Below are 56,259 nucleotides of genomic sequence, written 5' to 3'. Positions count from 1 at the left end.
GCAGTGGCCGCCGACCAGCCCGGGGCGGAACGGCAGGAAGTTCCACTTGGTCCCCGCCGCCGCGAGGACCTCCTGCGTGTCGAGGTCGAGCTTGTCGAAGATCAGCGACAGCTCGTTCATGAGCGCGATGTTCAGGTCGCGCTGGGTGTTCTCGATGACCTTGGCGGCCTCGGCCACCCGGATGGACGAGGCGGCGTGGAGGCCCGCCTCGATGATCGACCCATAGAGGGCCTTCAGCCGCTCCAGCGTCGCGGGCGTGTCGCCGGCGACGATCTTCACCACCTTGGCGAGGCTGTGCTCCCGGTCGCCCGGATTGATCCGCTCCGGCGAGTAGCCGACGAAGAAATCCGTCTTCCAGCGCAGGCCGGAGGATTGCTCGAGGACGGGGATGCAGACCTCTTCGGTGGCGCCGGGATAGACGGTGGATTCGAACACCACGGTCGCGCCCGGCCGCATGTGCCGCCCGACGAGGTCCGAGGCCCGGATCAGCAGGGTGAAATCGGGGCTCTGGGCCGCGTCCACCGGGGTCGGGACCGTGACGATGATCACGTCCGCCGCGCTCAGGGCGGCCGGGTCGTCGGTGATCGCGAGGTGCCCGGCCGCCCGGAACGCCGCCGCGTCGATCTCTCCCGCCGGGTCGTGTCCGGCCCGGTAGGCCGCCACCTTGTCGGCGGCGCGCTCGTAGCCGATCGTGATCCGCGCCCGGCCGAACGCCAGGGCGAGCGGGAGCCCGACATAGCCCAGGCCGACGATCGCCACGCTGTCTGCCGAGCTGTCCGCCACGCCGGATCCCTCTGCGGGCTCGGAAGGCGCCGATGACGGTCCGGCCGCCGGGCGCGTATAGGGGCGGCCCGGGCCCGCGTCGACTCGCTTCGGCCCGCGCGGCGCGTCGCCGGCCGGTCGCGGCGCACCAAGACCACCTGACCGACGGGCAGAGACCGATCGAGCCCGAGGCGCGCATGAGGCGAGACGATGCCTGATCTCCGCTGGACCGAGGGGCCGGTCCACTGCACCGACCTCGTGGACGGCACCGGCAAGGTCTTCGGCTATGTCGGCCCGTGCGCCGCGGGCATGCGCGGCTACGTCGTCCAGTCCGGATCGGAATGGCCGCCGCGCCCGGCCGCCTTCGCCGATCATCCCGCGGCCGACGCGGCCCGCGCCTGGGTCGAGGCCGAGGTGTCCGCGCGCGCCTTTCGGCCCGTCCGCATCATCCGGGAGGCCGGCGCGCCAGTCTCCTGATTCCCCGGGGCGGTTCAGGACCGCGTCAGCCTCGCCCGGCTTCGCTGCGACGCGGGATGCCGGGGGTGCCGGCGCGTTCGGGCTCCGGGGCGCAACGTGCTATGAGCCCCGATCGCCCTGTCGCGGGCCCTGAGGTCGATCATCATGCGCACGATCATGCTCGCCGCCGCCCTGCTGGCCCTGCCCGTCCCGGCCTCGGCGCTGTGCCGCTGCACGTGCGTCCGGGGCGAGATGAAGGCGATCTGCCAGGAGACGGACCTCACGATTCCGATCTGCCAGGGGCTCTGCGAGACCACGATCCGACCGGACCGGGTCATCATTCCGCTCGCCGGCGCCCGGCAGGCCTTCGAGCCGGCCCAGTCGACGAACCCCGCGCCCGGCGGCCTCGTGTCGCCCGATCTCAGCCTGGACACCAATCCGAACGGCACCCAGCTGGGAACGCCGAGCCAGCTCTCCGGAAGCGTCGGGTCGAGCTTGTCCTCCGGCAGCGGACGCTGAGCCACGAAAAAGCCCCGCGCGGCGGGTGCCGGCGGGGCTGAAGGTTGAGGACGCCCGGTGCGTTACGTCGGGCGACTGGTTTTAGAATACCATCATTGCTCGCGATGTGAAGCTCTCGTGATGACAAATCCGGCAGATTATTTCTTCAATACTTTAGATTGACGAATAAATCCCCGTCCGGCTCGGCCGGACGGGGTGAAATCAGTGAATCCAGAGCGCCGATCGCTCGTGTCGCCGCTCCGAAGGCGGATCGGCCTTACGACTGGGTCTTCAGATAGGCGATGACGTCGTTGATCTTCTTGTCGTCCGTGATGCCCTGGAAGATCATCTTGTTGCCCGGGACCTTCGCCTTCGGGTTCTTCAGCCACTCGTGCAGGTTGGCCTCGTCCCAGGTGATGCCGGAATTCTTCAGGGCGGCGGAGTAGTTGTAGCCCTCGTAGGTGCCCGCCTTGCGGCCGACGACACCCTTCAGGTCAGGACCCACGCCGTTCTTCTGGAAATTGTGGCACGCCTTGCAGGGGGCGAACGCCTTCTCGCCGGCGGCCGCATCCCCGGCCTCCTGGGCCTGCGCCGCGAGGGGCATGACGACGGCGAGGACGGCGCCGAGTGCAAGCATACGCATGTATAGACCCCGAATTGATCAGATAAGCTTTGCGTTTCTGACAGAAAAATTCTTCGATGCAAGGGAAAAAATCTGCGCAGGCGTGCAGATTATATTGAACGATGCATCAAACAATTTCGGATGTCATGCCCGGTTCCGCGGTTTGCTCTCGGCACGTCTCGGCAGGCCTCGGATCGGTGGCCCGCTCGCGCGCATCCGCGGGGCGCGTCCCCGGGCGGCGGGACGGGCGAACGGCGGATCTGAGAATGCTTCCAAACTTGGCATGTCGGAGTGTTGACGTCCGATGCGGGGCGATAATCCGGCCCGCGCTGGAAAATGATGCGTCCTTCCCGGCTGGGCGCCGCGCGCACGACAAGGCCCGCCGCGGCGAGCCGGGCGGGTCCGCGCAGACGGGCCGTGTCGATGCTAGGCGGCCAGCGGCAGCCTGATCACCGGCGGGTCGCTATCCGCAGCCTTGGCGGTTCGGGCCATCGCCGCGCCGGCATCCCAGGCCGTGAGCGCCTTGATCCGATCGGCGAGAACCGTCGTCTCCAGGGTGCGGGGCGTCGCCGTCAACGGGCGGGGCATCGTCGATCGGGGGCTGGGCATGAGGGCTCCGGCGGCTGCTGCAGCGGGCAATGCGCCTGAATGGTTACCGCGATGTCTCTGCCGGGCATGCGCGCGAGGACGTGATGCGCAATCCTGCGCGCTGGACGGCCTCTGATGCGGTTGGAGGGGCGCCGATGCGGCTGCTGGCCAAGCCCGATGGTTCGACGCGTCTCCAGACCCGCGAGCCCCGCGCGGTCCACCGACCGGCCGGGTCGTTCAGGGATGTCGTGCCGGGTGATCGGAGTGCGGGGTGCAAGCCTGCCGGACGGATCGGCGCTGCCACGCATCTCCGGGGCGCCACGTCGGGGCCGAACTCGACGGTCCGCGACCGCGCGACAGCCGCCGTGTCGGCGCTCAGCCGCAGAAGGCTCGAAGAGACCGCGTTTCGGCGCTTGTGGTGGCGGAGGGAGCGGGACAATCGTCCGAGCTTGCCAACGCGCGCCAAATCAATGACTTAGAGAAGGTCCCTGCCCTCACGGTGTAGCAGTCCGGTGTAGCAGAGATCAACCCCGGCCGATGGGTCGACCCATGCGCAGCCCCAGTGAAACCGGTTGCACTGGCCTCTCGGTTGGGCGGACCTATCGGGATTCGAACTGGCGTTCGCGACCCATGTTCGTGGCGGCGAGAACGATCACCGCTGGTCGGTACACCACCGTCCGTTCGGAACCGCGCGATGTCTAGACAGGGGCGCTCGAACGGCTGCTTCGGATCCAACAGCGGCTCGTTGAGCGATTGGGAACGGCCGAACCTGGCCGAAAGCGGCCGGTCCGCTCTGGAGGGGGCTTGCTGGAAAAACGGACAGCGTCTTACCCGATCCAATCCGGTCATTCCGTCGAGGACGTGAATTCGCCGAAAGCTGTCGGGCGGCAACGTGGGCGAACGGGCCCAGTACCACGGCTGGGCTTGGTCCTCGCCCGGATCCGGAAAGCTCGATCTGGGTGAGGCCTGGGAGGCAGGTGAGTCCAAATAACCCTGTCAACGAACCTAACACCGCCTCCTGCCCCTCCCCACGGGACAGGGGCCGGCACCCGGCCTCGCGACAGTGTGTGTGTCAAGGCCAATCAGACCTTGTCTTGGGAAGACTTAATCTCTGCTCAAGACATGGGTGACGAAGCGGGCGATGACGTCGGCAGTTTCTGCCAACGCTTCGCGATGTGGGTGATGCCCAACATTCGGCATCTCATAAACAGTCAGCAGACCGGCGGGGCAAAGTCTGCGAGCGGCAGCAATCTGGGCCTTGGTTCCGTAAGCATCCTTCGTTCCTTGGATGATGAGTGCCGGGACGGTCCATCGCGTGAGGGCTGTCTCGATTGTCCATCCGCGCCGAGCCGGATCCAACCAAGCGTCGTTCCAGCCGCGAAAGGCGCCCTCGACATCGGTATGCCGACGACCGAGACGGACCTTCAGATCGCCCTTGTCGTAGGCGTCCCGGGCCCGTCGGGCCCCGGCCAGCGTCGCCTCCTCGACGAAGAAATGGGGCGCGATGAGGACGCCGCCCCGCACGCGGGTGTCGCCCTCCGCCAACGCGAGGGCCGCGATCGAGGCGCCATCGGAATGGCCGATCAGCAGGCCGCTTCGCAGTCCCGCGAGGTCGAAGACCTGGGGAAGTATGGTGCAAGCTTCCTGTTCGAGAAAGTCGGCCCGGCGGGGCAGAGGCACCGGGCTTGAGGCCCCGTAACCCTGCCGCGAGAAGGCCAGGACACCGCATCCGGTCGTCTCGACCAGAATTTCCGGCAGCGGGCCCCACTGCGTGGCAGAACCGAGACCCTCATGAAGCAACACCAGCGTCGGCGCCAAGTCCGGCTGCGGACCGACGAAACGGTATTCCAGCCGTAGGTCGGCCACCGCAAAGGTGCCGAATGTGTCGAGAGGGATCATCCCATCTCCACCATCATCCTCTCCGCGATCTTTTCCGCAATCATCAAGGTCGGGACGTTCGTGTTTGCGCTAGGAAGGCGGGGCATCACCGATGCGTCGGCGACGGACAGGTTCTCGGTTCCGATGACGCGCCCCCCCGGATCGACCACCGTGTCGGGATCGTCGGCCCGGCCCATGCGGCACGTACCGCTCGCATGCCAGACCCCGAAGACGTTGTCCCGGACAAAGTCGTCGAGAGCGCCATCGTCCTGGAGCACTGTCGCCCAAGCGTGGCCGCCTAGGACGGCGCGCAGCAGCGGGGCGCGCAGCATGGCCGGTGCATCGAACACGGGGGCGAGGAGGCCGGTGAGCCGCCGGTTGCGAGGGGAGACGGCGCTCAACCGGCGGATCAGCGGCGAATAGTTCGCGGGGAAGAGGTCGTCTGAGCGGGGGTTCAGGGTGGGCGAGACCACGAGGTCGCTGAGCAGCCGAATCCCCGAGGCGAGGCGTTCGAGATCGCGGCGATCCGAGAGCAGGCCGAGGTCGATGTCGGGCGGGCCGGATGGGTTCGCCGGATCGAGACGCAGGCGCCCGACCGAGTGCGGCTGGTTCACCCAGAGGAAGTAGAGCGCGAGGCGTCCGCCGAGGGCGTGCCAGCCGGCACGGGCGGAGGCGGTGAGATACATATCGGAGGCGCCGCCTCCGGGATGGCCGGACGTATAGCGCAGGGCCAGCAAGCTCGCGCGCCGGAAGGTCTCGGGTAGCCGGAGCGAGCGGGGAAGGACCTGGGCCATCGTCAAAGCGGGATGGTCCCGCAGGTTCTCGCCGACGCCCGAACGGGCCAGCCGGACGGGTATCCCGCAGGCGGAGAGCGCATCGCCCGGGCCGATCCCGGCACGCAGGAGCAGCACCGGCGATTGAAGAGCGCCGGCGCACAGGACCACGGAGGCGGCGCTCACTTGCTGCTCGGATCCGTCGCCCCGCCGCAGCACGGCCCCGGTCGCGCGGCGCCCGTCCATCACCAGCGAACGGACCTCGAGGCCGGCGGCGATGGTGAGGTTCGGCCGGGCCCGCGTCCCCACGTCCAGATACGCGGCGGCGGCCGAGACCCGCGCGTCGTCCCGGTTGGAGAAGGCCGGCGGGAAGATCCCGTCCTCGAACTCGCCGTTCTGATCGACGCGCCGGGGCAGCCCCGTCGCATCGAAGGCGCGGGCGACCGCATGGGCGAAGGGGGGCCATGCGGGCTCCAGGATGCGCCGGATCGGGAGCGGCCCATCATGGCCGTGCAGCGGACCGCCGCAATCGAGGTCGGTCTCGAGCCTGCGGAAATACGGCAGCACGTCGTCCCAGGCCCAGCCCTCGGCGCCGAGCGCGGCCCAGGCCTCGTAATCGCGGGGCAGCCCGCGGTTGGCCGCCTGGACGTTGATGCTGGACGAGCCGCCCATCACCCGGCCCTGCTCGTAGGCCCGCCGCCGCATGCGACCGCGGGAGTCGCGGGTGACCGCCGCGTCGAGCCCCGGCCAGATGTAGGTGTCGCCATGGAACAGCGGCATCGGATAGCTGTCGAGGATCTCCGCCGGCACCCGGCCCGGCGGTGTATCGATGCCGGCTTCGACGAGGAGCACCCGGCGCCGCGGGTCGGCGGAGAGCCGGTGGGCCATCACGCAGCCGGCAGAGCCCCCGCCGACGATCAACACGTCGACCGTTTCGGGCAAGGCGTTCACGGGATCAGCCGATCGCCGCGCGCCAGTCGGCGCCGGACGCGAGCACCGCGTCGAGATCGACCTCGGCCTCGCCGGGAACACGGATGCGCTTGAATTTCATGGGGGGCGCGTCGAGGGGAACGGTCGCGTCGAGACCCATCTTCGCGCCGACCCCCTCGCGGCCCGAGGGATCGAGCTTCGAGCCCTGGGCGTGAGGGATGACGACGAGGTCTCGGTCCGCCTGGAACCGCGTCGAGATCGCCCATTCGACTTCCTGCGGGGCGTGGATGTCGACATCCGTATCGACCACGACGGCGTGCTTGATGTCGTAGTGGGCGGCGAAGGCCCCGAGCAGCACGTTCTTGGCCTCGCCCTCCTGCGTCTTCCGCAGGCGGACGTAGAGGTGGTAACGGCCGACTCCCCCCAGGGACAGATGCACGTCCTCGACACCGGGGAAGCTGCGCTGGAGCGTCGCGAGGATCGTGGCCTCGCGGGGGATCGCCCCCAGCAACAGATGCTCCAGACCGCCCCCGACGATCATGTGGAAGATCGGGTCGCGCCGGTGCGTTACCGCATCGACCCGCATGACGTGCCGCTTGGCCCGCTCCCCGTAATATTGCGGAAACTCCCCGAACGGCCCTTCGGGCTCGCGGATTTCAGGCAGGAGGTGGCCCTCGATCACGATCTCTGCGTTCGCCGGAACGCGCACGCCGTTCGTCAGGCACTTGACCACGTCGAGGGGTTGGCCGGTGAGCGCCCCGGCGATCTCCAACTCGTCGTGGCCGAGGGGCACGATGGCCTGGGATGCGAGGAGGCAGGCGGGATCGACGCCGACCACGAGGGCGACTTCGAGGCCCCGGCCCTGGGCCTCGGCCTTGCGGTAGAAATTGTCGGTATGCCGGGGCAGGACCAGCACGCCGATCCTGTCCGGACCGCTGATCTGGCAGCGCAGGATGGCGACGTTCTGCAGGCCGGTCTCCGGGTCCCGGGAGATCATCAGGCCCGCCGAGATGTAGGGGCCGCTGTCGTGCTCGTTCAGAGTCGGCACCGGCAGGAGCTTCAGGATGTCGAGTCCCTCCCGGTGGACGACCTCCTGCGCGGGGGCGGAGTGGCGTTCGTGCCAGGGGAGCGGCTGGGCGGCGGCCTGCTGGAAATGGGCGACGAGGCGATCCTGCGTGGTGCCGAGGGCTTCCGCCATCCAGGCCCGGCTCGACACGAGGCCCGAGACGATGGTGCCCGGATGCCCCCCGGGCTGCGGAAACAGGCTGGCCTGCCGGCCGTCGAGGCGGTTCGCCACCGCCGCCGCCTCGTGGCGCAAGCCGATTCCCGGCCGCGCGATGGCGAGGCGCCCATCCCCGGACAGCCGATCGAGCCAGTCGCGGAGGGAACGAACGGGAGTGGGCGCGTTCATGCTGTCCTCACGGCGGGGTCGTCTGAACCAAGCTTGCCAGGGGAGGAAGCGTTAAGCTCTTCCCGCAGGCGGGAAAAATAACGATTGGTGATGCCGCCCATCAGCCGGTTTGAATTGCGCCGACCGGCCCGCACATGGTCCTCTGGCGCGTTGCTCGTGTCGCCCGGGTCCCGTGTATGGATCTCCGTCAGATCTCCTACTTCGTCGCCCTGTTCGAGGAGGGCAGCGTCACCCGCGCCGCGCAGCGGATGAACGTCGTCCAGCCCGCGCTCAGCATGCAGATCGCCAAGCTGGAACGGGAACTCGGCCAGCGCCTGTTCGACCGCCAGCCGAAGGCCATGGTGCCGACAGCCGCCGGCCGGACGCTGCACCAACTGGTCCACCCGATCCAGCGGGATGTCGCCGAGGCCCGGGCGGCCATGGCGCGCCTGTCCCAAACCGTGTCGGGCCGCGTCACGGCGGGCATCCTGTCGTCCCTGTCGATGAGCGTGATCCCCAGCGTCCTCGCTCGCTTCGCGGCGGCCTACCCAGAGGTCGAGCTGTCGCTGGCCGATGGCTACAGCAGCACCTTCATCGAGGGCGTCGGCAGCGGCGCCCTCGACCTCGCGGTGATCAACCGGCCGGCCCGCCGCCTCGGCCTCGTCATGGCACCCCTCCTCGACGAGGAAATGGTCGTGGTCGGCGGGCGCGACACACCGTTGCCGGTGCCCCTGCCCCTCCGGATGGCGGACCTCGCCGCCCTCGACCTGATCCTGCCGTCGACCCGCCACGGCCTGCGCGTCGAACTCGACCGCCGTGTCGCCGCCGCGGACGTGACCCTGTGCCCGAAGCTCGAACTCGACCTGCCCCCCGCGATCGCGGACTTCGTGGCGCGCTCGACGCGTTTCACTGTGCTGCCGAGCATCGCCGTCAGCCGACAGCTCGCCGACGGGTACCTCAAGGCCTACCGCATCGTCGCGCCGCGCATCGCCCGCGAATTGGTGATCATCCACCATCCGCAGAAACCGCTCAGCCACGCGGCGCAGCTCCTCATCGGCATCCTTGAGGAGGAGTTGAACGCGGCGGCGGCCGCACTCCAGGCCCATATCATCACCGGTTGAGCCCCCCGGACTGATGGCAGCGATCAGCCGACGTTATTCGACACGGGCGAGCACACCCCGATACTGTCACCGGCAACGTCGCCGCGCCCGTTGCGGCCGGGAGGAACGATGACACCGCTGCCCCTCGTGGTCGGCATCTCGGGTGCTTCGGGGGTGATCTATGGGATCCGTCTCCTGGAAATCCTGCGCGACCTCGCGATCCCGGCCCATCTCGTGATGTCGCGCTCGGCCGAGGTGACGCTGGCCCATGAGACCGACCTCAAGGTCGCCGACGTCCGCGCCCTGGCCGCCAAGACCTACGCCCAGGGGGATATCGGCGCCTCGATCGCCTCCGGATCCTTCCGGACCCGCGGCATGGTCGTGGCGCCCTGCTCCATGCGGAGTCAGGCCGAGATCGCGACCGGCGTCACATCCGGCCTGCTGACGCGGGCCGCCGACGTGACCCTGAAGGAGCGCCGCCGCCTCGTCCTGATGGTGCGGGAGACTCCCCTCCACACCGGCCACCTCCGCACCATGACGGCGCTCTCGGAAATGGGGGCGATCATCGCCCCGCCGGTTCCGGCCTTCTACGCGCGTCCGGAGAGCCTCGCCGACATGGTGGACCATACGATCGGGCGGGTTCTCGACCTGTTCGACATCGACGCACCCGGCGTCCGGCGTTGGCGGAGCGGAGAAGGCTGACCGGCGCTCAGCCCTCCAGCGCCGTCGCGAGAACCCGCAGCGGTGCCTCCGGCCAGGTCCGGCCGAGATGCGCGGCATAGAGGGCCAGGGCCTCGCCGCCCGAACTCGCCGGCATATCCGGGACTGGCGCGGCCTCGAAGAGAGCCGCGAGGGCGAGGCGCTCCGCCTCAATCTCCGCGAGCTTGATCCGCTCCCGGAGCGCCTCCGTCGTCTGGCCCGAAAGGATGTCCGACCGCATCGCCCGGCGGATCGCCCGTAAGGGACTGATCACCTGCCCACGCCAGGGGCCGATCCGGGCTTCCGCTCCGGCGAGCGCCGAGGCGTCCAGCCTTCGTCCGGTCCTCCCGCACCAGATCAGGTACAGGAGCAGGGGCACATCGGCGCCGCCCTCGTCCTGGAGCGCGAGGCAGGCCGCGGCGACGCCGGGCCGGCCGTAGAACGCGCAGGCGAAGGTCCAGAGGGGATCACTCGTCATGGGAGGCCTCCGCCCGCGCAGAACCGTATCGTCAGGCCCGGTCGAGATTGCCCTGCGTCTCGTCGGTCAGGAAGGCACCGACGAGATAGACCAGGGTGACGCCGGTCATGACGACGGCCAGCACCGTCGGGATCTGCGTCGGCCCGTCGGCGACGAGGGAGACGAGCGTCGGCAGCATTCCACCCAGCGCGAAGCCGATGTTCCAGGTCAGGCCCGTCCCCGTGGCCCGCACCGCCGTCGGGAACTTTTCGTTGAGGAAGATCAACAGCGGCCCGTAGCTGGCGTTGGCGATGAGCGCCAGCAGGAAGGCGCAGGCCGCGACCCCAACGAGGCTCGTCGTGTTCGCCATGGTCAGGAACAGGGCGGGAAAGGCGAGCAGGCGGACGACGCCCATGACGAGGAACGACCGTCTGCGCCCGATATGCTGGCTTAGTTCGCCCATGCCGCAGGCGCCGATCGCCGCCGCGACGTTGGCGCCGATCAGGATCATCGAGGCGGTGGCGTTCGGCACGCCGTTCACGAGCTTGAGGAGGGTCGGCAGGTAGCCGGACGTGAGGTAGTAGGCCGCGCCGCCGCCGAAAGAGATGAGAGTCGCGACCGCGAAGCTTCCCCGGTTGGACGGTGAGAACAGGGAGCGGATCGGCGAGGCCTCCGCCGGAGCGCCTGCCCGGAGCGCCGCCTTCCGGGCCTGGAGATTCTTGAAGATCGGGGATTCCTCGAGATTGCGGAAGAGGATCAGGCCGATCACCGAGGTCAGGAGACCCGAGAAGAACATCAGTCGCCAGCCCCAGTCGGTGAAGGCTTCTCCCGGCGCCATGAGCGAGACGACGTAGAAGACCAGGGAGGCAAGCAGGCCGCCGATGGCCGAGCCGCCACCGCCGACCGCCCCGGACATCAGCCCCCGCCACCGCTCCGGGACGGATTCCGTCCCGATCGTGTGAGACGCCGCGACCACGCCGCCGACGAAGATGCCCTGGACGAGGCGGAAGATCAGGAAGATCGCGGTGGCGAGCCATCCGATCTGGCCGACCGTCGGCAGGAGGCCGAAGACCGCCGTCGACAGGCCGACCCCGGTCACCGCCACCATGAGCGCGCGGCGCCGGCCGAACCGGTCCGCATAGGAGCCGAACAGGGCCGAGCCGAGGGGCCGGATCAGCAGCGTGACCGCGAAGGAGGCATAGGCTCCCGCCAGCGACAGCATCGGCTTGTCGGCCGGAAAGAACAGGGCGCCGACGACGGGCGCCACGTAGAGCAGGATGAACAGGTCGAAGAGATCGAGCCCCCAGCCGAACAGCGAGGCCATGGCGGCCGTCGCCGTTTGCCGGCCCGTGGGCTTGGCGTGAGCGGGGGGATCGGATGCGAAGGTTGCGGCGGTCTGCATGGGGTTCCTCCGGGGGATGCGGTCGTTGCCGCGGTGGGCCGGTTCGGGCTCTGGGTCGGGACGGGGGCCATCAGGGCGCGCGCCATCGTGTCCCGCCGGGGCGGGATCGAAGCGGTGCCGTGGGGGTCACGGGGGTGGGGGGAGCTGCCCTGCAGCCCCCCCGGCGTGGTGGGTTTAGGAGCCGGTGAAACGCGGGGCGCGCTTGGCGTGAAACGCCTCGACGCCCTCACGGAAGTCGTCGGCCTGCCGCAGGCGGCTGTAGCAGTGTCCCTCGAGCTCGATGGCGATGGACAGGCTCGCGTCCTCGGTGTCGTTGAGGAGCTTCTTGGCGGTGCGCTGGGCGATGGGCGAGAAGGCGCGCAGCTCCTCCACGAGGGCGTCGGTGGCCTTTTCCAGGTCCGCGTCGGGCACGCATTCGGTGGCGATGCCCCAGTCGAGGGCCTGCCGGCCGGGGATGCGCTTCGAGCGCATCACGATGTCCTTCGTCCGCGTGATACCGACGATCTTCTGGAGCCGGGCCGAGCCGCCGGAACCGGGGATCTGGCCGAGCTTCTGTTCGGGAAGCGCGTAGCGGCAGGTCTCGGAGACGATGCGGAAGTCGCAGGCCAGCGAGATCTCGAAGCCGACCCCGAACGTGTAGCCACGGTTGGCGGCGATGACGGGCTTCGAGCAGCGGGCCGGCGCCGCCATGTTCCAGGCGAGCTTCGAGACGTGTTCGGGCGAGGCGTCGAGGAAGCCCTTGATGTAGCCCCCCGACGAGAAGTGCTCGCCCTCCGCCCGCAGGACGATGACCCGCACGCGGGGATCCTCGTCCAGCGCCTCGAACACCTTCCGGATCTCGTCGCGCTGGGGCATCGCGATGACATTCATCGGCGGCCGCGCCAGGATCACGTCGGCACGCTCGCGCTCGGCGTCGATCTCGACGCGGAAGCCGTCGAGGTTCGTCAGGCGCGGGTCGATGGTGGGGGTGTCACTCGTCATGGGGCAGGGCTCTCGCTGAAATTCGTTGGGGGGTGTCAGGCGGCCTCGTGGCCTTCGGCGCGGGGCTCGGCCTCGCCCTCGGGCACGTACTCGCCGGCCACGAGCTGACGGCGCAGCAGCTTGCCGACCGGCGATTTCGGGATCTCGTCCACGAAGACGTAGCGGCGCGGCAGCTTGTGACTCGGCAGGCCGCCCGCACGGCAATGGGCGTCGAGCGCCGCTTCGTCGGTGCTGCCGCTCCGCTTGATGAAGGCCGCCACGATCCGGCCCCAGCGCTCGTCGGGCAGGCCCACGACGGCGACCTCGGACACGGCCGGATGCAGGGACAGGCGACTCTCGATCTCGACGGGCGAGACGTTCTCGCCCCCGGTGATGATCATGTCGTCGACCCGGCCGGTGACGTAGAGGTCGCCATCGGCGTCGGCGAAGCCGGTGTCGCCGGTGAAGTACCAGCCGTCGCGAAAGGCCTTGGCGTCGGCCTCGGGGCGATGCCAGTAGCCCTCGAAGGCTTCGTCGCCCTTGGCGATGACGGCGATCTCGCCCTCCTCGCCCGGCGCGGCGGTCCGGTCCGGGTCGCCCCCCATGGGCACGACGCGCACCATGGTGTTGAGGCCCGCCCGCCCGGCCGAGCCGGGTTTCACCGCCGCCTCGTGGTTGATCGTGAAGGTGTAGACCTCCGACGAGCCGTAATGGTTGACGAACAGGTCCGGCCGGAACGCCTCGGTCAGGCGGGCGAGCAGGCCGTCCGTCATCGGCGCCCCGGCGAAGCCGAGCTTGCGCACGGAGGTCGTGTCGGTCGCCGGGAAATCCCGGTGGTGCACGAGGTCGTGATAGAGGGTCGGCACGAGGTAGAGGTTGGTGATCCGCTCGGCCGCGATCAGCCGCAGCGCCCCGGCCACGTCGAAGCGCGGCAGGCAGACGAAGGTCCCGCCGATCAGCGACATGGCAAGGAGCGAGCGCACGCCCATCGTGTGGTAGAGCGGCATGACGCCGAGCGTCCGCTCGCCACGCCCGTAGAGGTTCTGCGCCACGTGGGCGAGCGCCGCCGCCCGCTCCGCCCGGTGTCGCCGTGGCACCCCCTTGGGCTTGGCGGTGGTGCCGGAGGTGTAGAGCATCAGCGAGATCGCTTCCGCGTCGACCCGGGGCGTCGCCGGGGGGCCTTCGGTGGCGGTGAGGTCGGCGAAGGCGGTCTCGCCGGGGCCGGGTGGCGTGCCGACGGCGATGCGCGGGATCCGCTGCGACGCCGCGCTATCCCGCAGGCTCCCGGTCGAGACCGGTTCGTAGGCGATGGCGCGGGCTTGCGCGTTCTCGATCGCGAAATCGATCTCCTCGGCCTTGGCCCGCCAGTTGATCGGCGTGATCACGATACCCGCGAACTGGCAGGCCCAGTGCAGGGTCGCCGCCTCGTGCCGGTTCTGAAGGACCGTGACGAGGTGGTCGCCGGGCTTCAGCCCGAGCCGGTCGAGCCCCGCGACGGTCGCGGAGATCACCGCGAACCACTCCGTGTAGGTCAGCCGGGTCTCCCCGTCGACGAGGGCCAGGGCGCGGGGATCGCGGGAGACGCTCGCAAGGAAGCTGGTGCCGAGATCAAGCATGGGCGGCCTCCGGGGATGACGGGGCCGGGATGTCGCCCCTGAGTTCCGCAGCCGCCTCCAGGGCGGCCTCGATGATCGGCGCGTAGCCGGTGCAGCGGCAGAGATGGCCGCCGATCACTTCCGTGATCTCCCGGCGCGACGGGTTCGGCCGCAGCACGAGATAGGCATCGAGCGACATCAGGATGCCGGCGGTGCAGAAGCCGCATTGCAGGGCGTGCCGCCGCCGGAAGGCCGCCTGCAGCACTCCGAGCCGGCCGGGCTCGGGAGCCAGACCCTCGACGGTCCGCACGGCGCAACCCTCGACCCCCACGGCCAGCGTCAGGCAGGCCCGGGCGGGCACCCCGTCGATGGACACCGTGCAGGCGCCGCAGACGCCGTGCTCGCATCCGACATGCGTGCCCGTGGCCCCGAGCCCGTGGCGCAGGGCGTCGGTCAGCAGGGTGCGGGTCTCGACCTCGACCGTGGTCTCGCGCCCGTTGAGGGTGAAGGCCACCGTGTGACGGCCCTTCGCGTCTAGCTGTGGCATGGCACGGCCTCCTGATGGGTGTCGCCTCTTGCGGCCCTGGCCGCTTCCTCCAGCACCCGGCGGCCGAGACTCCGCACGAGGTCGCGGCGGTAGCGGGCGGTGCCGTGGAGATCGTCCCCCGCGCCGAGGTCCCAGGCGAAGGCGTTGAGGGCATCGTCCAGCGCCGAGCCGGCGAGATGGGGGAAGTCACGGGCGGTGGGCCGGTCGGCGACGCCGCCGACGGCGAGCCGCATCCGGGTGCCGTCCACGACCGCCGCGCAGGCGACGATGGCGTAGTCGCCGTGCCGACGCCCCACCTCGGCGAAGGCGGTGCCGGCGCCCTCCCGGCGGAGGGGATAGGCGATGGCCTCGATCATCTCATCGTCGGCCCGGTCGGTGACCATCATGCCGGTGAAGAAGTCCTCGGCCGCCACGCGCCGGACTTTCCGGCGGCTGCGCAGGTGAATCTCGCCCTGCAGCGCCACGAGGCAGAGGGGGATTTCCGCGCTCGGGTCGGCATGGGCGACGGAGCCGCACAGCGTCCCCCGTGCCCGGGTCTGGATGTGCCCGACCCACGGCAGGGCGGCGGCCAGCAGCGGCAGGTCCCGGGCGAGCCCCGGCCGGTCGAGCAGGATCGCCTGCCGCACGCCCGCCGGGATGACGAGAGCCCCCTTGTCGAGACGGGGCTCTTTGAGAGCGGGAATGCGCATCACGTCGACGAGCACGGCGGGCTTCGTCAGCCGCATGTTGAGCATCGGCATCAGGGACTGGCCGCCCGCGATGATCCGAGCCTCGGGGCCGTGCTGGCGCAGGGCTTCCAAGGCGTCGTCCAGGGACGTCGCGCGCAGATAGGCGAAGGGCGCGGGCTTCATGCGGACACTCCCAGGCGTGCGAGGAGCCGTCGCAGGGCGGCCGGGAGGCGGAGCCTGCGCTCGCCGGACCCGCCGGCTCGCCGAGCCAGGGCGGTGAAGAATCCGCCGATGATCACCCGCGCGGCCCCGTCGAGGAGGCGCCCGCCCACCGCCGCGACCTTGCCGCCCACCGCCGCCTCGTAGACGTAGGCGATCCGCGTCCCCCCGGCGCCGTCGGGCTCCAGGGTCAGGCGGCCGGTTCCACCGCCGCTGCCGAGGCCACCCGTCACCGTGCCGGTGAGCGTCACCGCCCGGGGCTCATCGAGATCGCTGAGGGTGACCTCGGCCTTGTAGCGGCCCTTCACCGGGCCGACGCCGAGGGTGACGTCGGCCTGGAACCGTGTGCCGGAGAGCTTCCGCACCCCGTGCGAACCGGGGATGACGGAGGCGAGCACGTCCGGGTCGAGGAGCATCGCCCAGACCGTCTCCGGCGGAGCCGTGACGGTGGCCGAGCCCTCCCCACGCAAGGTGCGGTCGCCCGCCTTCGTGGCGGGCTTCGGGGCAGAGTGGCCGGCGGGGGGCGCTCGTTCCTCCCCGCCCGCCGCGAGGGCAGCGAGCTTGGCGGGGGTCAGGGGCAGGTCGATGGCCTCAAGCCCGAGGGCGTCGGCCACCGCGTTGGCGAGGCAGACCGGAGTCGACATGCAGTTGCCCTCGCCGACTCCCTTGGCGCCGAGCGGCGTGAAGGGCGACGGACTCTCGACGTGCAGGATGCGTAGATCCGGCACCTCGGTCGCGGTGGGCAGCAGGTAATCGGCGAAGGTTCCGGACAGGAAGGCGCCATCGTCGCCGTAGGAGAGTTCCTCGAAGACCGCCGCGCCGAGCGCCTGCGCGAAGCCGCCGCGCACCTGCCCCTCGACCATGCCCGGGTGCAGGATGCGCCCGCAATCGTGCATCGAGACGTAGCGATCGATGATGATCTTGCCGGTGACCCGGTCGATCTCCAGGCCGCAGATGTCGAAGATGAAGCCGTGGCAGAGGGAGGAGTTGATGTGGTCCTCGGCGTCCGGCGCCGTCAGTTCCGGGGGTGTCCAGAACACCGTCTCGCGGATCACCGCGCCGAGATCCTCGGGCACGAGGCCCGGCGACCAGTGGCTCGTGGCGGCCACCCGCGCGAAGGGCAGGCCCGCATCCGGGTTCAATCGCGAGGCGATGCGACCGCCCGCGAAGAGCAAATCCTCGGGACGCAGGTTCAGCTGCGCCGCCGCGATCCGCGCGAGCCTGTCGCGCAGGCGGGTGGCGGCGAGGTGCGCGACCCCCGCCACGGCGGCGGCGAAGCGGCTCGCGTAGTTCCCCGAGGCGATGGACCACGCATCCTTGGCGGTGTCGAGGTCGGCCGTGACCCGGACCTGCTCCATCGGGAGGCCGAGCACGTCGGCCACCACCTGGGCGAGCACCGTCCGGTGCCCCTGGCCCTGCGGCACCGAGGCGACCTGCACCGTCACCGAGCCGACGGGATCGAGGGTGATGGTGGCGGTCGATTGCGCGCCGTTCTTGGGCCCGGCCTTGGCGCGTTCCTCCGCCGTCAGCACGGTGGTGATGTAGCCCATGTTGGAGACGCTGGGCTCGACCGCCGCCGTGAGGCCGATCCCATAGAGGCGGCCCTCGGCGCGGGCGGCGTCCCGCCGCCGCTTCAGCTCATCGAGCCCGCCGTCCCGGGCGGCTTCATCGAGGGCGCGCTGGTAATCGCCGGAATCGTAGAGGGCGCCGGTCGCGGTGCGATAGGGAAAGGCGTCGGCCGGAATCAGATTCCGGCGGATCACCGCGAAGGGATCGAGGCCCAGCGTCAGCGCGATGCGCTGCATCAGCCGTTCGAGCGGATAGTACACCTGCGGCCCGCCGAAGCCGCGCACGAGGCCGGTCGGCGTCTTGTTGGTCAGCACCACCCGGTTGCGCACGGCGACGTTGCGGATGGCGTAGGCGCCGGTGAGGTTGCCGTGCATCCGGTAGAGCGTGGCGGGTTCGGGCGCCCGCAGGTAGGCGCCGCAATCCTCGACCTGATCCCAGTCGAGCGCGGTGACGCGCCCATCCGCGTCGAAGGCGGCCCGGAGGGTCGTGACCCGGTTCGTGGCGGAGACGGAGGCCGAGAGGTGCTCCAGCCGGTCCTCGATCCACTTCACCGGCTGGCCCACGAGGCGCGCCGTGGCGGCGATCAGCACGGCGTAGGGCGCGACGCCCTGCTTCACTCCGAAGCTGCCGCCGGAATCGGGGGGCGTGCGCAGGCGCAGGCGGTTGCCCGGCACCTTCAGCGCCCGGGCCACCACCGCGTGGATGCTGAACGGCCCCTGGAAGTTCGCCAGCACGTCGTAGGAATCGTCGGTGGGATCGTAGGAGGCGACGACGCCGTAGGTCTCCATCGGCGAGCCGGTGTTGCGCGGGTAGCGCACGGTCACGGACAGGCTGTGCGGGCTGTCCGCGAAGGCCGCCTCGGGGTCGCCGTAGCGGAAGCGGCGGTCGCTGACGCAATTGGCGCCGACGCCCTCGTGCAGGATCTCGCTGTCGGGGGCGAGGGCCGACAGCGGGTCGACCACCGCCGGGCGGACCCGGTACTGCACCTCGATCAGGTCGCAGCCATCCTCCGCGAGGTAGCGGTCGCGGGCGACGACGATGGCGACGGGCTCGCCGACATAACGCACCCGGTCCACCGCGATGGCGCGGGCATCGACGGCCGCCCGCAAGGCCGGGACGAGGCCGGTCGTGACGGCGTCGAGGTCCCGGCCCGTGACCACGGCGGTGACGCCGGGCAGCGCCTTGGCCACCTGGACGTCGATGCCAAGGATGTCCGCATGGGCGTGGGGCGAGCGCAGGATTGCCGCGTGCAGCGTGCCGGGCCGCGTGCCGAGGTCGTCGATGTAGCGGCCGAGCCCGGAGAGCAGGGCGGCGTCCTCGACGCGCTCCACGGACCGTCCGACATAGCTCGATGACACGATGCCCAAGCCGTTTCCTCCGCCGGACCTCTCGATGGGGTCCGTATCTCGGGGAGAATGGCGGCTCCGTGTGGGTGCGGCGATGCCGAGGCGTCTCGCGACTTACCGAAACGTCTCATTCTTTGATGACGGCGCCGTCAGGCAGCGGGCTGCCCGCCCCGCCGGACGATACCGCGGAAGATGCTCGGGGGTACGCTGACGTGGTCCCGGAAGAAGCGCGAGAAATGTGCGGGCGCGGCGAAGCCGAGGCGCATGCCGATCGCGGTGATGGGCTCCTCGCTACTCACGATGGCCTCGACGGCCTGCTCGATCCGGATCGCGTTCAGGAAGACATGCGGCGGGGCCCCGGTGGATTGCTCGAACAGGCGGTAGAACTGGGCGCGGGAGAGGCCCGCCTCGCGTGCCAGCGCCTCGGTGCCCAGCATGGCGCCGGGCTCCGCCCGCACCCGCGCGATGGTGCGTCGGATGCGCCAGTCGCCAGCGTTGCGCCGGGCGGCGGCGCGGAGGGAGAGGGGCTCCTCGCGCCAGGCCGTGAACCGCTCGATCACGGCGACCATCAGGTTCGACAGCAACTCGTCCTGGATGTGGGAGGAAAGCGGCGCGTAGACCATCTCGGCGGCGAGGTCGTGGGCGAGCCGGCGAATCGTTGGTGTGACGGCGCCCGACGGTTGTCCGAAGAAACCGGGCGCCCCGCTCGCAGCCCAATTCCGCCGGAACGCGCCGAGCCAGTCGGGCTCGATGTACAGAGCCAGGATCATCGCCTTGGCCCGCTGGGGATCGTGCAGGTAGGCGTGGGTCTCCCAGGCGTTGATCAGGACAGCCTGATCGTCGGTGAGCGCGACAACCTGATCGCCGACGAGGAACTGCGTGTCGTCTCCCTCGACCTTCAGGAGCACATGGCAATGCGGGTGCGCGTGACGGACGAGGCTGCGGTCCATGTCGAGGAGCGCGACGCGGCCGAAGGCGCCATGGGCGATCTCAAGAGCCTCGGACATCTGCACTATTTAGCATGGTCCGCGGGTGGCAGCTAGATCGCCGCCGGGCCCACCGTCCCGTCAGGGCGCCGCAACCGATTCGTTCCGGAGCGTGGTCCTCTTGCGGAGTTCGGCGGTACCCATCACCGCCAGGGGAATGACGAGGGCCACATAGGCGTTGTCGATTCCCCCGGGATCGCCGGCGAGGAACCAGCCGATCGTCAGGACGAGGGAAACCAGGATGCTGACGACGGCGGCCCGCGGGGTGCCGAAGCGCGGAGCGTAGAAGGCAAAGACGACCAGGACCGCCAGCGTCGCCCGCAGGGATTTCGCGAGGAAGGTCACCTTCAGGATATCCGGCGCGAAGATCGCCAGGGGAATCGGGATCAGACCCACGAGCACCGTCATGCTGCGGACGAACCGCAGGGACGATGTCCCATCCTCGCTCAGACGGCGGGGATGATAGAAATCCTTGAACAGCAGGGTGGCGGCGCCGATGCTGAGGGCCGAGATCGTGCCGAACAGGGACCCCGCCAATCCCGCCACCACGATGGCGGCCAGTAGATCGTCCATCCGGGCGATCAGGCCCGGCAAAGCCTGGATCGCGGGGATTCCCGGCAGCAGCGCCGCCGCGCAGACACCGACCAGGGCGGCGCCGATGCCGAACGGCACGAGCAGGAAGGCACAATAAAAGCTGGCCTGCCTCGCCGTGCGCCCGTCCTGCACGGTATTGATGGCCTGGATTACGTATTGCGTCGAGAAGACCGCGCCGATGCCGGCGACCATCCACGCGAAGATCTGCGACCAGCCGACCGTATCGACCGCGAACATCGCTTCGGGCACGCGGACCCGCAGGTTCGCGAGGCCGCCGACCTGAGACAATCCGAAGGCGACGGCCGCGAGGATGCCAAGATACTTCACGACGGCATGGAGGACATTCGTGTAGATGACCGAGCGCATCCCCCCGACACTGACATAGAGCGTCGCGACGATACCCGTGATGACGATGGCACTGGTCCGATCGACGTTAAGGAGGCCTGCCAGGATCGTACCGCCGCCCGCATAGGTCGAGACTGCGACGATCTGAAGAGCGAAGATCATGATGATTGAGGTCGCGAGCTTGGTCGGACGACCGTAGGCCTTATTCAACGCCCCGGAGATCGTATTCTCGCCGAGTTCCTTGAAGCGGGGCGCGAGCAGGATGGCGTAAAGAACGAATCCGACGGCGAGGGCGAGGACGTTCCAGGCTGCCGACACGCCGACTCTGTAGGCCGTCTGTGTGGTACCGACGCTCGTCGCAGTCCCGATGAATTCCGACATCAGCAGAAAGCCGATCAGGAACGCCGGATAGCGCGTGCCGCCGGAGGTAAAGCTTCCCGCGCTCCTCGCATGGCGTCGCACAGAGAAACTGATCAGCCCCATCGCCGCCATGTAGGCCAGGGTCAGGGAAAGAACGATCCAGTTTGGCTGCATGGGTGCGGCCTAACGGCGATGCCGTAGCGCCTGAGCGCCAAGGGACCCCAGCATGTTTCCTCCGAAATCATTCGGGGCCGCAGCTTTCCTCGCAGGAACGAGAAGCAACGGCCATTGCGGGGAAAATTAGATTTTGAAGAGGAAGCGGACAAATATTCTGATTTGATCGGCGCCATCAGATTATCTGATTCAGCACTATAATTAATATAAAACGCATCTTTCTAGCCTAAAAAGCTAACATAGTCTCAGTGACCCATGTCTGCCATCTCGGGCGGAGTTGGCGCATCCCGATAGCGGTCTTTCGCGGCAGTTGAGCAAAATCAGCTTAGCTTGGGACACGAAAGGGCGTAGGCCGTTGGTGACGGCACGAGGGCGAGGCTGACCTCAACGATGGTGTCGTCAAAGGTCCACCGGGGGATTGTGCGCCTCGGAGCTTAATTCGTGAAGGCACCTGCGAAGCCTCCCTACGGCGATGCACCGTCGGATACATCGACAACCAGGCCATCGCTCAGCTGCCGATAGAACGTCTGCTTTCAGGTTGCTGCCCGGTTCGGCTGAGTGGCAGCAATGGGCGCAAAGCGGAATGACCGCTTTCTACGATCTAAGCATTCCTAAAGCGCGATTTTCTCAATCGTCGATGCATCTCAACCGCGATCTAAGCTCGACCTTATTGCAACCGGTTTCACTGACACCGGCACCGGCGATCAGCTGTCAGCAGGCACTCAGTACGCGGAGAGCCGAAGCCCAGGGGTATGAATTAGCCGATGCGCAATGGCCGCCACAGACTGTAGGTCACGCCCACGGAGCGCCATTGGTCCCAGTGCATGAAGTAGCACCCATGCGACCCATCTGCTGGCGCGCGTTAGCCGCCGTCCATCCTTGCGTAGATCCATCGAGGCGCCCCAACTCCGCGCCCACTCTTTGATCTTCGGTAGCGGAATGGCCAAGTCTTTCAACTGGATTGCTAGCTTCTTCAAAAAGTTTGACCGCGCTTCGGGCGAAGCCTCCACGCTGATACGACCATTTCTCTTTCTGAAGCAGACACTCAAGTAGTCAAAGCCTCTGGCAGTGGAGCGTATAGGAGTGCTTCTCGCTTTCAGGGGACCGACAGCGGCGCGTTCGAGCGCATCGCCAAGGATATCAATCGCTAGTGCCACCGCCGCCTTTGATCCGCTGAGGATCGCGATGTTGTCGGCCTGGACGACCAACCTAACGGATCTTGGCCAGTCTGACCGCCGTTCGGCTTCGTCCAGGACCGATGCCACCGCGGCCTCGGCGATTAGCGGCGAGCACAGCGAGCCTTGGCTCAAACCGCGGCCGACCCCCATTTCTGAAGCGAGCCCCATTGGGCCCCATGACTGACCTTCTTCTCCAACTAGGTGATATGTACCACCTCTGGCGAGGCAACGTGCCTCTACCACTCTACGGGGGATTACCCCGAGGAGTTTTCTGACCCCATCCTCCGCGAGGTTGGGGTAACAACTCTTGATGTCCATCTCGGCGGCGTAGCCACAGCCTAGGGCGATCAGATCCGCCACTCTCCGGCATGCAGCGGTTTGGCCACCGTGTTTAACCGCGAACTGATCGTCCCTGATCTGAAGGTGCGGCCGGACTATCTCGCGGACGAGCCACTGTGCTGCGCGTTCCTCTAGACCGTAGTCCACGATGGCGCGACATCCGCTGCCTTTGGACTTAGGTATCGCGCGGACCCTTGCTGCCCCGGTAGCTCTCCCCCAAAGATTGAGGGTGGCGGCCGTTGCACGCACCACGTGGCGTGACTTCCGGCGATGGGGCTTAAGTTTGGCGTTAGCCTCGTGTGCGGCAACGTACTTTGCGCTGTAACAGTACATCAGAGTGCGCTCTATGCTGCGCGCTCGCTTTCTGTCTCCCGCCTCCATTGCCTTCGCAATGCGTCCCTTGAGCTTCAGGACATCGCGGCACGCCTGCTCGTACGTAAGCGATCCTAGGCACCGGCGATCCAGTGCAACCGGTTGCACTGGGCTTTCCAGGTCCTGTGATTGGATCGAAGCGAGCATCTACTATGGCTTCATGAGTTCGCGCTCCCGAGACAGCCGCTCGAGGTAGATACTTATCTACGAGGGTTTTGATATGACGCGCAAGATATCGTTGTCAATCGATCCGATCCCATTTAAATGGGAGGACCAACTTGCTGGGTGCCGTAATGATCTCCCTGGGATACAAAGAACGTCCCGATGTGGTTGAGAAGATCGATCGCATCATCCGCGGACGACGCCGGGAGAACCCAGACGCGACTTACTCTCGCGGCAAATTCCTCCGCGAGGCGGTCAATCGTGCCCTTGCCGATTTTGAGGAAAGCTTGCCGAAGGTCCGGCCAAGAACCCGGCTCCGCGAGACCGTTCCTCCGGTGAAACCGGTTGCATCGGCGTGACTAGGCGGCTGTCCTGCGGTCGATCAAGGCTCTCAAGGAGGCGGATCCAGTAAGGAGAGCGCAGCCTTTCCCGCCGTGAGAAGCGGGGAGCATGTCTGGGTCAGTCCGCACCTGAGGAGGTGGACACCTCATTCAGAGCTTGGACCAACGACCTGGCGTGCAATCGATTGCACGAGGTTGGAACCCGCGCTGGAGCCTGTCCATCCCCGAAACCCTTTCCGGATCTTTCCGCATCTTTAGAGAGGGGAAAGGCCCATTCGGCCCGCTAAGGCGGCTCAGCTCGTGCGTGTCCTCCCCCTCCCCCTAATCTGCTTGTTCAGGTGGTCCAGAGCAGCCTGAACCCTCCTGCCTAGGTTCCGTACCGCTACTCGGCACCGAGATCAGGGGGATGACAGCGGTAAGGGCCTGGAGGTGGGCAGGATCGACAAGGAGCGAGATCTCCGTCTACCCCTGTACTGGAGATGCCGGAGCCTCTGAAATTGCAACATCTGCAAATAACTGGGGTTTATCTCGCGATGGCCGTTCCAGTCTTTCCCCGACTTTGAGGGGCGGAAGCAGCCTGTTTTGTACGCGAATACCTTCGTCCGCTTTCGTCAATCTTGAAGGTGCGAAGCGCCCTGGGCCTCGATCGACTGACGTAAGCGAGGCATCAGCCGTGCCCGCGTCCGAAAAATTTCATTTCTGCGCGGAAAGACCCGGTGCAACCGGTTTCACTGAAGCGGGGGGCAGTCTCGGTCTGCGACCTGACACCCATGGCGCCGCTCGCGGCGACCACCGCCCTAACCTGCCCCCTGCTAGCTGTCCGGCAGCTCGATTACCTCCAAGGCAAGGGCGCGGTGTCCCGACCGCCAGAGCTGCCTACCGCGTCCACTCGGCGGGCTAGAACTTCTTCACGCGCTCCATGCGTTCCGCGGTGGTCATCGGCTGTTCGTAGACGAAGCGCCGATCCCAGCACATGCCAGGCACCTCCCCGGTTTCCGGGGTCAGGCGTCGCAGGCTGTTGTCCGCGGGCGTGAAGGCCAAGCGGTTGCCGTTGGTCTCCACGCACACCACCGTGAGCTGGACCCCGGAGCCGTTCGTGAACACCGTCCGCGGCGTCATCAGGATGTTCGTGAGCCCGACCCGTTCGACAAGGTCCCCATCGTCGGGATGGACTGCCCAGCCCACCCGGCCGCCGATCTGCGGCCACACCGCGTAGAGAAGCCCGCCGACAAAGACCAACGCGATGATTGACCCGAACAGGGAGATCAGGGCCGACACGCCTGTCACGAACCCGTTCCAGAGCTTGTCCGACCCGTCAGCCATGCAGCACCGGTAGCAGCGTCCCGATAGGAGAACCAGGGGTTGCGCCGGATCGAGGCCGCGGCGTCCGCCGCCCCCATAGGCGCCCCTGAAGCCCCTGTACCTGCTCCCCCTACGGGTAGAGCCCCGGGCCCTCGATCCCTCCCTCTCCCTCGATCGTGGTCGGGACCCCTCCCTCAATCGGGGCGATCTCCCTCTCGCTCGGCCACCCTGATCAGCCCGTCTCGGTTCGAAACCGTCTCGCTACCACCTGATACCGAGATGCCGTCTCGGTATGCTGGAAAGGCAGGCTGAGGACCCTCCTGAAGCCGAACTCGGACAGCTAGCCTGATGACCAAGCCGTTCGACGGTGCGCGCATCAAGATCGAGCGCGCGAAGCACCACCTCCAGAGCTTCGAGGCGGAGGTCGCGGGGTACTTCGAGCGTGGGGGGGCTCAAGTCGTCTTCGAGATGGCCGACGAGTACACGGAGGCGGTAGGTGCCCCGATGGGTGCGTTCGTCTACCGCGAGAGCGAGCCAAGGCCGGACATGTGGTCCGCGATGGTCGGGGACATCGTCCATAACCTACGGGCGTCCCTGGACCTGATGGCCACCGACCTACACCGCATCTCGGGCGGAGATCCGAAGCACAGCAAGAAGGTGCACTACCCGTTCTGCAACGACCGGTCCGAGCTGAACGCGACGATCAGCGCGCGGAAGCTGAACCGTATCGATCCCGCGTTCCGCGAAATCATAGACGCGACGGCGCCCTTCAAGGGCGGCAACGACGGCCTGTATGCGGTCCACCAACTGGACATTCTGGACAAGCATCAGACGCTCGTGCCGACCTTGTCCATCGTGCAGATGGACTGGCCCGTGCCGATCGTTGAAGGGGACCAGAAGTTCGGGACCTGCGTCGCGATGGATGGCCAACGCCTGATGCTCTTCCCGCCGGGACTTTGTCCGCTCCCGATCGGTTCGCGGATCCCGGCTGATGTCACGGTCGTGTTCGATGACGTGGACGTGTTCAGGGGCATAGAGATCGTCCCCCAGCTCGCGGCTTGCATCCGCAGCGTCGAGCACATCCTGAACCTGTTCAAGCGGGTTGCTGACCAACGCGATGGGGGTGAACCATCCGAGCCTCCGGACTAGACCCGCAAGGCCCGGCCCCGACGACGTGTTCCTGCCGGGGCCTGGGTCTCTGGAGGTAACGGTGGGGTGAAGGGGTCCGGCCGCCGCACCGGCAACCGCTCATTGGACCGCTTGAGATCGAGGTGCCGGAGGAGCCGGGCCACCGTGGTGGGGTGCCAGAGGCCCCCGCGGGGTGTGGTGACGCCGCGGGCGTTGAGGGTGGTGGCGATCCCGCGGTGCGAGCGGATGTCCTCCATCTCCAGGTTCAGGATGATGTCCCGGAAGGCTTCCGCGTCTTGCTGGGCAAAGGCGCTGTTGGCGGCAGCTCCTAGCCGTTGGGCGAGGGTGGCGGTGGGCTGATTGGTCATGACGCTCCCGATGCGAGGGAGCACGGTTGTGGGCTGTGTCCGGTCCTGTGTCTAGAGGTGTGTGCAGGACTGTGTCCGGCTAGAGTGCAACCGGTTTCACTCAGATCCTGGAGGCTGATCGCCTGTCCGGGTATCTCGGAGATCAGGCCGCCGAGGGCCTGCGGAGCTGCGCCATCAGGGCCGCTAGACCCCGGGGAGCTGTGGCCGCTTCTCGCCCAGCGCTCCGCTTCCGCCTTGGCCTCTGCGACGCGCTCGCGCTCCAGGTCCAGCACCGCCTCCAGAACAGCCACCTGTCCGGCTCTTGCCCGTTCCGCGTCCCGCTACCACTGCACCGCCTCCAGCCGGGCCCGGACCGAGACCAGCTCGCCTTCCAGCCGGCTGGCGTGACGCTCCAGGACCGCCACGGCGGCGGACATGTCACCGGTGTCATCCCTGGTGCTGTCTCCGGTGGCATCGCCAGTGTCGTCACCGGGGGGCGCTGGTGTCATCACTGGAGACGGGCCGTTCCACCTCCAGGCGTTCGATCGGCACGGCGACACGCGCCTTGCCATCGTTGCCCTGGACCTTGTGCCAGCCATGACGGATCGCCAGCCGCTTCGCGCCCGCAGCCGTGATCCCGAGGGCGGCCCCAAGCTCCGCGCAGGTGAGCGACTTCGTCTCCACGGAGTTCCCCCCTCCGTCCCTGGTGACGTCCCCGGTGGTGTCCCTGGTGACGCGGTGGAGTTAACCGCTCGCCAACATGGAGGCTTCGACCTACCTGTGGACGTGCCAGCGCTGCTACAACCTCAAGAGAGGCCCATGTCCAACGTCGTCACCCCGCAAGCCTTCGCGACGTTCCCGCCCCCCTACCGGATGCAGGTTGTGTACGATCGCCTCGAAGCGGAGCTTTCGCATCTGCTCGACGTGGATGTCACGATGGAACCCCTCGTGATGGAGGATAGCGACAGGCAGTACCCGCACCTCCAGTTCGACACCTGTCGGGTATGGGCTCGCCGCGGCACGCTCAGCGCGAACGTCCACGGAGTGATCCAGGACGGAAGTTTCTTCTACCGTCTGGCGGTCTACGACGGCGACACGCCGAAAGGGCTCACGGACGTTAGGATGACCAACCTCAGCGATCTCATCGCGCACGCCAAGGCGGTATTCTGAGCGCCTGTCGCTGCCTTCGCAGTGAGGTGTACGAAGAAATTGTCTTGCCTGGGTATGTGTGGCTTGGAGAGATTGGAAACGGCGGTGCCCGAGACCGGCCCTGCGCTGCCTTATGGCATCACCCCACATACCCTGAAGCCCAACATTACAATACTAAGGTGCTGGCGATGCGTCAGGAGCCGATCAAGACAGAGGTGTTGGTCACGACGTGGCAATGCCATTCTTGTCAGGGCACTGGGGTGTTGGAGGTCTCGACAGCTGGTGCCGCAGTATCTCGGGTCGATCGAGTAGTTTGCGCGACGTGTTCTCAAGCGTACGATGGCGCTGTTTTCCATGCCAACGGTATTGAGGCTATGCCGGCACAAACAGAAATATTGAAGGAGCATATTAGATCTTCCACTGCGGTCAAAATATCGCAGAATATCGTTGCTGCTTTGCTCGTTTTGTCAGCAATTGCTTGCGTTATACTTGCGCCTCAAGGGCGAGAAGTGGCGGCAAGTATTGTCGCAGCGGCTGTTTTGTTTGTAGGTGCGGGCATTGCTGGTATTGCAAATTTCAATATCAAACTGCCGCTTGTGAACATGGCTGCATCAACGCAGACTTTGCCTCCTCCGCCGAAGAAGCGCGGAGCGCCGTAACCCGTCTCGCTTGAGTATACCCAAACGGGCCAGCCCTTCGAGACAGGTTTGTCGTCTTATATGGATTGACCGAAGATTTTTGAGACGGTAGTTTGGCGAGGTCTAGAGGCATCCGAGACAGGAAGCGTCCAGTGACTGCCGGTCCCCCCATGCGTACCCGAACCCGCGCGCCTGCTCACACTCAGCCCCCCCCCGCGCTGTCCGGGCACGTCTACGGCTATGCTCGAGTGTCGACCACCGATCAGCATCTCGGCCTCCAAGAGGAAGCTTTACGCGCCGCCGGGTGTGAGATGGTCCGCGCTGAGAAGCGATCCGGCACGACCACCGAGGGTCGGACCGAGTTGCTGACGCTGATGGACTTCGCTCGGCGGGGAGACACAATCGTGGTGACCCGCATCGATCGCCTTGCCCGCTCGATCGCTGACCTCGCCGCCCTGGTGCGCGAGTTGGAGGCCAAGGGCGTGGCACTCCGCGCGACTGAGCAGCCAGTAGACACCAGCACTGCCGCCGGCCGGTGCTTCCTACAGATGCTCGGCGTGTTCGCAGAATTCGAGACCAACCTACGCCGCGAGCGCCAGCTAGAGGGTATTGCCAAGGCGAAGGCTGAAGGAGTGTACAAAGGCCGCCCCCGCTCGATCGACGCCGCCGCCGTCCGGGCTATGGCTGCGGAGGGCTTGGGCGGATCCGAGATAGCCCGGCGCCTAGGGATAGGCCGAGCCAGCGTCTACCGCCTGCTCGGTGACACCAAGGTCGCCCCAGTGCAACCGGTTTCACCGGCGTAAGCCGACCCAATCTGCTCACGAGGCCGGGGCGTTCCCAATCCCATAGGTAGGTGCGCCGCGCAGGCTCGAAACAAGGCAGAGTGCCGGCGAACCGTACCCGTTTGCGGCTGAGCTGGTTCTGACATTGCGGGCTTGGTGTCGCGAAGGGGACGTCCTGGAGTTGCTAACCAAGCTGTGCCATATGGTGTACGACCGGATCTCCACTGAAGCCGCAGATGTACAGCCCGACATTCATTGATGCCTTCTCGGGCTGCGGCGGCCTGGCTTTAGGCTTACTTAACGCTGGCTGGCGCGGCTCCTTTGCGATTGAGAAGCATCCGCACGCCTTCCAGACCCTCTCAGCCAACCTCATCCACGGCGACCGGGTCCGCTTCGATTGGCCAGAATGGCTTAATACAAGTGCGCACGACATTGCCGACCTTTTGGAGCGGAGCATCGACAACCTCCGCGCTCTCCGTGGGCGGGTCGATATGATCTCCGGTGGCCCGCCGTGCCAAGGCTTCTCCACGGCAGGGCGGCGAAGGCCAGATGATCCCCGCAACGTCTTGACAGAGCACTACCTCCGTTTAGTAGAGGCTATCAGGCCTCGAGTGATACTGATCGAGAACGTGCGCGGCTTCGACATCCCCATGAAGGGTGCACCGCGCAATGATGGGCGAACATACGCCGCATACGTCATGCGCCGGCTCGAGGATCTGGGGTATGATGTTTGGTCGCGGATTGTGCTCGCGAGCGATTGGGGGGTTCCACAGAATCGGCCCAGATTCCTCATCGTGGGCGTGCAGGGCGGCGTAGCCGCGGGGATCGATCCATTCCTCAGGATGGATGTCCTCCGGGGCAAATTCCTTCGGTCGAAAGATCTAGACCCAGCAACGCCGGTAAGCGCCTCCGAGGCGATCGGCGACCTCGTGGCCGATGGACGTCCGCATGTTCCCTCGTGCGACGCCGACGTGGCTGGCTTTGACCAAATCCATTATGAGGAGCCGCGGCAGCCCGGCCCCTACCTCAGGATGATGAGGGCCGGCATGGCCGGCCGCAGCCCTGACGGATTGCGGTTGCCAAAGCACGGTGCCACGGTTGCAGGACGCTTCCGTGAGGTGCTGGCAACCTGCCAGCCTGGTCGATCCATGTCGCCGGCAGACCGCGAGCGGATCGGCATGCGTAAGCGCAGCCTGACCCCACTGTCCCCGAGTCGACCTGCCTGCACGATCACGACACTACCCGACGACGTTATCCACTACGCTGAACCGCGGATCCTTACCGTGCGGGAGTGTGCACGGCTGCAGTCTTTCCCGGACTGGTTCTCGTTCAAAGGCCCATACACCACCGGCGGCCCAAGACGGGCGCACGGATGCCCGCGCTACACCCAGGTGGGGAACGCGGTTCCGCCACTTATGGCCGAGGGAATCGGCCTAGCCCTTCTCGGCATCGCCCGTGACCTGCACGCCGAGGATTTCGCAGAGAGCATCGAGGTTCGACAAGTGGCGTGAGAAGCTCTGTCGGAAGGTCGGGAAGTCGTCCCGAGTGATATTACCGCCGCCGTGGGCCCTGATGACCCAGCCGTCGCTGGTACGCGTCTCTGTGGCGTGCCCTAGGCTGTTGCGGATGTCCATCACCTCCACTTGATAGCGCCCGAGCACGGTGCGTTGAGTGCGAAGCTCCTGCCGCTGCCCGACGAATTTCTTCGTAGCCTTGAGGAGCACCATGCTCGTACAGGCGAGGCTATCCACCTTTTCCGCCAGCGTGGCGGCGCCTTCATACTTACGCTGCAGGCGATCGTCGCCATCCTTCACCTCCTTATCGATGAATGCGACAAGTTCGGCCTTCCCGGCCTCGTCCGCGCCTTCGTGGAGCGCCTTCAGGATAGCGCGCATGCGAAGGTCTGCCTTGCCGGCCGTAGCGACAGCGAGCCCCCGCATGGCCTCGAGCCGCGACATTCGCCGGATTAGATCGTCGACCAATTCGATGAGGTTGGCCCTCAGCTCCGATCGCGCCATGCAATAGACACCGTCGACATTGCGCTGTTGGATGCGCCCCCTCAACTCAGACGGCGCAACGCCGCTATAGAAAACTATGTCTGTAAACTTGAACCGGCGCCTGATTTGCTGCGCGATCTCATCCCCACTCGCCGCCGCCTCGCCGAGATCAAGGTCGACGACGATAAGATCTATGTCGTGGAAGCTTTCCTGGTTTCGAGCGTGGGCATCAATGTTTGTGTCGTCCGCCTCCTCAAGGACGCATAGCTCGAAGCCGGCTTCTTCCAAATGCGCCTTCAAGCCCTGTATGGCGGGCCGGACCTCCGCAATCTGGTTTTCGAACCACAGGAGCGTGAACTCGAGCCTCATCGGGTGGCCTTCTTTGGTCGGGGGATCCGGATGATGAAAGCCGCGCCGGTACCGGCTATGGCATCGTCGAGAGCGATTGTGCCCCGCAGCGCAGACAAGACCTGGGACACGTGGTAGAGGCCCAGACCAGAACCGCTAGTCGAGCTATAGCCCTTCTCGAAGATACGATCGCGATCGACGCGTCGGGCGTCGATCCCAATGCCGTCATCAACAACTGCGATTTCGAGATCGCCACCCTGCGACTTGCGACAGGCAAACTTGATATGAGTTGCTCGGGCGCGCTTGGCATTGCTTACAAGGTTATCGACAATGATTGCCACGTCGATTGGCCTGAAGCGGGTCTCGAGTACCTGATCACCCGTATCGAAGCTAGCAAAATCCCGCCCTGCGTACATGGAGGATATTTCCGCCACGTAGTCGGATAGATATTGGACGAGATCCTCCTCCACGGTATCGGCGTCCAGGCGGAAATTTGCCTGCGTTGCGAACCGCGTCACGGCTAGAATACGGGAGTTCTGGAAGCTGATCTGCTCTAAGTCGGCTGCGAGTTCTTCAGCAGAGGGCGTGCGCCCGCGCTTGAGCAAACCGAGATTGTTGGCCACGATGTCCTGTACGGACGTCGCATAGATGACGACCTGATGGTGGAGGTTGACGAGCGTATCCTTCTCACGGCCCGACAAAGCCGTCAGAAAAAGAGACCGTTTCTGCTCTTCACCATATCGCGCTTCGGCAGTATCTGCCCGGGCGGTCGCCTCCGCAGCACGAGCCTCCGCCTGCGAGCGAGCTTCGCCTTCGGCATCAGCACGGTCGCGGGCTTCCTTCTCCCTTCGCTTGAGCGCCTCGTATCGCTTGCGGGCCTGCTCGATGCGCGAAAGCAGGTCTGCGTTGCCTGTCTGGGCGGCTACGACGGCGAGCCCCTTCATCGAGGTTTCGAATTCGGAGGTGCGCTCGTTGATTATGTCAATCAGGTCGTCAGCGTACGCCAGCAGTCGAACCTTCTGGTTCTGGACCAGGTTCGCCACCACGTCGATGATGCGTGCGCGGGCCGCCTCAGTTGTGAGCCCGCTCGTGTCGAGCCGATCCGCGTCAAGCTTGTCGACCCACGTGACGTCTACAACATAGCGCTCAAGACGGACGAGAGCGTACCTCCGGAATGCATCCATGAGCGCCTGCACTCGCGGCGTCTCGATGAGGCCGGCGTCACGGCTGGACGTCTCGCGAAACATCTCTGCCGGTGCGTTGATATCGAGCCGACCAAGGATTTCACGGGTACCAAGGTACCGGCTGTGACCCTGGGCCTTGCGGACGTTAAGACCAAACGTATCATCGGCCGGCTCCCCCACGGGGAAGATGCGGAAGCCATTTAGGAAAAGGAAAACGTTACCAAATCCGACGGACTCGACGCCCATGGAACGTTTGAACGAAACCTTTGCCGCTCGGTTCAGATAAAAGAGATCTACCGCGATCTCCGCGCCGGTTAGTAGTGGGAACGCATTGTCCTCTTCGATTTCGTAGATCAGCCGGCCGCGGTCCACCAAGCGGGACGCTACCTTGCCCTCTGGTGAAATACGGACTGAAAGCTTTGTGGTTTTCGTTTCGAGAGCCTCAAAAATGAGGTTTCCGACTGGACCGTTAACGACGCCGGCCAATGATACCGGTAGATGGGCGAGCGCCTCCCGCGCGGTGCTGTACATTGCCTTTAAGTCATCCGGAAGGTCGATTTCTTCTAATTGGCGCTCGTCCTCTGCAAGCTCACTCTCGCAATGAAAGACAATCTGCATGTCCGACTGAACGCCGAAAGGGTTTATCAATTTCGCTAAGTAACTCTTGAGTTTAAGAAGCTTTTGGCGGTCCCAGGTGTCCCTGAGATCGTCGATCTGCAAAATTGTACCATTCTTGCGATTGGGTAGACCGGAGTAGGATGGGAAATGGGCTGTGTCGTTGAGGTTCACCGGGATCTCGCCGAAGGGTATTTTGGCATCGTTCTCGAAGTCGGCCCAACGGACATCGAGAAGTGCGACCTTCCCGTCACTTCCGTATGGCCTGGAGTAGAGCTTGAGGGAGCTGCCAAGCCTATCGCAAGAAAATCGACCAATGCCCTTGCTTCCAGCATATCCGGGTCGGAGCGAGATGCGGTCCCTGTAATCCTGCGGTAATCCCTCGTCTTCCTCGCCGGATTTCTTCGCAGAATAGGCCACAAAGAGCCACCTATCGAGAATGTCCTGTGAGGCCATTCCCTTGCCATTATCGGCGATAACGATCTTGTCACCGGTAAAAGCTATATCAACGCGGTCGGCGTGAGCGTCGAAGGAGTTTTTTACCAATTCGAAGATAGCAACTAGGTCATTGGTTATCAGATCGCGCCCAATGATATCCTTGAGGGCTGAGCTGATCCTGAAGCTCTGGTTCATGGGCCGTCCGCAACTCGATGCCCGATGGAGCGTTCGCAATCGACGTCCCCGCGGTGCCGAGACTCATATAGCTAAGGTTGGCCCGCGAGTCTCGGCGCTTCGCAATCAATGGGTGGATGACGATGGATGCCGAGAGTAGGCGGCGCCTCATGGCCCGCTTTCGCGGGAGGGACACGAAGCCCGAAGTAGCCGCAAGGCGGGTGCTCCATCGGCTGGGCTACAGGTTCCGGCTGCATCGCAAGGACTTGCCGGGTCGGCCCGACATAGTCCTACCTCGCCATGGCGCGGTCATCTTCGTGCACGGCTGCTTTTGGCATCGCCATTCCGGCTGCCGGGTGGCAACGATGCCGAAAACCCGTCCCGACTTCTGGCGCCAAAAATTTGAGCAGAATACGCAGCGCGACGCGCGCAACATTGCCAAGTTACACGCGGCAGGTTGGCGCGTTCTGGTGCTCTGGGAATGCGAGACAAAGGATCGGGACAAGATGGCCGAGATTTTGCTGGATTTCCTAAAGCCTTTACCTCCATTCGACGCAGCGGCCTAAAATAGCATCGCGTCCCCGCCTTTTGGCGTGCTTAATATTATGCGTGGGGAGCGAGGATCATGCAGGTATGTTGCAGTGGGAACGGCGATGCCCCTGCTAGGCGCCTTAGTGGTTGTGCCACGCAGACTGCAATTAAGGTTTTTGGCACGGGCTGGCCATCCTGCATTGCAACCGGTTGCAATGGAGAATGCCCGCCGCTTCCGCTTCTTGAGCGAAGCGCAACGGTTCAGCGAGCAGCGAGGTGCGATAGGTCGAGCCCATCATACCGAATGCGCTGTATGTGCTCCTGGAGCACCGACGCAGTTATCCGGCCGCTGCCGTAGTGTTCTTCCATTCCACCCCGGACCCATCCACCAAGAGCAGTCACTACGTCTGGCGGCACGCTTGCCTCGCGCATTGCATCCCTGAAGGTATGTCTAAACGAGTGAAAGGCGTTGCGGTCACGCTTCACTCCGGCTTCCGCGAGGAAACGCGAGAACCATTTTGAGAATGGACTAAAATAGCCGTCGGCGCCGCGTACGATATCTGGGAACAAGCGCTTGGAACCGGCTTTATGCATACGCTCGACATGCTGGAGAAAGCCGACCTCCTTCAGCATCGGGTGCACAGGTACGTACCGCTCGCCCGCCTCCGTCTTGACGCGCTTGCGATCGGCCTCGTCAACGTCGTCGCCATCGGCTGCAATGAAAAGGCAGAGGACGCCTTGGAACGGGCGCACGTCCTCGGTGCGGAGCTGCGCGATCTCGCCCTGTCGCATGCCGGTGTAGAGCCCGACCAGCGGGATCCAGAACCTCCCGCGCTGCGGCCTGTTCGGTCCCGGCTTAGCATACCCGTTCTCATCATCTTGGCAGCCAGTGTACAGAGGTGCCCGGAAGATCGAGGTGAGTTCCGAGGCGGTGAACGGATCGCGGCGATGGCGCTTTTTAGCGCCTTTGAGCGCGAGCCCCTTGCCTGGGTTCTGTACGATCCAGCCCTCGTTGTGCGCGTAATTCATCAGCGCCGATAGGCCGTGAACGTAGTGGTTGACGGTAGTGGTGTGCAGCCGGTCTGTGGTTGGCAGCTTCAGCCCCGCAACCTCAACCAGCGTCCTTCCTGGGAAGCGCTTGGCAGCGTTTGGCGGCAACGCCTGGACAGTCGCTCGAAACGTCTTGCAATCCTCACGGCCGATCTCGCGGATGGGCCGATCGGTGCCGAACAGCTCCTCCGCGAGGCGGAAGACCACGTCGTACGTCTGCTGTGACTTGGCGATGAGGGTAGCCCGCTGCGGCTCGGCACGGAAGGCAACGATAGCCTGTGCGAGCGACTTCCCGCCCGGCTCGGCCCGGGGCTTAAACACAGGATCGAATGACCGATCCTGATAGTCTCCCGTCAGGCGTGCCCGGCTGCGATGGATGTCCTCAAGCTGCCCGCGGCGTAGCAGCGCCAGCAACTGCCGAAATTGGTCCGATGCTGCATCGTCATGGGCCACCACGAACCGCATCGGCGATCCAGCGGCTCGGATCGGATCGAGCTTGCGCCGCACCAGGCGGACATCGTTAGCCTGAAGCAAACGAACCGCGGTCTGATACGCGGCGTCAAGGCCGAGGTCGTCCGGATCGTAGAGTGTGCCCTCGTCCTGATCTAAGGCGATGAGGGCTTCATCGCGGTCAATAGGCACCGCGACCGCGTGCCGGCGCTCACGATCCACGGTGAGGGTATCGAACCACGAGGCCACCATTTTGTAGATGGCGGCCTCGTTTAATGAGGTCAGGGCTACGCTGCCGACCGTATCCTGACCATCCGTCGCAGCCCGATCTCGCATGGCGCGGCACTGCTTGTCGAAGGCATCCGCCTCGTCGCGTACTCGCCGTTTCGCCTCCGCAAGGTCGGAAGTGCGCAGCGACTTCCACACCTGCTCTCGCCCGAAGGCGGCTATGAGATCGTGGGGGACCTTGACTTTGAAGTACCAGTTTGCGCTGCCCTTGCGCTGCGCGAGGTAGGTGTGGCGGCTCACGTCGCTCATGCTCCCGGATAGCACCGCGGGGTAGCAGTAGCCTAGTCGTAAGCCGTTGATTTCGGTGGGCTTCCCGGTGGATCAACCACTTAGCGAAGCGTTGGCGGAGGGAGCGGGATTCGAACCCGCGATACCGTTTCCGGTATACACACTTTCCAGGCGTGCGCCTTCAACCACTCGGCCACCCCTCCGTCCGCGAACCGGGCGCCCGGGCGCACACGCGGCGCGCCGGGCGCGGCCAGGGCCGCGTGGTGCCGTGCTGTTAGCCGGGTGCGCCGTCCGGCGCAAGGCGCAGTCGGCCGGGCGATGCGAAAACCGCCCGGCCGCGTCCCTCACCCCTCGGCCTCGTCGAGGTGGAAGCGGACATGCTCCACGTTCGCCCGCTCGAAGGCCTGCATGACGTGCTGGTAGGAGCGCTCCATGGCGTTGTCCTCCGTCCCGGGGCTGTCCTCGGGCTTCAGCACGAACATCAGGAGCGAGCGCCCGGTCACGTCGTAGCCGGAGCCGAACTTGAAGCTCTCCACGTCCTGGCTGTCGGGCAGGTTCGTATCGAGGAGCCGCGTCCAGGCCACGCCTCCCACGGATTCGGGCAGCGTGAACGTCACGAGGTCGTGGTAGGCGTTGAACATGATCAGCAGCGTGGCGTCCCCGCCGCGGCGGTGCAGGCCGGTGGCCTGGGCGCGCCCGTCGAGCTGGACCGCGAAGGCGCGGGCCTCGCCGTCCGACCAGTTCTCGCCCGCCATCTCGCTCCCGTCCGGCCGCAGCCACGTCACGTCCTTGACGCCGAACTCCTCGTCGTACTGACCGGTGAGGAACCGCCCGCGGCTCAGGATCGGCAGGGCGTTGCGCAGGATGATCAGGCGCTGGGTGAACTCCGCGAGATCCCGCTCCTCGTCGCCGATCGCATCCCAGTCCAGCCAGGAGACTTCGTTGTCCTGGCAGTAGGCGTTGTTGTTGCCGTTCTGGGTCCGGGCGAACTCGTCGCCGGCGAGCAGCATCGGCGTGCCGCGGGACAGGAACAGCGTCGCCAGCATGTTGCGCATCTGGCGCAGGCGCACCGCCCGGATCTCCGGGTCGTCGGTGGGGCCCTCCACCCCGTAATTGTACGAGAGGTTGTGCGAGTGGCCGTCGCGGTTGCCCTCGCCGTTCGCGTCGTTGTGCTTGTCGTTGTACGAGACCGTGTCGTGCAGGGTGAAGCCGTCATGGGCGGTGAGGAAGTTCACCGAGGCCCAGGGCTTGCGCCCGCGCTTGTTGAACTTGTCAGCCGAGCCCGCGATCCGCGCCGCCAGATCCGGCAGCAGCCCGCCATCGCCCTTCCAGTAGGCGCGGACATCGTCGCGGAACCGGTCGTTCCACTCGGCCCAGCCGGGCGGGAAGCCGCCGACCTGGTAGCCCCCGGGGCCGCAATCCCACGGCTCGGCGATGAGCTTGACGTTGTTGAGCACCGGATCCTGGCGGCAGGTGTCGAGGAAGCCGCCGCCCTCGTCGAACCCGTAGGGCTCGCGGCCCAGGATCGTGGCGAGATCGAAGCGGAACCCGTCCACCTGCATCTCCTGCGCCCAGTAGCGCAGGGAATCGGTCACGAGTTGCAGCACCCGCGGATGCGACAGGTTGAAGGTGTTCCCGGTGCCGGTGTCGTTGATGTAGTAGCGCGGCTCGTTGGGTAGGAGCCGGTAATAGGAGGCGTTGTCGACCCCCTTGAACGACAGGGTCGGGCCCTTCTCGTTGCCCTCGGCGGTGTGGTTGTAGACCACGTCGAGGATCACCTCGAGGCCGGCGCCGTGGAAGCGCGAGACCATCTCCTTGAACTCGGAGAAGGCGAAGTCCGGCACCGCCGCGTAGCGCCGGGCGGGGGTGAAGAACGAGATCGTGTTGTAGCCCCAGTAATTCACCAGCCCCTTCTCCTGCAGGTAGTCGTCCTGCACGAAGGAATGGACCGGCAGCAGCTCCACCGAGGTGACGCCGAGGCTCTTGATGTAGTCGAGCACGTCCCGGGTCCCGAGGCCGGCATAGGTGCCGCGCAGCTTCTCCGGCACCCGCGGGTCGAGCTTGGTCATGCCCTTGACGTGGGCCTCGTACACGATGGTCTTGTCCCAGGGCACCAGCGGCTTCTGGTGCCGGCCCCAGGTGAAGGCCGGGTCGATCACCCGGGAGCGGCGGGTGTAGGGGGCGCTGTCCCGCTCGTCGAAGGTCAGGTCGTCGCCGGTCTCCATCTTGTAGCCGAACAGGGCCGGGTTCCAGGTGATCGAGCCGACGAGCCCCTTGGCGTAGGGGTCGATCAGCAGCTTGTTGGGGTTGAACCGGTGGCCGGCCTTCGGCTCGTAGGGGCCGTGGACCCGGTAGCCGTAGATCGTGCCGGGGCGGGCGTCGGGCAGATAGCCGTGCCAGATCTCGTCCGTGTACTCGGGCAGCTCGATCCGCTCGATCTCCTGCTCGCCGGCATCGTCGAACAGGCAGAGTTCGACCTTGGTGGCGTGGGCGGAAAACAGAGCGAAGTTGACGCCGAGCCCGTCCCAGGTGGCGCCCAGGGGGTAGGGTTGGCCTTCCTGGATGCGCGTGCGGGCCGCGCGGGACTGCGATGCGGGACGACGAGTAGAGGACATGGACACTCCGGAACGCGACCCGCCCGGCCACGTGCCGCCGCGGGGAGCGTCGGGTGAACGTGCCGGAAACAGCGAAGCTCCCGCGGTGCCGCAAAAATCGCGGGCGCGTCACGACCGCGCCGCGCTCAGTTCGAGGCCGCGGCGGTGAAGCTCCGGTCCATGGCCCGCCCGACGTCCAGCGTCCTCGACAGGATCCCGTACCGCGTCGCCCGGTCCGAGGCCTCCTGGACCTCCGTCACGACACCGTCGTCGAGCGCGATCGGCCGCGTCCGCTGCGCCGTGTAGGCCGCGCGCAGGACGTCCTCCGGCAGCCTGGTCAGCGCGGCCGTGTTCCGGGCGTAGGCGTCGAGATGGTCCAGCGACCAGAGCCGCGCCCTGTCCAGGCGGCTCAGGAAGTCCTGCAGGGCGGCCCGCTTGGTGGCGATGGCGCTGTCCGAGGCGACGATGAAGGTGATGGTCGGCGTGAGGCCCGCGCCGTCCGCGATCGGCCGGGCCTTGTCCCTGAGCGTCGCGAACGAGACGTAGGGCTCCCAGACCGCCCAGGCATCCACCGAGCCGGCCATCAGCGCGACCTTGGCGTCGACCGGGTTGAGCGGCGCGAAGGTGGCCTCGGATGGCGCGATCCCGGCCTTCTCCAGCGTCGCGCTGATCAGGAACTGGCCCCAGCCGCCGCGGGTGCCGGCGAGTCGCTTTCCCTTGAGGTCGGCGGCCGAGCGGATCGGCGAATCCGCGCGGACCAGGATCGCCTGCGTCCGCGGATCCGACTTGGTGCCGCCGATCGCCTTGATCGGTGCCCCGGCCGCGACGACCGTGAGGAAGGAGAGGTCACCGGTGTAGCCGACATCGAGGGCGCCGGCGTTGAGCGCCTCCAGGATCGGCGCGGCGGCGGGGAATTCCGACCATTCGATCCGGTAGGGCAGATCCTTCGCGGAGCCGGCGCTCTCGAGGAGTGACCGGTTCCCGCCCTTCTGGTCGCCGACCCGCAGGACGACCTCATCCGCGCGGGCGGCCACCGCGGCCAGCGTCGTCGTGGCCAGCGTCGTTGTGGCCAGCGTCAGTGCGGCGGCGAGCAGCGCGCCGGCGAACCTGCGGACGCCGGGACAAGCGTGAGATCCGATGAGCATGGGGCCTGCCTCGATCCGCTGCCTGCGTTGTGCGGGGCTGTTCTGTGGAAGTCCGAGCTTATGCTTGCCGCGAGGGCGGTCAATGAAACAAAAATCTGTATTGCCCGCGATTGATGCCAGAGATGACATCCGGCCGTCCCCGCGGGGAGACGAACGTCTTTCCCCGCGCCGCGCCGGTCAGCGGGCGGGCGGGAACGCGTCCGCCAGGTAGGCCCGCACGAAGCCCGGCATCCGCGCGGCATCGATGTCGTCGCGGCCCCGCACCACGTGCATCCCGGCGAGTTCCGGCTCGGCCTCGGCGCCGAGATGGTCGGCGATCCGCGCCACGAGCCGCGCGGCCGTCTCCGGAAAGCGCACCGGCCGCAGGAACGCGAGCTGGCCCTCCCCCTCCAGCAGCACCCAATCCGTTTCGGCCTCGTCCGGTAGCGCCAGGCCGGTCTCCTCGGCGAGTTCCCGGGCGGCGCTGCCGACGAGATCGACCCGCGCGCCCTGTATGTCGTCCGGATCCGGAGTGCCGCAGGGGAAGTAGAGCTGGCCGGCATTGGCCGTGCGGGCCCCCATCTCGCCGAGCAGGACGGCGCCGTCCGAGGTCCAGGGCACGATCGCCGCGAAGGCATTGGCGATGCGGGCGTCTGCGATGCGGGCGTCGGCGTGCCGGGTGTCCCGGTAGTAGGTGAAGGTGGCGTAGCGCGTCGCGAACAGGTCGAGGTGGGCGGCCCCGTCCGCGACCGCGTGATCGCAGCACAGCAGGACGGTGCCGTCGAACATGCCGGGCGCGCGGGCGATCCGGGTCTGCCAATGCGCCGCGATGGCGTCGGCATTCTCCCGGGGGAAGGCCCAGTCGTAGGTCACGAACCGCGCCGTCACGGCGGCAAGCGGCGTGATCCGGAAGCCGTCAGACATGCAGGGTGCCGTCGGCCACGATCACCGCGGCCCCGCCGATCTCGACGCTCCGCAGGGCCCCCGCCTCGATGGTGAGCTGGAGCGCGATCTCGCTCGGCCGCCCCATCGCCTCACCCTGGCGGATCGCCACGTCGTGCGTGCCGTCGCCCAGGGCCTCGAACTGCATCAGCACCCCCGCGAAGGCGGAGGCCGCCGAGCCGGTGGCGGGATCCTCCGTGACGCCGAAATTCGGCGCGAACATGCGGACCCGCCAGCTCTGGCCGGTGCCCTCGGGGTCGGGTGTGTAGAGGTAGAGCCCGTCGTTTGGGTCGGGCGCCTGGGCCGGCCGGGCGGCGTCGAGGGCCGTCACCGAGCCCACGGGCACGCAGGTGAAGCTCGGCCCGACGCCGTGGCGGCTCGGCGCGTGCCGGCCGGTGCCGATGTCGGCGGGCTTGAGGCCGAGGAGCGGGGCCAGCAAGGCGGGCTCGGGGCCGGGACCGAGGTATTCCGGCAGGATCGGCAGCCGGAACCGCGCCCGTCCGCCGCTGCCGTCCGCCAGCGTTTCGACCACGCAGGGGACGATTCCGATCCGCTCCTCCAGGCCGAAGGCCCGGGCATCGCCCCGGGACGGATCCTGCAGCGCCAGCAGCACGGCGGTGCCCACCGTCGGGTGGCCGGCGAAGGGCAGCTCCCGGCCGGGGGTGAAGATGCGCAAGGACGCCCGGTGCCGGGCCTCCGTGGGCGGCAGGACGAATACCGTCTCCGACAGGTTGAACTCCTGCGCGATGGCCTGCATGGCGGCGGTGTCGAGCCCCTCCGCGTCGAGCACCACGGCCAGCGGATTGCCGGCGAGCCTCTGCTCGGTGAACACGTCGAGGGTGACGAAGCGGCGCGCCATCGTGTCGGGCCTTCCTGATCTGGCTGCCGCCTGACGTCCGTCCAATGCTGATGACCGTCAGCGAGCAGCGGCTCGACTCGTAACCGACGGTCCAGCTGAGGTCACGCGATGCGACGGCGGCCGTGCCGCGGAGATCACGCGGCCGCCCGCGGCCGGGACACGCGTGGTCGCGTCACCGTCGTGCAAGCGATCAACTCCTCGGTGACAGCGGACGGACCGCCGGTCCGGCGGTCGTCCGCGCGGATTACCGCCGTCGTCGGCGACTTAGAAATCCGATGTCGTCGCAGCGGCGCCCGCCCGCACGGGCGCGGCGGCCGGCGCGCCGCCATCGCCCTCGTCGGCTGTGGCGGACGCCCGGGGAAGGCCGCCCTGCTGCGTCATGCGCTGCTCTGCCGCGCCCATGGCCCGACCGACGGCGTCGGCATCCTTCGCCCAGCGCTGGCTCCAGGCGACGGCCACGACCTGCATCTTCGCCTTCGACCAGGGATGCTCCCCCCGCCACGACAGGATCTCGGCGGCGCCTTTCAGCTGGAGATCCGCGGCCTGGGCCCTGACAGCCTCGTTATAGGTTCCGAGATTGAAGCTCTGCACCGAGCCGTCGCTCATGCCGCGTGACTCGTAGGCGTCCTTGCCGATCCTGTTCGCCACGACCCGCTCGCTGACGAATTGCTGAATGGCCGCCATGGCCGCCAAGCTGGCACGGCTTCGGTCGGCGGGCATCAGGTTGGTCTGCGGGGCGACGCCGAAGCCGACCACCACGCGTTCGCCGTTCTCGTCCGTGAAGACGCGGGCACCCATCGTGTAGGCGAGCCAATCCGGGTTCCCGGCCTTGATCGCCTCGAATTGCTGGCGGATCGGCGGCTGAGGGGCTTCACGCTGCAGGGTCAACGTCGTGTTCCAGATGGTCTCCGCGATGCCGGCGAGCTTCGGCGACCAGATCAGACCTGTCAGGACGTGGTACTTGCCTGCATCCTCCACGCTCGGCCCCTCGCACTGAACAACGGTGAACGCACCGGAGGCGAACATCTCCGCCCTGCTCTCGATGCTCTGGTCGATCCGCAATTGCTGCGTGGCGATCGCCGCGCGCTGCTGCGCCGCGGTCCCGCCCGACCATTGCGGATCGAATTTCTTGATCTCGGCATCGAGGGCCTTGTCCGCGAGGACGCGCGACTTGTCGACGATCGACAATTGCTCGACGACAGGCCGCAGGGACGGCGGTGCGTCGCTCCCGCCGAACATCTGGACGGCCGCTGACCGGCTCGACCGCATCGTCGAGCGCATCGACTCCGCGAGGGCCTTTCGCGCGCTGATCTCCGCGTAGGTGAAGGCCGCATTGCGACCGACGAGCCAATTGCGGGAGCCCGGCGGCTCGGCGACCGCCGCCTGCTCGTGGGCGACGTAGACGAAGTAGCCGTTCTTCTTCTCGTTCTTGCCGTCCTCGAGCTTCTCCTTCGCCTTCCAGTCCGCCCAGCACGTCTCGACCGAGGCGGGCCGCGCGCCCGCGGTGAGATGGGCGCCGCCGTTGAGCGCCGCCGCCGCTTCCGCGGACCCGGCCGGCTCGGGCGACTGAGCGGCGGCTCCATTCAGGCCGGCGAGCAACAGGGTGGCCAGACCGAAGGCCTGGCGGCAGATCGCGGTCATCCGGTTTCTCCCAATCAGCGCCGGCCGATGCCGCCGAGGGCACCGCCGACAATTCCCATGAAGGCCCGCGCCGCCTGCTCGTTCTGAAGGCGTTGCTGCTCGGCCTGGCGCTGGCCTTCCATCAAGCGTTCGACCGCGTCGGCCGCTTCGCGGTGTCCCATCGATGCCGCACGCTTGAAGAGCCGATACGCGTCATCCGGCCCGGATCCCTCGACGCGACCCTTCGAAATCATCGTCGCGAGGCTGACCATCGCGTCCGGATCGCCGAGAGTGGCGCCCTGCCGGAAGCTCGCGATGGCCCCCGCCAGATCGTTGCGGCCGACGCGGGTATCCAAGAGAGCCCATCCGAAATTGTCATAGGCTGCGCGGTAGTTCTGCCGCATCAGCACCTGCAGCAGCGGTAGCGCCCGTTTCGGATCGGACGTCTGGTACGCCCGAGCGAGTTGGTAGCGGTAGCGCCGCTCCTCCGGGTATTGCCGAACGGCGATCTCGCAGGCCTCGATCGCGTCGGTCCCCGCCCCTTTCAGGACATCCCACGGGACACCGGGCAGCGCCTTCGGGCGATCGGGATCGTACAGGCCGGCCGCCGCCTGGTCGCACAGATCGCCCGCCCGCGCGATCCTCGCCTGGCGCTGGGCCTCGACCTCCCGCTGGGCCGCATCCCGTTGGGCACGCTCCACGGCTTCCCGCTTCGCCCGCTCGACGCTCTGCCGCCACTCGGTCACGACCTTTCGGTCGACGATCAGCAGCTTGTCGCCGGTCCTCGGATGAAATCCGGAATTGTCGAAGAACTCGTACGTCAGCCCTTCGCGCCAGTACCAGACCCGCGGTTGCCCCGTGACGGGATCGAACCAAGCCGCGCTCGTCGGATCGACCGGCTTCGGCGGCCGCAGGCGCCGATCCGCACGCTCCTGCTCCTCCTTCTTCACGGCCTGCGATTTCGGCACGCAGACCGTAACCTCGGACTTGAGCGAGAGGGAGCCACCGGCATCCGCCTCCTTGCGGGTCTCTTCGAGGACCTTGACCCGCACGAACCCGGCGAGATTGGTCTGCTCGAATTGCTTGAAGCGCTGTTCGGCGTCGCTGTTCACGATCTCCGCGCGGTTCTCGCGCGACGACTTGACTTCGAAGCCGATCACTTGGCCGATCGCCACTTGGTTGGTGCGGTCCAGGGCCCGCTTGCGGGCCGCGTCCATCTCGGACCACGTTCCGTAAGCTTCCTCGACGGTGACCGGGACGGTCTCCTGCCGGACGCAGTCGCCCTCGTCGTAGGCCCGGACAGGACCGATCATCATGAGCAGCGCCCCGGCGCAGGCGAGCGTCAGAGGGGCACGGTCGCGCAGTTTTTCCGCAGCTTTGTTGAGATCTGGGACGATGATCGTTTCGCTGATCTGCGTTTGAAGTCTGAGCACGGGCGAGCGGCCATCGACGAAGAACCGTATCTGTGGATTCTGACATGCGCGTGCCGGCTGGCACTACGTGTTCTTCTCGTTAAGATTGAATTTTCCCCAGCAATTACCTTAAGGTTGATGCTGCGTCGCTGGGCGTAGCGGCGGCTACGGTGCTTGGACAGGCTTCGACGCGGGCGGTGCGCGATGTGGGCATGGGGCGCGGCGCACAGCGCGCGGGTGCCCGGGCCGATGCGGCAGATCGATCGCGCGATGGCAGCGCGCTCACACCGCCTCGACCGGAAACCGCGCGCTCGGGTTCACGTATTCCTCCTGCGCGGCCACCGTCAGGATCTCCCGCGATCCTGCCTCGGCGGTGCGCTTGAGCAGCCCGTAGATCGAGGCCGCCGCCGCGCCGAGCGCCGCCTCGGCCGAGCCGGTCCGGGCATAGTGCACCAGGAACAGGGCCGCGATGCAGTCTCCCGCCCCGTTCACCGCGATGGCGAGCCGCGGGGTGCGGACCCGGAACACCCGCCCCTCCGCGCCCGCGAGCAGGTCGATGCTGTCGGCGGGCGTGTCGGCGCAGAGCGCCGAGGTGACCAGGACCACCCGCGGCCCCCGCGCCTGGAGCGCCGCGATCGCGGCTCCGGCCTCCGCCAGGGTGCGGCTCGGCAGGCCGGTGAGGAGGCCGAGTTCGAACTGGTTGGGGGTGAGGATGTCGGCGGCCGGGACCGCGCGCTCGCGCAGGAACGCCTCGATGCCGGGCCGCACGTAGACGCCCTCCTCGACGTCGCCGATCACCGGGTCGCAGCAGTAGAGCGCTCGGGGGTTCGCCGCCCGCACGGCGTCCACCGCCTCCAGGATCGCGGCGCCGATCTCGGCCGACCCCATGTAGCCCGACAGCACCGCGTCGCAGGTCGAGAGCACGCCGCGCTCGCCGATGCCGCGCACCACCTCGCGGATCATCGCCGCGTCGAAGACGGGGCCGCGCCACGCGCCGTAACCGGTGTGGTTGGAGAACTGCACCGTATGCACGGGCCAGACCTCGACCCCGAGCCGCTGCATCGGAAACACCGCCGAGGCGTTGCCGACATGGCCGTAGGCGACATGGGACTGGATCGACAGGACGTTCAACGCGGGACTCGCTCGTTGTCCCGCTACGGTTAGCCGGTTCCCGCGCCGCCTGCACCCCTATCCCTTGCCGCCCTCCCCCGCGCGCCTCAGATGGGACCGACCCTCCTCCCACCCGCCGAGCCCCGTTCAGAGCCCCATGGACATCGAAGCGCTGCGCACCACGACCCTCGCCTTCGTGGAGGCGCACAAGGCCTGGACGCCGTTCATCGCCGGCGGCCTCGCCTTCTGCGAATCGATCGCGGTCCTGTCGCTGTTCGTGCCGGCGACCGTGATCCTGGTCGGCATCGGCGCCCTCGTCGGCGGCGCCGACATCCCGTTCTGGCCGGTGGTGATCGCCGCGGCGGTGGGCGCCGCGCTCGGCGACTGGATCTCCTACGAGGCCGGGCGCTGGCTCGGGCCGGGGGCCAAGACCAAGTGGCCGCTGCGGCGCTACCCCGAGCTCATGGCCAAGGCCGAGGCCTTCATCGGGCGCTGGGGCATCGCCGCGGTGGCGCTGGGGCGGTTCTTCGGGCCGGCCCGGGCCCTGGTACCGCTCTTCGCCGGCATCCTCGGCTTGGCGCGGCTGCCGTTCCAGCTGGCCAACGTCGCCTCCGCCCTGGTCTGGGCCTTCGTGCTGCTGGCCCCCGGGGCCGGGCTGCTCACGTGGTTCCATCGCTGATGCGGCGCTTCCCGCCCGAGCGGATCGTCTGCCTCACCGAGGAGACCGTCGAGACTCTGTACCTGCTGGGCGCGGAGGACCGGATCGTCGGCGTCTCGGGCTACGCGGTGCGCCCGCCCCGGGTCCGGAAGGAGAAGCCCCGGGTCTCGGCCTTCACCAGCGCGGACATCCCGAAGATCCTGGCGCTGGCGCCGGACCTCGTCCTGGCCTTCTCGGACCTCCAGGCCGGCATCGTCGCCGACCTCGCCCGGGCCGGCGTGGCGGTGCACCTGTTCAACCAGCGCGACGTGGCGGGCTGCCTTGCCATGGTCCGCACCCTCGGCGCCCTCGTCGGTCTGCCGGAACGGGCCGAGGCTTTGGCGGCCGGCTTCGAGGCGCGGCTGGCGGAGGCCGCCGCGACGGTGCGGGACCGGCCGACCCTGCGCGTCTACTTCGAGGAATGGGACGCGCCGATGATCTCCGGCATCGGCTGGGTCTCGGATCTGATCGGCCTCGCGGGCGGCCGGGACGTGTTCCCGGCCTTGAGCCGGCAGCCGGCCGCGCAGGACCGGATCGTCACGCCCGAACAGGTGATCGAAGCCGCGCCCGACGTGATCCTCGCCTCGTGGTGCGGCAAGCGGGTCAATGTCGACCGCATCCGGTCCCGACCCGGCTGGGCGGCGATCCCGGCCGTGCGCGACGGGCGCATCCACGAGATCAAGTCGCCGCTGATCCTGCAGCCCGGCCCGGCCGCGCTCACCGACGGGTTCGACGCGATCCGGGCCTGCCTCGGATGACCGCCTTGGATGATTGCCCCGGGGCGATGCCGCGCCGCAGGTGACGGACGGCGCCCGGATTGGCAGGATGTCCCGATTCGGCACAGGCGCATTCCCCGAGATTGATGTCCGCTTCCATCGGCGTTTCCGATTCCGCTTCTCCGCCCCCGGTGGCCGAGGCGCTCCTGCCGCCCGACCGGCGGCAGTCGCCGACGGCGCTGCGCATCCAGCGCGGCGTGCGGCGGCTGTTCTCCGAGATGGGCTGCGTCACCCTGCCGGAATTCTCCCTCGTCAACGGCCGCCGCGCCGACGTGATCGCCCTGTGCGGCGCCGGGAAGCTCACCATCGTGGAGATCAAGTCGAGCGTGGCGGATTTCCGCGCGGACCGGAAATGGCCGGATTACCGCGACTTCTGCGACCGGTTCTTCTTCGCGATCCCCGAGGACGTGCCCGAATCCCTGATCCCGGAGGAATGCGGCCTGATCGTCGCGGATGCCTACGGGGCCGGGATCCTGCGTGCGGCGCCCGAGCACCCGCTGAGCGGCGCCCGGCGCAAGGCCGTGACGCTCCGCTTCGCCCACAGCGCCGCGCGCATCCTCCACGCGCTCGCCGATCCGGGCGCGGTGCGGGAGGGGGCGCTGTAGGATACGGCCGGCGGCCGGATTCGCGCCGACGCGACGGACCGCCCGGGACGGCTGAACGACGCTGAACCCATCCGTCGCGTCGGCGGTGGCCGAGAAGCTTTCGGCGACGAGAGCGGCAGCTGTCTCGCCGAACGTGGTCGAGGCGCGGACACGGATGCGTTCGATCGCGTCATGAACCGCAGGCCGGCCTCCCACAGGCTCCCGAGGATCGCGGGAGCGAGCGATGCGCCATCTGCGAAAAAACATCCACGCTGGATCGGGAGGCCGCGCAGGGCGGCTGATCGCGCAGACGACCGATTGGCGATGGACGGCGGAGTTCGGTCTGGTACGTCTGCACTGGTATTCCACCGACGATTGAAATCTGCGTAGAACGGCCGCGCTTCCCGCCGATCCAGCGCCGAGCCCGATTCATCGATGACCTCCGTCGCCCTGTTCGAGCTGATCCTCGGCCTCCTCGGCGCGGCCCTGCTGCTGTCGCTGGCGGCCGGGCGCCTGGGCTTCCCGCCGGCCGCGGCCCTGGTCATCGGCGGCATGGCGCTGGCGGTGGTGCCGGGCCTGCCGGCCTTCACGCTCGACCCGGACCTGATCATGGTCCTGTTCCTGCCGCCGCTCCTGCTCGAATCCGCCTACTTCACCGTCTGGCGCGACTTCCGGGCGAGCCTCGGCCCGATCCTGTCGCTCTCGCTCGGGGCGGTCCTGTTCACGACCCTGATCGTCGGGCTCGTCGCCCACGCGGTGGTGCCGGCCCTGCCCTGGGCCGCCTGTTTCGCCCTGGGCGCCATCGTCTCGCCGCCGGACGCGGTCGCCGCCAAGGCGGTGCTGGCCCGGGTCGCCCTGCCCCGCCGGATGATCACGGTCCTGGAGGGCGAGAGCCTCGTCAACGACGCCTCGGGCCTCGTGCTCTACCGCTTCGCCGTGGCGGCCGCGCTGACGGGGAGCTTCAGCGCCTGGGCGGCGGCCGGCAGCTTCGCGTGGCTCGCGGTGGCGGGCGTCGCGGTCGGGCTCGCCTGCGGGCTGGCGGTGAACGCCGGGATGCGGCGGCTGCACGACGCCAACGCCATCACGGTGCTGAGCTTCCTCGCCGCCTATGTCGCCTACCTCGCGGCCGAGGAGGTCCACGCCTCCGGCGTCCTCGCCGTGGTGGCCTGCGGCCTGATGATGGGCGGCCGGGAGCACGAGACCTTCGACGCCCATGCCCGCCGCCATTCCGTGGCGGTGTGGGCATTCGTGGTGTTCGTGCTGGAGGCTCTGGTCTTCGTGCTGATCGGCCTGGCGCTGCGCGGCGTGCTGGCCCGGACCGGCGGCGAGTACGGCTCGCTCTCGGCGGGGCTGCCCCTGGCGCTCGCCGTCACCGCCACCTGCGTCGTCGCCCGCCTGCTCTGGGTGTTTCCCGCCGTCTACCTGCGGCGGCTCCTGTCGCCGCGGTTGCGCGCGCGGGAACCCTCCCCGAACCCGGCCGTGCCGCTGATCGTGGGATGGGCCGGGATGCGCGGGGTCGTGACCCTCGCGGCGGCCCTGGCGCTGCCGGTGGACTTCCCCGGCCGCGACGCCATCCTGGTCGCGGCCTTCGTGGTGATCCTGTTCACCGTGCTGGTGCAGGGCACGACCCTGGGGCCGCTGATCCGCCGGCTCCGCCTCGATCCCGTGGCGCACCTGCCCGACGGCCATCTCGACGCGCCCATGGCCCGCGTCGTCGTCAACGAGGCGGGACTCGCCGCCCTGGAGGGATTGGTGTTCCCCGAGACCGGGGCGCTGCAGCACCCGCGCCTCGTGGAGGAGTATCGTCGCCGGGTCCGGGCCTCTTCGCGGGACCGGGACGAGCGGACGGCGCTCGAAGCCGAGAAGAACGAGCACTTCGCCGCCGCGCTGCTCGCCGTGCGGTCAGGCCGGTCGGCGCTGATCGACCTGCACCGGCAGAACCGGGTCCACAGCTCGGTGCTGCGTCAGCTGGAAACGGAGATCGATCTGGAAGAGCTCCATCTCAAGCGTCTGGCCGGGACCGCGCCGGCCCATGGCTAGGACGCTCTCCGCCGAAGTGGGATCCCGTCCGGCGTAGGAGAGTGCGTCGAACCAGGGGCCTGGAGCCGTGCCCGACCGGGGTGCGGCTCCTCAATGGGCGGCGCAGCCGTCCGCCGGCTGGCCGTAGCCGCTGTAGACGACCCGCACCTTGCGCAGGCAGGTCCCCTCGGACTTCGGCGCCACCGCCACGGGCGCGACGTCCACCGGCTCGACCCGCAGGGTCGCGGCCACCGGCTGGTCCTCGGAGGTGGCGAGCGCGCGGCTGGCGCTCATCACGACGGGCGTCGCGGCCAGCGACGAGATGGCGAGCGCGGCGAAGACGGCGATGTTCTTGCGGCCGAAGGTGTTGCGGGTGCGAGCATTGAACATGACGAGTGGTCCGTCGTATTGCGTTCGGCAGCGCTGAGGTGCCGAGATCCCCTGTTGCAGCGATAACTTGGCCGTTGGCTTGGCGGTTCCCGGTATTGCCCAAAAACCGCCACGCTTGCGTGTCCCGCCGCACCTGGGGCGCGGGCCCTCAGAGGATCTTGCGGTACTGAACGAAGCCGGATTTCTCGGCGATCCGGTCGTAGAGCTGCATCGCGTCGGTGTTGGTCTCGTGCGTCAGCCAGTGGACGCGGGAGCAGCCGGCGGCTTTCGCGGCCTCGCAGACGTGCTCGATCAGCCGCCGCCCGATCCCGAGACCCCGGGCGCCGTCCGCCACGAACAGATCCTGGAGGTAGCAGTAATCCCCGACCGTCCAGGCCGAGCGGTGGCGGATGTGGTGGACGAGGCCCACCGCCTCCGTGCCGCGCCACGCCAGGGCTCCGTCGACCGGCTCGGCCGGGTCGTTGAGGCGCCGCCAGGTCGTCTCCGTGACGGCGTCCGACAGGTCGACCTTGTAGAAAACCTGGTAGCCCCGCCAGAGCGGCAGCCAAGCATCCCGGTCGCCGGCGCCGATCCGGCGGATCGCGAGGCTGCTGTCCATGATTCTCTCCGCTGGTCCGGACGGATCGGACCTCATCCGGCCCGGACAGGCAACCCGGGCCGCCGGCGCCGAAGACCCGTCACCCGATCGCCTTCACCCGACACCCTGCGCCTTGCACCCCTGCCCGCCCGCACCTAAACCGGCCCGCCAGCGGCCCGAGCCGCCGCGCGAGCCCGAGCCTCCGACACCCATGTCCCAAAAGAAATCCTTCCAGGGTCTGATCCTGACGCTTCAGGAATTCTGGGCGGCGCAGGGCTGCGTGATCCTCCAGCCCTACGACATGGAGGTCGGCGCCGGCACCTTCCATCCGGCCACGACCCTGCGGGCGCTCGGCCCGAAACCCTGGAAGGCGGCCTATGTCCAGCCGTCGCGCCGGCCCAAGGACGGCCGCTACGGCGAGAACCCCAACCGGCTCCAGCACTATTACCAGTTCCAGGTGATCCTGAAGCCGAACCCGCCGAACCTGCAGGAGCTTTACCTCGCCTCGCTCGCGGCCATCGGCGTCGACCTCAAGCTCCACGACATCCGCTTCGTCGAGGACGATTGGGAGAGCCCGACGCTCGGCGCCTGGGGCCTGGGCTGGGAATGCTGGTGCGACGGGATGGAGGTCAGCCAGTTCACCTATTTCCAGCAGGTCGCGGGCTTCGAGTGCGCGCCGGTGGCGGGCGAGCTGACCTACGGGCTGGAGCGGCTCGCCATGTACGTCCAGGGCGTCGAGAACGTCTACGACCTCGACTTCAACGGCGCCGAGGGTGCGGACCGGATCACCTACGGGGACGTGTTCCTGCAGGCCGAGCAGGAATATTCCCGCCACAATTTCGAATCCGCCGACACGACGATGCTGTTCCGCCAGTTCACCGACGCGGAGGCGGCCTGCCGGTCCTACCTCGCGGCGGGCGCGCCCGCCGCGGAGGGCGAGCGCCACCGGATGGCGCAGCCGGCCTACGACCAGTGCATCAAGGCCAGCCACGTCTTCAACCTCCTCGATGCGCGCGGCGTGATCTCGGTGACGGAGCGCCAGAGCTACATCCTGCGGGTGCGGGAACTCGCCAAGGCCTGCGGGGCCGCGTGGCTGAAGACCGCGGCCGGCGGAGCCCCTTGAGCCTTCGCGCGTTGCAACCCCCGCCAACCGGCGCGCTCCGGCGCGTCCGCAGACGCGGGAACCTCGTGATGAAGAAGACGATCCTCGCCCTCAGCCTCCTCGGATTCGGCCTCGCCCCCGCGCTGGCGGCCGATCCCGGGCCTGAGGCCACGGTCAAGAAGCTCTACGCCGAGCCGCACCCGAATCACTCCTCCGTGTACTCGAAGCGCCTGCAGGGCCTGTTCGACGCCGACGCGAAGCAGGCCAACGGTGCCACCGGCAACCTCGACTTCGACTACCGCCTCAACGGCGAGCCCCTGAAGCCCGACACGGTGAAGAACCTGACCTTCAAGGAGGCCACCGAGGGCAAGGACCAAGCGAAGGTCACGGTGGAGCGCAAGGGCGGCGACGGCTCGAAGGCGATCGTCTACGACCTCGTGCGCGAGGATGGCGGCTGGAAGGTCTCCGACGCCCACGCGATCGGCGACCGCAAGTGGCAGCTCACGACCATCCTCAAGGGCGAGGCGCGCTGAGCCTGGGCCGTCGACCCTCGACAGGGGTGCGGCGCGGCGATATGGCCGCGCCATGCCCGACCTCCTGCTCGAACTCCGCTCGGAAGAGATCCCCGCCCGCATGCAGCGGCGCGCGGCGGAGGATCTGAAAAAGCTCGTCACCGACGCCCTGGTGGCGCGCGGTTTCCTGTACGAGGGCGCCAAGGCGTTCTCGACGCCGCGCCGGCTGGCGCTGCACATCGCCGGCCTCCCCGCCCGGGGCGAGGCCGTGCGTGAGGAGCGCCGCGGCCCGCGGGTCGGCGCCCCCGAGGCGGCCGTCCAGGGCTTCCTGAAGGGCGCGGGACTGACGAGCCTCGATCAGGCCACGACCGTCACCGATCCCAAGAAGGGCGAATTCTACCTTGCGGTGATCGAGCGGCCCGGCCGCGAGACGCTGGACGTCCTGGCCGAGCTCCTGCCCGAGATCGTCAAGAACTTCCCCTGGCCGAAATCCATGCGCTGGGGCGCGGCCTCGGCGGAGCCGGGGTCCCTCCGCTGGGTGCGCCCGCTGCAATCGATCGTCGCGACCTTCGGGCCGGAGACCGAGAGCCCCGAGGTCGTGCCGTTCGCGGTCGGCGGGATCGCGGCCGGCACGGTGACCTACGGCCACCGCTTCCTCGCCCCGGAGGCGATCGAGGTGCGCCGGTTCGACGACTACATCCAGGCCCTGGAGCGGGCGAAGGTCATCCTCGACGCCGACCGGCGCAAGGACGTGATCCTGCACGACGCCCGCGACCTCGCCTTCGCCCGCGGCCTCGACCTCGTCGAGGACGAGGGGCTGCTGGAGGAGGTGTCGGGCCTCGTGGAATGGCCGGTGGTGCTGATGGGCTCCTTCGACGAGGCCTTCCTCGACATCCCCGCCGAGGCGATCCGGGCGACCATCCGGGCGAACCAGAAGTGCTTCGTCCTGCGCAAGGGCGGGTCGGAGGATCTGGCGCCGGCGTTCATCCTGGTCTCGAACCTCGTCGCCAGCGACGGCGGCCGGGCGATCACAGCCGGCAACGAGCGGGTGGTCCGGGCGCGCCTGTCGGACGCGAAGTTTTTCTGGGAGACCGACAAGGCGATCCGCTTGGAGGATCGGCTGCCGAAGCTCGACAGCATCGTCTTCCACGAGAAGCTCGGCACGCAGGGCGAGCGGATCGCCCGCATCGCCGCGCTGGCGAAGGACCTCGCGACTCTGGTCGGGGCCGATCCGGCGCTCGCCGAGCGCGCCGCCCGTCTCGCCAAGGCCGACCTCGTCACCGAGATGGTCGGCGAGTTCCCCGAGCTCCAGGGCCTGATGGGCCGCAAATACGCGGCGCTCCAGGGCGAGCACGACAGCGTCTGCGCGGCCATCGAGGAGCATTACAAGCCGCTCGGCCCCTCCGACCGGGTGCCGAGCGATCCGGTCTCCATCGCGGTGGCGCTCGCCGACAAGCTCGACACGCTGGTGGGGTTCTGGGCGATCGACGAGAAGCCCACGGGGAGCAAGGACCCGTTCGCCCTGCGCCGGGCGGCTCTGGGCGTGATCCGGCTGATCCTCGACCGCGGCTTGCGCCTGCGCCTTCTCGAGCAGGTCGGCGCGGCGGATCGCGGCCTCGCCGGGCGGGCCGGTGCGGATGCCGGGGATCTCCTCGGCTTCTTCGCGGACCGCCTCAAGGTCTACCTCCGCGACCAGGGCGCCCGCCACGACCTCATCGACGCCGTCTTCGCCCTGCCCGGCCAGGACGACCTGCTGATGGTCGTGCGCCGCGTCGAGGCGCTCGGACAGTTCCTCGACACCGAGGACGGGAAGAACCTGCTGGCCGGCTACAAGCGCGCGGCCAACATCCTGCGCATCGAGGAAAAGAAGGACGGCCGCGCCTACGATGCCCCCCCCGACGCCGCCCTCGCCGCCGCGGGCGAGCCGGCCGAGCGGGCGCTGGCCGAGGCGCTGGCGAAGGCCCGGGAGACCGCCTCGGCGGCGGTCGCCCGCGAGGATTTCGCCGGGGCCATGCAGGCGCTCTCCACGCTCCGCGCGCCGGTGGACGCCTTCTTCCAGGACGTCACTGTCAACGCGCCCGATCCGAAGCTCCGCGAGAACCGCTTGGCTCTGCTCAACGCCCTGCGCGCCGCGACGCGGGAGGTGGCGGAGTTCGCGAAGATCGAGGGGTGAGGCGGAGCCTTCCCCGCGGACAATCGCCATCTGAACGGAGCGCGGGTCCCCTCGCCCGTGCGGGAGAGGGACAGGGTGAGGGGTGCGACCTCACCGGAAAGACCCGATCCCTCACCCCGACCCTCTCCCGCATGGGAGAGTGGGCGCGTTGCGCCTTCGCACAGACCGCTGAGGGCCCCCCTCACCCGTGATCGTGCCCGGCATGGTCCTCCGGCTCCGGCAGGGTCAGGCCGAAATGGCTCACCAGATCGGCCACCTGCCCGGGGCTCAGCTGCCGCGGGTTGAGGTTGCGGAGCAGCAGGTAGAGCTTGGCGGTCTCCTCAAGCTCCTCGGTGGCGAAGACCGCGCCCTCCAGGCTGTCCCCGGCCACCACCGGGCCGTGATTGGCGAGCAGCACCGAACTGTACCGGCCGGCGAGCCCCCGGATCGCGTCCGCGACCGCCGGGTCGCCGGGTCGGTAATAGGGCACCAGCGCCGTGCCGCCGGTGCGCATCAGGTAATAGGGCGTCAGCGGCGGCAGGACCTGACGCGGGTCGATCTCCGGCAGCATCGAGACCGCCACCGCGTGGGTGGAGTGCAGGTGGACGATCGCCTTCGCTTCGCTGCGGCTCTCGTAGAGCGCGCCGTGCAGCGGGATCTCCTTGGTGGGCTTGTCGCCCGAGACGAGGCGCCCCTGCTGGTCCAGCCGGGAGATCCGCGCCGGGTCGAGGAAGCCGAGGGACGCGTTGGTTGGCGTCACCAGCCAGCCGCCGTCGGGCAGGCGCAGCGAGATGTTGCCGGACGAGCCCGGCGTCAGGCCGCGCTCGAACAGCGAGCGGCCGTAGCGGCAGATGTCTTCGCGCAGCCGGCTCTCGTCGCTCATGCGGTCGCTCCCTCGATCAGCTCGAACCCGAGATCGATTTTCTTTGGACTCTGATCGGTCAGGCACGCGGCGGCCCGCCGGCCGATCTCCAGGCGCGGCGTGCGCACCGTCGAGAGGGGCTGGGGCATCGCCGCCGCGAAGTCGAGCCCGTTGAAGCCGAACAGCGCGATACGCCCCGGGACCGCGAGCCCCGCCGCCAGGCAGGCGAAGTAGCCGCCGAGCGCCATGTCGTCGTTGGAGAAGTAGACGGCATCGAGATCCGGGTGGCGCGCCAGCAGCGCCTCCAGCCCCGCCCGCCCCGAGGCCGGCGAGGACGGCCCCGACCGGATCTCCTGGGCCTGGAGCGCCAGCCCGGCCTCCGCCAGGGCTTCCTCGAACCCGGCCAGCCGCTTGCCCGCCCGCACGTCTATGCGCAAGTCGTGGCCGAGATAGGCGATGCGGCGGTAGCCCCGCGCGACGAGGTGACGGGCGCTCGCCGCCCCCACGGCCCGGTTGGAGAACCCGACCACCGTGTCGATCCCGTCGCCATCCGTGTCGATCATCTCGACGACGCGCACGCCCCCGGCCCTGGCGAGGGCCACCGTCCCGGGATTGTGCTCCAGCCCGGTGAGCAGCAGCGCCGCCGGCCGCCACGACAGGAGCGCGGCGGCCAGCGCCTCCTCCCGGTCCGGATCGTACTCGCTCACCCCGATCACGCAGGGGATGCCCTCGGCGTCGAGCGCCGATGTCAGGCCGCGCAGCAGGTCGGGGAAGACCACGTTGGCGAGCGACGGGATGACGACGCCCACGAGCCGCGCGCTCGCCCCCTGGCCGGCGAGGCTGCCGGCGAGGCGGTTCGGCACGTAGCCGAGCCGGGCCACCGCCTCCGCCACCCGCGCGCCGGCGCGCTTGGAATAGGAGCCGTGGTTGCGCAGGACCCGCGAGACCGTGCTCTCGCCGACCCCGGC

General features: G+C 67.8%; 50 protein-coding genes and 1 tRNA gene (2 of these 51 only partly in view). 18 read left to right on the top strand and 33 right to left on the bottom strand.

Features of this window, described 5'->3' with window-relative positions:
* A protein-coding gene (locus GGQ91_RS24890) for a nucleotide sugar dehydrogenase (RefSeq protein ID WP_052083562.1) crosses the window boundary here: on the bottom strand, positions 1-783 show its 5' portion. 516 nt of this gene lie to the left of the window's left edge; 783 of the gene's 1,299 nt are visible here — the first part of the coding sequence; its start codon is at positions 781-783; its stop codon lies off the left edge, out of view.
* 189 nt (positions 784-972) lie between these two features.
* On the opposite strand from GGQ91_RS24890, the gene GGQ91_RS24885 reads away from it, so the two are divergent.
* Together GGQ91_RS24885 and GGQ91_RS24880 are read left to right on the top strand one after the other, a co-directional pair.
* Positions 973-1,239: a hypothetical protein gene (locus tag GGQ91_RS24885; RefSeq protein ID WP_182593073.1), complete on the top strand. Its 267-nt coding sequence runs from the start codon at positions 973-975 to the stop codon at positions 1,237-1,239.
* Positions 1,240-1,383: 144 nt separating this feature from the next.
* A complete protein-coding gene (locus GGQ91_RS24880; RefSeq protein WP_236952880.1) occupies positions 1,384-1,737 on the top strand; it encodes a hypothetical protein in 354 nt (117 codons plus the stop codon).
* A 256-nt stretch (positions 1,738-1,993) separates the two neighbouring features.
* Here GGQ91_RS24880 and GGQ91_RS24875 read toward each other — a convergent pair whose 3' ends face one another.
* The 5 genes from GGQ91_RS24875 to GGQ91_RS24855 all read right to left on the bottom strand — a co-directional run bounded on the left by GGQ91_RS24875 (position 1,994) and on the right by GGQ91_RS24855 (position 7,918).
* A complete protein-coding gene (locus tag GGQ91_RS24875; RefSeq protein ID WP_043357149.1) occupies positions 1,994-2,359 on the bottom strand; it encodes a c-type cytochrome in 366 nt (121 codons plus the stop codon).
* A gap of 405 nt (positions 2,360-2,764) precedes the next feature.
* On the bottom strand, positions 2,765-2,926 hold the full coding sequence (locus GGQ91_RS24870; protein WP_236952879.1) for a hypothetical protein: 162 nt from the start codon (positions 2,924-2,926) through the stop codon (positions 2,765-2,767).
* A 1,104-nt stretch (positions 2,927-4,030) separates the two neighbouring features.
* Entirely contained in the window at positions 4,031-4,825 is a 795-nt protein-coding gene (locus GGQ91_RS24865; RefSeq protein ID WP_179698146.1) for an alpha/beta fold hydrolase, read from the bottom strand.
* Positions 4,822-6,528 carry a GMC family oxidoreductase N-terminal domain-containing protein gene (locus GGQ91_RS24860; protein WP_182593072.1) on the bottom strand — a complete coding sequence of 569 codons (1,707 nt, stop codon included), beginning with the start codon at positions 6,526-6,528 and terminating at the stop codon, positions 4,822-4,824. The genes GGQ91_RS24865 and GGQ91_RS24860 overlap by 4 nt, the downstream gene beginning before the upstream one ends.
* A 4-nt stretch (positions 6,529-6,532) precedes the next feature.
* Complete coding sequence (locus GGQ91_RS24855) at positions 6,533-7,918, bottom strand: UbiD family decarboxylase (RefSeq protein WP_029357558.1); 1,386 nt, start codon at positions 7,916-7,918, stop codon at positions 6,533-6,535.
* A gap of 176 nt (positions 7,919-8,094) precedes the next feature.
* On the opposite strand from GGQ91_RS24855, the gene GGQ91_RS24850 reads away from it, so the two are divergent.
* Together GGQ91_RS24850 and GGQ91_RS24845 are read left to right on the top strand one after the other, a co-directional pair.
* Positions 8,095-9,018, top strand: a complete 924-nt coding sequence (locus tag GGQ91_RS24850; RefSeq protein ID WP_029357557.1) for a LysR family transcriptional regulator — start codon at positions 8,095-8,097, stop codon at positions 9,016-9,018.
* 108 nt (positions 9,019-9,126) lie between these two features.
* Positions 9,127-9,699: a UbiX family flavin prenyltransferase gene (locus GGQ91_RS24845; RefSeq protein WP_029357556.1), complete on the top strand. Its 573-nt coding sequence runs from the start codon at positions 9,127-9,129 to the stop codon at positions 9,697-9,699.
* Positions 9,700-9,706: 7 nt separating this feature from the next.
* On the opposite strand, the gene GGQ91_RS24840 is transcribed toward GGQ91_RS24845, so the two are convergent.
* The 9 genes from GGQ91_RS24840 to GGQ91_RS24800 form a co-directional block, all read right to left on the bottom strand.
* Entirely contained in the window at positions 9,707-10,174 is a 468-nt protein-coding gene (locus GGQ91_RS24840) for a TIGR02444 family protein (protein WP_029357555.1), read from the bottom strand.
* Between the two features lie 31 nt (positions 10,175-10,205).
* Positions 10,206-11,555 carry an MFS transporter gene (locus GGQ91_RS24835; RefSeq protein ID WP_029357554.1) on the bottom strand — a complete coding sequence of 450 codons (1,350 nt, stop codon included), beginning with the start codon at positions 11,553-11,555 and terminating at the stop codon, positions 10,206-10,208.
* Positions 11,556-11,729: 174 nt separating this feature from the next.
* Positions 11,730-12,536, bottom strand: coding sequence for an enoyl-CoA hydratase/isomerase family protein (locus GGQ91_RS24830; RefSeq protein WP_029357553.1), 807 nt, complete (start codon positions 12,534-12,536; stop codon positions 11,730-11,732).
* A gap of 35 nt (positions 12,537-12,571) precedes the next feature.
* A complete protein-coding gene (locus tag GGQ91_RS24825) occupies positions 12,572-14,131 on the bottom strand; it encodes an AMP-binding protein (protein ID WP_029357552.1) in 1,560 nt (519 codons plus the stop codon).
* Positions 14,124-14,657: a (2Fe-2S)-binding protein gene (locus GGQ91_RS24820; RefSeq protein ID WP_029357551.1), complete on the bottom strand. Its 534-nt coding sequence runs from the start codon at positions 14,655-14,657 to the stop codon at positions 14,124-14,126. The genes GGQ91_RS24825 and GGQ91_RS24820 overlap by 8 nt, the downstream gene beginning before the upstream one ends.
* Positions 14,645-15,508 (bottom strand): FAD binding domain-containing protein, encoded by an 864-nt coding sequence (locus GGQ91_RS24815; protein WP_070999602.1) that lies wholly within the window; start codon positions 15,506-15,508, stop codon positions 14,645-14,647. Before GGQ91_RS24815 ends, GGQ91_RS24820 begins: the two co-directional genes overlap by 13 nt.
* Positions 15,505-18,480 (bottom strand): xanthine dehydrogenase family protein molybdopterin-binding subunit, encoded by a 2,976-nt coding sequence (locus GGQ91_RS24810; RefSeq protein ID WP_029357548.1) that lies wholly within the window; start codon positions 18,478-18,480, stop codon positions 15,505-15,507. Before GGQ91_RS24810 ends, GGQ91_RS24815 begins: the two co-directional genes overlap by 4 nt.
* 128 nt (positions 18,481-18,608) lie before the next feature.
* Positions 18,609-19,466, bottom strand: a complete 858-nt coding sequence (locus GGQ91_RS24805; protein WP_029357547.1) for a helix-turn-helix transcriptional regulator — start codon at positions 19,464-19,466, stop codon at positions 18,609-18,611.
* A gap of 60 nt (positions 19,467-19,526) precedes the next feature.
* Positions 19,527-20,918, bottom strand: a complete 1,392-nt coding sequence (locus GGQ91_RS24800) for a sodium:solute symporter family protein (protein WP_029357545.1) — start codon at positions 20,916-20,918, stop codon at positions 19,527-19,529.
* Positions 20,919-23,085: 2,167 nt separating this feature from the next.
* Here GGQ91_RS24800 and GGQ91_RS24795 point away from each other — a divergent pair.
* On the top strand, positions 23,086-23,328 hold the full coding sequence (locus GGQ91_RS24795; protein ID WP_182593071.1) for a hypothetical protein: 243 nt from the start codon (positions 23,086-23,088) through the stop codon (positions 23,326-23,328).
* A gap of 879 nt (positions 23,329-24,207) precedes the next feature.
* Here the strand turns inward: GGQ91_RS24795 and GGQ91_RS24790 are convergent.
* Positions 24,208-24,633 (bottom strand): hypothetical protein, encoded by a 426-nt coding sequence (locus GGQ91_RS24790; RefSeq protein ID WP_182593070.1) that lies wholly within the window; start codon positions 24,631-24,633, stop codon positions 24,208-24,210.
* Positions 24,634-24,960: 327 nt separating this feature from the next.
* Here GGQ91_RS24790 and GGQ91_RS24785 point away from each other — a divergent pair, with 327 nt between their 5' ends.
* Positions 24,961-25,761: a hypothetical protein gene (locus GGQ91_RS24785; RefSeq protein WP_182593069.1), complete on the top strand. Its 801-nt coding sequence runs from the start codon at positions 24,961-24,963 to the stop codon at positions 25,759-25,761.
* Here GGQ91_RS24785 and GGQ91_RS24780 read toward each other — a convergent pair.
* On the bottom strand, positions 25,758-26,108 hold the full coding sequence (locus tag GGQ91_RS24780) for a recombinase family protein (RefSeq protein WP_182593068.1): 351 nt from the start codon (positions 26,106-26,108) through the stop codon (positions 25,758-25,760). The two genes, GGQ91_RS24785 and GGQ91_RS24780, sit on opposite strands and share 4 nt — an antisense overlap.
* Before the next feature lie 465 nt (positions 26,109-26,573).
* The gene (locus tag GGQ91_RS24775; RefSeq protein ID WP_182593067.1) at positions 26,574-26,771 is read right to left on the bottom strand and encodes a hypothetical protein; all 198 of its coding nucleotides are present in this window, start codon (positions 26,769-26,771) and stop codon (positions 26,574-26,576) included.
* Between the two features lie 135 nt (positions 26,772-26,906).
* On the opposite strand from GGQ91_RS24775, the gene GGQ91_RS24770 reads away from it, so the two are divergent.
* The 4 genes from GGQ91_RS24770 (at position 26,907) to GGQ91_RS24755 (ending at position 30,167) form a co-directional block, all read left to right on the top strand.
* Positions 26,907-27,257: a hypothetical protein gene (locus GGQ91_RS24770; protein ID WP_182593066.1), complete on the top strand. Its 351-nt coding sequence runs from the start codon at positions 26,907-26,909 to the stop codon at positions 27,255-27,257.
* Between the two features lie 167 nt (positions 27,258-27,424).
* Complete coding sequence (locus tag GGQ91_RS24765; protein ID WP_182593065.1) at positions 27,425-27,895, top strand: hypothetical protein; 471 nt, start codon at positions 27,425-27,427, stop codon at positions 27,893-27,895.
* 149 nt (positions 27,896-28,044) lie between these two features.
* Positions 28,045-28,677 (top strand): recombinase family protein, encoded by a 633-nt coding sequence (locus GGQ91_RS24760; RefSeq protein ID WP_182593064.1) that lies wholly within the window; start codon positions 28,045-28,047, stop codon positions 28,675-28,677.
* A gap of 215 nt (positions 28,678-28,892) precedes the next feature.
* Entirely contained in the window at positions 28,893-30,167 is a 1,275-nt protein-coding gene (locus GGQ91_RS24755) for a DNA cytosine methyltransferase (RefSeq protein WP_182593063.1), read from the top strand.
* Here GGQ91_RS24755 and GGQ91_RS24750 read toward each other — a convergent pair.
* Positions 30,090-31,022, bottom strand: a complete 933-nt coding sequence (locus tag GGQ91_RS24750; RefSeq protein ID WP_182593062.1) for a response regulator — start codon at positions 31,020-31,022, stop codon at positions 30,090-30,092. The two genes, GGQ91_RS24755 and GGQ91_RS24750, sit on opposite strands and share 78 nt — an antisense overlap.
* A complete protein-coding gene (locus tag GGQ91_RS24745) occupies positions 31,019-33,433 on the bottom strand; it encodes an ATP-binding protein (RefSeq protein ID WP_182593061.1) in 2,415 nt (804 codons plus the stop codon). The genes GGQ91_RS24750 and GGQ91_RS24745 overlap by 4 nt, the downstream gene beginning before the upstream one ends.
* Positions 33,434-33,555: 122 nt before the next feature.
* Here GGQ91_RS24745 and GGQ91_RS24740 point away from each other — a divergent pair, with 122 nt between their 5' ends.
* Positions 33,556-33,978, top strand: coding sequence for a very short patch repair endonuclease (locus tag GGQ91_RS24740; RefSeq protein ID WP_246410906.1), 423 nt, complete (start codon positions 33,556-33,558; stop codon positions 33,976-33,978).
* A gap of 226 nt (positions 33,979-34,204) precedes the next feature.
* On the opposite strand, the gene GGQ91_RS28565 is transcribed toward GGQ91_RS24740, so the two are convergent.
* The 9 genes from GGQ91_RS28565 to pdxY form a co-directional block, all read right to left on the bottom strand.
* Entirely contained in the window at positions 34,205-35,971 is a 1,767-nt protein-coding gene (locus GGQ91_RS28565) for a DUF6538 domain-containing protein (RefSeq protein WP_210281433.1), read from the bottom strand.
* A gap of 101 nt (positions 35,972-36,072) precedes the next feature.
* A tRNA-Ser gene (locus GGQ91_RS24730) sits at positions 36,073-36,162 on the bottom strand.
* A 141-nt stretch (positions 36,163-36,303) separates the two neighbouring features.
* Positions 36,304-38,574, bottom strand: coding sequence for a glycogen debranching protein GlgX (gene glgX, locus GGQ91_RS24725; RefSeq protein ID WP_043347763.1), 2,271 nt, complete (start codon positions 38,572-38,574; stop codon positions 36,304-36,306).
* Positions 38,575-38,699: 125 nt separating this feature from the next.
* Positions 38,700-39,698 carry an ABC transporter substrate-binding protein gene (locus GGQ91_RS24720; RefSeq protein WP_182593058.1) on the bottom strand — a complete coding sequence of 333 codons (999 nt, stop codon included), beginning with the start codon at positions 39,696-39,698 and terminating at the stop codon, positions 38,700-38,702.
* A 177-nt stretch (positions 39,699-39,875) separates the two neighbouring features.
* Complete coding sequence (locus GGQ91_RS24715) at positions 39,876-40,601, bottom strand: NUDIX hydrolase (protein ID WP_182593057.1); 726 nt, start codon at positions 40,599-40,601, stop codon at positions 39,876-39,878.
* Positions 40,594-41,478 carry a PhzF family phenazine biosynthesis protein gene (locus tag GGQ91_RS24710; RefSeq protein ID WP_043389498.1) on the bottom strand — a complete coding sequence of 295 codons (885 nt, stop codon included), beginning with the start codon at positions 41,476-41,478 and terminating at the stop codon, positions 40,594-40,596. Before GGQ91_RS24710 ends, GGQ91_RS24715 begins: the two co-directional genes overlap by 8 nt.
* Positions 41,479-41,742: 264 nt before the next feature.
* Positions 41,743-43,119: a hypothetical protein gene (locus tag GGQ91_RS24705; RefSeq protein ID WP_182593056.1), complete on the bottom strand. Its 1,377-nt coding sequence runs from the start codon at positions 43,117-43,119 to the stop codon at positions 41,743-41,745.
* Between the two features lie 14 nt (positions 43,120-43,133).
* Entirely contained in the window at positions 43,134-44,531 is a 1,398-nt protein-coding gene (locus GGQ91_RS24700; RefSeq protein ID WP_182593055.1) for a tetratricopeptide repeat protein, read from the bottom strand.
* Between the two features lie 261 nt (positions 44,532-44,792).
* Positions 44,793-45,641, bottom strand: a complete 849-nt coding sequence (gene pdxY / locus GGQ91_RS24695) for a pyridoxal kinase PdxY (protein WP_043756227.1) — start codon at positions 45,639-45,641, stop codon at positions 44,793-44,795.
* Positions 45,642-45,777: 136 nt separating this feature from the next.
* On the opposite strand from pdxY, the gene GGQ91_RS24690 reads away from it, so the two are divergent.
* The 4 genes from GGQ91_RS24690 to GGQ91_RS24675 all read left to right on the top strand — a co-directional run bounded on the left by GGQ91_RS24690 (position 45,778) and on the right by GGQ91_RS24675 (position 49,717).
* Positions 45,778-46,299 (top strand): DedA family protein, encoded by a 522-nt coding sequence (locus GGQ91_RS24690; protein ID WP_043347771.1) that lies wholly within the window; start codon positions 45,778-45,780, stop codon positions 46,297-46,299.
* A complete protein-coding gene (locus tag GGQ91_RS24685; protein WP_053609198.1) occupies positions 46,299-47,075 on the top strand; it encodes a cobalamin-binding protein in 777 nt (258 codons plus the stop codon). The genes GGQ91_RS24690 and GGQ91_RS24685 overlap by 1 nt, the downstream gene beginning before the upstream one ends.
* A 104-nt stretch (positions 47,076-47,179) precedes the next feature.
* Positions 47,180-47,698: an MmcB family DNA repair protein gene (locus GGQ91_RS24680; protein WP_052083561.1), complete on the top strand. Its 519-nt coding sequence runs from the start codon at positions 47,180-47,182 to the stop codon at positions 47,696-47,698.
* 414 nt (positions 47,699-48,112) lie between these two features.
* A complete protein-coding gene (locus GGQ91_RS24675; RefSeq protein ID WP_043389493.1) occupies positions 48,113-49,717 on the top strand; it encodes a Na+/H+ antiporter in 1,605 nt (534 codons plus the stop codon).
* Positions 49,718-49,807: 90 nt separating this feature from the next.
* Here the strand turns inward: GGQ91_RS24675 and GGQ91_RS24670 are convergent, their stop codons facing one another.
* The gene (locus GGQ91_RS24670) at positions 49,808-50,086 is read right to left on the bottom strand and encodes a hypothetical protein (protein ID WP_051044690.1); all 279 of its coding nucleotides are present in this window, start codon (positions 50,084-50,086) and stop codon (positions 49,808-49,810) included.
* A 148-nt stretch (positions 50,087-50,234) separates the two neighbouring features.
* Positions 50,235-50,684, bottom strand: a complete 450-nt coding sequence (locus GGQ91_RS24665; protein ID WP_182593054.1) for a GNAT family N-acetyltransferase — start codon at positions 50,682-50,684, stop codon at positions 50,235-50,237.
* Positions 50,685-50,874: 190 nt separating this feature from the next.
* Here GGQ91_RS24665 and GGQ91_RS24660 point away from each other — a divergent pair, with 190 nt between their 5' ends.
* From GGQ91_RS24660 to glyS, 3 genes are all read left to right on the top strand, one after another.
* On the top strand, positions 50,875-51,786 hold the full coding sequence (locus tag GGQ91_RS24660) for a glycine--tRNA ligase subunit alpha (RefSeq protein WP_043347781.1): 912 nt from the start codon (positions 50,875-50,877) through the stop codon (positions 51,784-51,786).
* A gap of 68 nt (positions 51,787-51,854) precedes the next feature.
* The gene (locus tag GGQ91_RS24655; protein WP_043347783.1) at positions 51,855-52,298 is read left to right on the top strand and encodes a DUF3828 domain-containing protein; all 444 of its coding nucleotides are present in this window, start codon (positions 51,855-51,857) and stop codon (positions 52,296-52,298) included.
* Positions 52,299-52,350: 52 nt separating this feature from the next.
* Positions 52,351-54,450 (top strand): glycine--tRNA ligase subunit beta, encoded by a 2,100-nt coding sequence (glyS, locus tag GGQ91_RS24650; protein WP_182593053.1) that lies wholly within the window; start codon positions 52,351-52,353, stop codon positions 54,448-54,450.
* A 181-nt stretch (positions 54,451-54,631) separates the two neighbouring features.
* Here glyS and otnC read toward each other — a convergent pair whose 3' ends face one another.
* Together otnC and GGQ91_RS24640 are read right to left on the bottom strand one after the other, a co-directional pair.
* Positions 54,632-55,312, bottom strand: a complete 681-nt coding sequence (gene otnC, locus GGQ91_RS24645; RefSeq protein ID WP_182593052.1) for a 3-oxo-tetronate 4-phosphate decarboxylase — start codon at positions 55,310-55,312, stop codon at positions 54,632-54,634.
* On the bottom strand, positions 55,309-56,259 hold the 3' portion of the coding sequence (locus GGQ91_RS24640) for a LacI family DNA-binding transcriptional regulator (protein WP_043347788.1). Its footprint extends 57 nt past the window's final position; 951 of the gene's 1,008 nt are visible here — the last part of the coding sequence; the start codon falls outside the window, past its right edge; the stop codon is at positions 55,309-55,311. Before GGQ91_RS24640 ends, otnC begins: the two co-directional genes overlap by 4 nt.

This window comes from Methylobacterium fujisawaense, assembly GCF_014138435.1.
Taxonomy (GTDB): domain Bacteria; phylum Pseudomonadota; class Alphaproteobacteria; order Rhizobiales; family Beijerinckiaceae; genus Methylobacterium; species Methylobacterium fujisawaense.
Note: the sequence above shows the minus strand (reverse complement) of the source record. Positions and strands in the feature narration are given on the sequence as shown.

Excerpts from the sequence above, each read along its gene's own strand:
- GGQ91_RS24885 (WP_182593073.1), top strand. The coding sequence starts at position 973 with ATGCCTGATCTCCGCTGGACCGAGGGGCCGGTCCACTGCACCGACCTC.
- GGQ91_RS24880 (WP_236952880.1), top strand. The coding sequence starts at position 1,384 with ATGCGCACGATCATGCTCGCCGCCGCCCTGCTGGCCCTGCCCGTCCCG.
- GGQ91_RS24875 (WP_043357149.1), bottom strand. The coding sequence starts at position 2,359 with ATGCGTATGCTTGCACTCGGCGCCGTCCTCGCCGTCGTCATGCCCCTC.
- GGQ91_RS24870 (WP_236952879.1), bottom strand. The coding sequence starts at position 2,926 with ATGCCCCGCCCGTTGACGGCGACGCCCCGCACCCTGGAGACGACGGTT.
- GGQ91_RS24865 (WP_179698146.1), bottom strand. The coding sequence starts at position 4,825 with ATGATCCCTCTCGACACATTCGGCACCTTTGCGGTGGCCGACCTACGG.
- GGQ91_RS24855 (WP_029357558.1), bottom strand. The coding sequence starts at position 7,918 with ATGAACGCGCCCACTCCCGTTCGTTCCCTCCGCGACTGGCTCGATCGG.
- GGQ91_RS24850 (WP_029357557.1), top strand. The coding sequence starts at position 8,095 with ATGGATCTCCGTCAGATCTCCTACTTCGTCGCCCTGTTCGAGGAGGGC.
- GGQ91_RS24845 (WP_029357556.1), top strand. The coding sequence starts at position 9,127 with ATGACACCGCTGCCCCTCGTGGTCGGCATCTCGGGTGCTTCGGGGGTG.
- GGQ91_RS24840 (WP_029357555.1), bottom strand. The coding sequence starts at position 10,174 with ATGACGAGTGATCCCCTCTGGACCTTCGCCTGCGCGTTCTACGGCCGG.
- GGQ91_RS24835 (WP_029357554.1), bottom strand. The coding sequence starts at position 11,555 with ATGCAGACCGCCGCAACCTTCGCATCCGATCCCCCCGCTCACGCCAAG.
- GGQ91_RS24830 (WP_029357553.1), bottom strand. The coding sequence starts at position 12,536 with ATGACGAGTGACACCCCCACCATCGACCCGCGCCTGACGAACCTCGAC.
- GGQ91_RS24825 (WP_029357552.1), bottom strand. The coding sequence starts at position 14,131 with ATGCTTGATCTCGGCACCAGCTTCCTTGCGAGCGTCTCCCGCGATCCC.
- GGQ91_RS24820 (WP_029357551.1), bottom strand. The coding sequence starts at position 14,657 with ATGCCACAGCTAGACGCGAAGGGCCGTCACACGGTGGCCTTCACCCTC.
- GGQ91_RS24815 (WP_070999602.1), bottom strand. The coding sequence starts at position 15,508 with ATGAAGCCCGCGCCCTTCGCCTATCTGCGCGCGACGTCCCTGGACGAC.
- GGQ91_RS24805 (WP_029357547.1), bottom strand. The coding sequence starts at position 19,466 with ATGTCCGAGGCTCTTGAGATCGCCCATGGCGCCTTCGGCCGCGTCGCG.
- GGQ91_RS24800 (WP_029357545.1), bottom strand. The coding sequence starts at position 20,918 with ATGCAGCCAAACTGGATCGTTCTTTCCCTGACCCTGGCCTACATGGCG.
- GGQ91_RS24790 (WP_182593070.1), bottom strand. The coding sequence starts at position 24,633 with ATGGCTGACGGGTCGGACAAGCTCTGGAACGGGTTCGTGACAGGCGTG.
- GGQ91_RS24785 (WP_182593069.1), top strand. The coding sequence starts at position 24,961 with ATGACCAAGCCGTTCGACGGTGCGCGCATCAAGATCGAGCGCGCGAAG.
- GGQ91_RS24780 (WP_182593068.1), bottom strand. The coding sequence starts at position 26,108 with ATGACCAATCAGCCCACCGCCACCCTCGCCCAACGGCTAGGAGCTGCC.
- GGQ91_RS24770 (WP_182593066.1), top strand. The coding sequence starts at position 26,907 with ATGTCCAACGTCGTCACCCCGCAAGCCTTCGCGACGTTCCCGCCCCCC.
- GGQ91_RS24765 (WP_182593065.1), top strand. The coding sequence starts at position 27,425 with ATGCGTCAGGAGCCGATCAAGACAGAGGTGTTGGTCACGACGTGGCAA.
- GGQ91_RS24760 (WP_182593064.1), top strand. The coding sequence starts at position 28,045 with ATGCGTACCCGAACCCGCGCGCCTGCTCACACTCAGCCCCCCCCCGCG.
- GGQ91_RS24755 (WP_182593063.1), top strand. The coding sequence starts at position 28,893 with ATGTACAGCCCGACATTCATTGATGCCTTCTCGGGCTGCGGCGGCCTG.
- GGQ91_RS24750 (WP_182593062.1), bottom strand. The coding sequence starts at position 31,022 with ATGAGGCTCGAGTTCACGCTCCTGTGGTTCGAAAACCAGATTGCGGAG.
- GGQ91_RS24745 (WP_182593061.1), bottom strand. The coding sequence starts at position 33,433 with ATGAACCAGAGCTTCAGGATCAGCTCAGCCCTCAAGGATATCATTGGG.
- GGQ91_RS24740 (WP_246410906.1), top strand. The coding sequence starts at position 33,556 with ATGGATGCCGAGAGTAGGCGGCGCCTCATGGCCCGCTTTCGCGGGAGG.
- glgX (WP_043347763.1), bottom strand. The coding sequence starts at position 38,574 with ATGTCCTCTACTCGTCGTCCCGCATCGCAGTCCCGCGCGGCCCGCACG.
- GGQ91_RS24720 (WP_182593058.1), bottom strand. The coding sequence starts at position 39,698 with ATGCTCATCGGATCTCACGCTTGTCCCGGCGTCCGCAGGTTCGCCGGC.
- GGQ91_RS24715 (WP_182593057.1), bottom strand. The coding sequence starts at position 40,601 with ATGTCTGACGGCTTCCGGATCACGCCGCTTGCCGCCGTGACGGCGCGG.
- GGQ91_RS24710 (WP_043389498.1), bottom strand. The coding sequence starts at position 41,478 with ATGGCGCGCCGCTTCGTCACCCTCGACGTGTTCACCGAGCAGAGGCTC.
- GGQ91_RS24705 (WP_182593056.1), bottom strand. The coding sequence starts at position 43,119 with ATGACCGCGATCTGCCGCCAGGCCTTCGGTCTGGCCACCCTGTTGCTC.
- GGQ91_RS24690 (WP_043347771.1), top strand. The coding sequence starts at position 45,778 with ATGGACATCGAAGCGCTGCGCACCACGACCCTCGCCTTCGTGGAGGCG.
- GGQ91_RS24685 (WP_053609198.1), top strand. The coding sequence starts at position 46,299 with ATGCGGCGCTTCCCGCCCGAGCGGATCGTCTGCCTCACCGAGGAGACC.
- GGQ91_RS24680 (WP_052083561.1), top strand. The coding sequence starts at position 47,180 with ATGTCCGCTTCCATCGGCGTTTCCGATTCCGCTTCTCCGCCCCCGGTG.
- GGQ91_RS24675 (WP_043389493.1), top strand. The coding sequence starts at position 48,113 with ATGACCTCCGTCGCCCTGTTCGAGCTGATCCTCGGCCTCCTCGGCGCG.
- GGQ91_RS24670 (WP_051044690.1), bottom strand. The coding sequence starts at position 50,086 with ATGTTCAATGCTCGCACCCGCAACACCTTCGGCCGCAAGAACATCGCC.
- GGQ91_RS24665 (WP_182593054.1), bottom strand. The coding sequence starts at position 50,684 with ATGGACAGCAGCCTCGCGATCCGCCGGATCGGCGCCGGCGACCGGGAT.
- GGQ91_RS24660 (WP_043347781.1), top strand. The coding sequence starts at position 50,875 with ATGTCCCAAAAGAAATCCTTCCAGGGTCTGATCCTGACGCTTCAGGAA.
- GGQ91_RS24655 (WP_043347783.1), top strand. The coding sequence starts at position 51,855 with ATGAAGAAGACGATCCTCGCCCTCAGCCTCCTCGGATTCGGCCTCGCC.
- glyS (WP_182593053.1), top strand. The coding sequence starts at position 52,351 with ATGCCCGACCTCCTGCTCGAACTCCGCTCGGAAGAGATCCCCGCCCGC.
- otnC (WP_182593052.1), bottom strand. The coding sequence starts at position 55,312 with ATGAGCGACGAGAGCCGGCTGCGCGAAGACATCTGCCGCTACGGCCGC.